Origin of the sequence: Enterococcus sp. DIV1767, from assembly GCF_050542585.1 — a bacterium.
GTDB lineage: Bacteria > Bacillota > Bacilli > Lactobacillales > Enterococcaceae > Enterococcus_D > Enterococcus_D innesii.
On the sequence record NZ_CP172936.1, the window covers coordinates 1,841,552 to 1,899,222 of the forward strand.

Annotated in this window: 46 protein-coding genes (2 of these 46 running past the window's edge); 9 read left to right on the forward strand and 37 right to left on the reverse strand. The window is 42.1% G+C overall.

Translation table 11 applies throughout. The features are described 5' to 3' along the window. Both pcrA and IGI78_RS08900 read right to left on the reverse strand, forming a co-directional pair. On the reverse strand, positions 1-1,437 hold the 5' portion of the coding sequence (gene pcrA, locus IGI78_RS08895) for a DNA helicase PcrA (RefSeq protein ID WP_081118592.1). 807 nt of this gene lie to the left of the window's left edge; only the first 1,437 of its 2,244 coding nucleotides appear in the window; its start codon is at positions 1,435-1,437; its stop codon lies off the left edge, out of view. Positions 1,438-1,651: 214 nt separating this feature from the next. After that, on the reverse strand, positions 1,652-3,118 hold the full coding sequence (locus tag IGI78_RS08900) for an alpha-amylase (RefSeq protein WP_081118593.1): 1,467 nt from the start codon (positions 3,116-3,118) through the stop codon (positions 1,652-1,654). A gap of 205 nt (positions 3,119-3,323) precedes the next feature. On the opposite strand from IGI78_RS08900, the gene IGI78_RS08905 reads away from it, so the two are divergent. From IGI78_RS08905 to IGI78_RS08915, 3 genes are read left to right on the forward strand one after another with little or no spacing between them, the layout of a single operon-like run. Beyond that, positions 3,324-4,079: a DeoR/GlpR family DNA-binding transcription regulator gene (locus IGI78_RS08905; RefSeq protein WP_081118594.1), complete on the forward strand. Its 756-nt coding sequence runs from the start codon at positions 3,324-3,326 to the stop codon at positions 4,077-4,079. Further along, positions 4,076-4,993, forward strand: coding sequence for a 1-phosphofructokinase (gene pfkB, locus IGI78_RS08910; RefSeq protein ID WP_081118595.1), 918 nt, complete (start codon positions 4,076-4,078; stop codon positions 4,991-4,993). Before IGI78_RS08905 ends, pfkB begins: the two co-directional genes overlap by 4 nt. A gap of 13 nt (positions 4,994-5,006) precedes the next feature. Beyond that, on the forward strand, positions 5,007-6,932 hold the full coding sequence (locus tag IGI78_RS08915) for a PTS fructose transporter subunit IIABC (RefSeq protein ID WP_081118596.1): 1,926 nt from the start codon (positions 5,007-5,009) through the stop codon (positions 6,930-6,932). A 42-nt stretch (positions 6,933-6,974) separates the two neighbouring features. Here the strand turns inward: IGI78_RS08915 and IGI78_RS08920 are convergent, their stop codons facing one another. After that, positions 6,975-8,306 carry a hypothetical protein gene (locus IGI78_RS08920; protein ID WP_195265074.1) on the reverse strand — a complete coding sequence of 444 codons (1,332 nt, stop codon included), beginning with the start codon at positions 8,304-8,306 and terminating at the stop codon, positions 6,975-6,977. 129 nt (positions 8,307-8,435) lie between these two features. Here IGI78_RS08920 and IGI78_RS08925 point away from each other — a divergent pair, with 129 nt between their 5' ends. Continuing rightward, complete coding sequence (locus IGI78_RS08925) at positions 8,436-8,612, forward strand: SPJ_0845 family protein (RefSeq protein ID WP_170920138.1); 177 nt, start codon at positions 8,436-8,438, stop codon at positions 8,610-8,612. Between the two features lie 111 nt (positions 8,613-8,723). On the opposite strand, the gene IGI78_RS08930 is transcribed toward IGI78_RS08925, so the two are convergent. The 8 genes from IGI78_RS08930 to IGI78_RS08965 all read right to left on the reverse strand — a co-directional run bounded on the left by IGI78_RS08930 (position 8,724) and on the right by IGI78_RS08965 (position 16,478). After that, a complete protein-coding gene (locus IGI78_RS08930; protein WP_081118598.1) occupies positions 8,724-9,605 on the reverse strand; it encodes a helix-turn-helix domain-containing protein in 882 nt (293 codons plus the stop codon). Between the two features lie 171 nt (positions 9,606-9,776). Then, complete coding sequence (gene yihA / locus IGI78_RS08935) at positions 9,777-10,361, reverse strand: ribosome biogenesis GTP-binding protein YihA/YsxC (protein ID WP_077454549.1); 585 nt, start codon at positions 10,359-10,361, stop codon at positions 9,777-9,779. 71 nt (positions 10,362-10,432) lie between these two features. After that, positions 10,433-11,677, reverse strand: coding sequence for an ATP-dependent Clp protease ATP-binding subunit ClpX (gene clpX / locus IGI78_RS08940; protein WP_005235713.1), 1,245 nt, complete (start codon positions 11,675-11,677; stop codon positions 10,433-10,435). A 226-nt stretch (positions 11,678-11,903) separates the two neighbouring features. Continuing rightward, entirely contained in the window at positions 11,904-13,187 is a 1,284-nt protein-coding gene (tig, locus tag IGI78_RS08945) for a trigger factor (protein ID WP_005225965.1), read from the reverse strand. A gap of 119 nt (positions 13,188-13,306) precedes the next feature. Beyond that, entirely contained in the window at positions 13,307-14,254 is a 948-nt protein-coding gene (locus tag IGI78_RS08950) for a hypothetical protein (protein ID WP_081118599.1), read from the reverse strand. A gap of 37 nt (positions 14,255-14,291) precedes the next feature. Further along, the gene (locus tag IGI78_RS08955) at positions 14,292-15,122 is read right to left on the reverse strand and encodes an RDD family protein (protein ID WP_081118600.1); all 831 of its coding nucleotides are present in this window, start codon (positions 15,120-15,122) and stop codon (positions 14,292-14,294) included. A 2-nt stretch (positions 15,123-15,124) separates the two neighbouring features. After that, positions 15,125-16,156 carry a signal peptide peptidase SppA gene (gene sppA / locus IGI78_RS08960; protein ID WP_081118601.1) on the reverse strand — a complete coding sequence of 344 codons (1,032 nt, stop codon included), beginning with the start codon at positions 16,154-16,156 and terminating at the stop codon, positions 15,125-15,127. A gap of 31 nt (positions 16,157-16,187) precedes the next feature. Continuing rightward, complete coding sequence (locus IGI78_RS08965) at positions 16,188-16,478, reverse strand: hypothetical protein (protein WP_086292299.1); 291 nt, start codon at positions 16,476-16,478, stop codon at positions 16,188-16,190. Between the two features lie 445 nt (positions 16,479-16,923). Here IGI78_RS08965 and glmS point away from each other — a divergent pair, with 445 nt between their 5' ends. Continuing rightward, positions 16,924-18,735 (forward strand): glutamine--fructose-6-phosphate transaminase (isomerizing), encoded by a 1,812-nt coding sequence (glmS, locus tag IGI78_RS08970; RefSeq protein WP_430617964.1) that lies wholly within the window; start codon positions 16,924-16,926, stop codon positions 18,733-18,735. Between the two features lie 285 nt (positions 18,736-19,020). Here glmS and glmM read toward each other — a convergent pair whose 3' ends face one another. The 4 genes from glmM to nifJ all read right to left on the reverse strand — a co-directional run bounded on the left by glmM (position 19,021) and on the right by nifJ (position 26,397). Continuing rightward, positions 19,021-20,376: a phosphoglucosamine mutase gene (gene glmM / locus IGI78_RS08975; protein WP_077454554.1), complete on the reverse strand. Its 1,356-nt coding sequence runs from the start codon at positions 20,374-20,376 to the stop codon at positions 19,021-19,023. A 39-nt stretch (positions 20,377-20,415) separates the two neighbouring features. Further along, on the reverse strand, positions 20,416-21,507 hold the full coding sequence (locus tag IGI78_RS08980) for a CdaR family protein (protein WP_077454555.1): 1,092 nt from the start codon (positions 21,505-21,507) through the stop codon (positions 20,416-20,418). Continuing rightward, positions 21,504-22,385 (reverse strand): diadenylate cyclase CdaA, encoded by an 882-nt coding sequence (gene cdaA, locus IGI78_RS08985; RefSeq protein ID WP_005235688.1) that lies wholly within the window; start codon positions 22,383-22,385, stop codon positions 21,504-21,506. Before cdaA ends, IGI78_RS08980 begins: the two co-directional genes overlap by 4 nt. Positions 22,386-22,686: 301 nt before the next feature. Further along, on the reverse strand, positions 22,687-26,397 hold the full coding sequence (gene nifJ / locus IGI78_RS08990; protein WP_081118605.1) for a pyruvate:ferredoxin (flavodoxin) oxidoreductase: 3,711 nt from the start codon (positions 26,395-26,397) through the stop codon (positions 22,687-22,689). Positions 26,398-26,624: 227 nt separating this feature from the next. On the opposite strand from nifJ, the gene IGI78_RS08995 reads away from it, so the two are divergent. Beyond that, positions 26,625-27,140: a DsbA family protein gene (locus tag IGI78_RS08995; protein ID WP_077454411.1), complete on the forward strand. Its 516-nt coding sequence runs from the start codon at positions 26,625-26,627 to the stop codon at positions 27,138-27,140. A gap of 88 nt (positions 27,141-27,228) precedes the next feature. Here the strand turns inward: IGI78_RS08995 and whiA are convergent, their stop codons facing one another. The 7 genes from whiA to uvrB all read right to left on the reverse strand — a co-directional run bounded on the left by whiA (position 27,229) and on the right by uvrB (position 37,282). Further along, positions 27,229-28,164 carry a DNA-binding protein WhiA gene (gene whiA / locus IGI78_RS09000; RefSeq protein ID WP_005235679.1) on the reverse strand — a complete coding sequence of 312 codons (936 nt, stop codon included), beginning with the start codon at positions 28,162-28,164 and terminating at the stop codon, positions 27,229-27,231. Positions 28,165-28,182: 18 nt separating this feature from the next. Then, positions 28,183-29,184 carry a gluconeogenesis factor YvcK family protein gene (locus tag IGI78_RS09005; RefSeq protein ID WP_077454412.1) on the reverse strand — a complete coding sequence of 334 codons (1,002 nt, stop codon included), beginning with the start codon at positions 29,182-29,184 and terminating at the stop codon, positions 28,183-28,185. Beyond that, positions 29,181-30,071: an RNase adapter RapZ gene (rapZ, locus tag IGI78_RS09010; RefSeq protein ID WP_081118606.1), complete on the reverse strand. Its 891-nt coding sequence runs from the start codon at positions 30,069-30,071 to the stop codon at positions 29,181-29,183. The genes IGI78_RS09005 and rapZ overlap by 4 nt, the downstream gene beginning before the upstream one ends. Positions 30,072-30,184: 113 nt before the next feature. Further along, the gene (locus IGI78_RS09015; RefSeq protein WP_077454414.1) at positions 30,185-30,895 is read right to left on the reverse strand and encodes an amino acid racemase; all 711 of its coding nucleotides are present in this window, start codon (positions 30,893-30,895) and stop codon (positions 30,185-30,187) included. A 3-nt stretch (positions 30,896-30,898) separates the two neighbouring features. Continuing rightward, positions 30,899-32,152, reverse strand: coding sequence for a carboxylate--amine ligase (locus tag IGI78_RS09020; protein ID WP_081118607.1), 1,254 nt, complete (start codon positions 32,150-32,152; stop codon positions 30,899-30,901). Between the two features lie 308 nt (positions 32,153-32,460). After that, on the reverse strand, positions 32,461-35,277 hold the full coding sequence (uvrA, locus tag IGI78_RS09025; protein ID WP_140964829.1) for an excinuclease ABC subunit UvrA: 2,817 nt from the start codon (positions 35,275-35,277) through the stop codon (positions 32,461-32,463). A gap of 13 nt (positions 35,278-35,290) precedes the next feature. Then, positions 35,291-37,282 (reverse strand): excinuclease ABC subunit UvrB, encoded by a 1,992-nt coding sequence (gene uvrB / locus IGI78_RS09030; protein WP_086292292.1) that lies wholly within the window; start codon positions 37,280-37,282, stop codon positions 35,291-35,293. 270 nt (positions 37,283-37,552) lie between these two features. On the opposite strand from uvrB, the gene IGI78_RS09035 reads away from it, so the two are divergent. After that, positions 37,553-39,706 carry an amino acid ABC transporter substrate-binding protein/permease gene (locus tag IGI78_RS09035; RefSeq protein ID WP_096742780.1) on the forward strand — a complete coding sequence of 718 codons (2,154 nt, stop codon included), beginning with the start codon at positions 37,553-37,555 and terminating at the stop codon, positions 39,704-39,706. Position 39,707: 1 nt separating this feature from the next. Continuing rightward, positions 39,708-40,445: an amino acid ABC transporter ATP-binding protein gene (locus IGI78_RS09040; RefSeq protein ID WP_077454419.1), complete on the forward strand. Its 738-nt coding sequence runs from the start codon at positions 39,708-39,710 to the stop codon at positions 40,443-40,445. A 50-nt stretch (positions 40,446-40,495) separates the two neighbouring features. Here IGI78_RS09040 and IGI78_RS09045 read toward each other — a convergent pair whose 3' ends face one another. The 12 genes from IGI78_RS09045 to IGI78_RS09100 all read right to left on the reverse strand — a co-directional run bounded on the left by IGI78_RS09045 (position 40,496) and on the right by IGI78_RS09100 (position 53,371). After that, complete coding sequence (locus IGI78_RS09045) at positions 40,496-40,735, reverse strand: hypothetical protein (protein ID WP_140964833.1); 240 nt, start codon at positions 40,733-40,735, stop codon at positions 40,496-40,498. A gap of 419 nt (positions 40,736-41,154) precedes the next feature. After that, the gene (locus tag IGI78_RS09050) at positions 41,155-41,610 is read right to left on the reverse strand and encodes an S-ribosylhomocysteine lyase (protein WP_194194596.1); all 456 of its coding nucleotides are present in this window, start codon (positions 41,608-41,610) and stop codon (positions 41,155-41,157) included. Positions 41,611-41,622: 12 nt separating this feature from the next. Then, positions 41,623-42,267 carry a class I SAM-dependent DNA methyltransferase gene (locus IGI78_RS09055; RefSeq protein WP_081118612.1) on the reverse strand — a complete coding sequence of 215 codons (645 nt, stop codon included), beginning with the start codon at positions 42,265-42,267 and terminating at the stop codon, positions 41,623-41,625. Positions 42,268-42,269: 2 nt separating this feature from the next. Further along, positions 42,270-43,415: a cystathionine gamma-synthase gene (locus tag IGI78_RS09060; protein WP_195265070.1), complete on the reverse strand. Its 1,146-nt coding sequence runs from the start codon at positions 43,413-43,415 to the stop codon at positions 42,270-42,272. Further along, on the reverse strand, positions 43,405-44,370 hold the full coding sequence (locus IGI78_RS09065; RefSeq protein ID WP_144771746.1) for a PLP-dependent cysteine synthase family protein: 966 nt from the start codon (positions 44,368-44,370) through the stop codon (positions 43,405-43,407). Before IGI78_RS09065 ends, IGI78_RS09060 begins: the two co-directional genes overlap by 11 nt. A gap of 404 nt (positions 44,371-44,774) precedes the next feature. Next, positions 44,775-45,875, reverse strand: coding sequence for a glycerol dehydrogenase (locus IGI78_RS09070; protein WP_195265068.1), 1,101 nt, complete (start codon positions 45,873-45,875; stop codon positions 44,775-44,777). Between the two features lie 187 nt (positions 45,876-46,062). Next, positions 46,063-47,232 (reverse strand): molecular chaperone DnaJ, encoded by a 1,170-nt coding sequence (dnaJ, locus tag IGI78_RS09075; protein WP_005235650.1) that lies wholly within the window; start codon positions 47,230-47,232, stop codon positions 46,063-46,065. Positions 47,233-47,358: 126 nt separating this feature from the next. Further along, positions 47,359-49,188, reverse strand: coding sequence for a molecular chaperone DnaK (gene dnaK, locus IGI78_RS09080; protein WP_005235649.1), 1,830 nt, complete (start codon positions 49,186-49,188; stop codon positions 47,359-47,361). 52 nt (positions 49,189-49,240) lie between these two features. Continuing rightward, on the reverse strand, positions 49,241-49,828 hold the full coding sequence (gene grpE, locus IGI78_RS09085; protein WP_077454424.1) for a nucleotide exchange factor GrpE: 588 nt from the start codon (positions 49,826-49,828) through the stop codon (positions 49,241-49,243). Positions 49,829-49,866: 38 nt separating this feature from the next. Next, complete coding sequence (gene hrcA / locus IGI78_RS09090) at positions 49,867-50,910, reverse strand: heat-inducible transcriptional repressor HrcA (protein ID WP_081118616.1); 1,044 nt, start codon at positions 50,908-50,910, stop codon at positions 49,867-49,869. A 182-nt stretch (positions 50,911-51,092) separates the two neighbouring features. Continuing rightward, a complete protein-coding gene (gene hemW, locus IGI78_RS09095) occupies positions 51,093-52,283 on the reverse strand; it encodes a radical SAM family heme chaperone HemW (protein WP_081118617.1) in 1,191 nt (396 codons plus the stop codon). Positions 52,284-52,723: 440 nt separating this feature from the next. Beyond that, a complete protein-coding gene (locus IGI78_RS09100) occupies positions 52,724-53,371 on the reverse strand; it encodes a hypothetical protein (protein WP_081118618.1) in 648 nt (215 codons plus the stop codon). Between the two features lie 162 nt (positions 53,372-53,533). Here IGI78_RS09100 and IGI78_RS09105 point away from each other — a divergent pair, with 162 nt between their 5' ends. Then, a complete protein-coding gene (locus IGI78_RS09105; RefSeq protein ID WP_077454427.1) occupies positions 53,534-54,355 on the forward strand; it encodes an aldo/keto reductase in 822 nt (273 codons plus the stop codon). 137 nt (positions 54,356-54,492) lie between these two features. Here the strand turns inward: IGI78_RS09105 and iadA are convergent, their stop codons facing one another. The 3 genes from iadA to ribF all read right to left on the reverse strand — a co-directional run. Continuing rightward, positions 54,493-55,677, reverse strand: a complete 1,185-nt coding sequence (iadA, locus tag IGI78_RS09110) for a beta-aspartyl-peptidase (protein ID WP_081118619.1) — start codon at positions 55,675-55,677, stop codon at positions 54,493-54,495. A 30-nt stretch (positions 55,678-55,707) separates the two neighbouring features. Further along, positions 55,708-57,399, reverse strand: coding sequence for a putative basic amino acid antiporter YfcC (gene yfcC / locus IGI78_RS09115; RefSeq protein ID WP_170920139.1), 1,692 nt, complete (start codon positions 57,397-57,399; stop codon positions 55,708-55,710). 239 nt (positions 57,400-57,638) lie between these two features. Then, a protein-coding gene (gene ribF / locus IGI78_RS09120; protein WP_081118621.1) for a riboflavin biosynthesis protein RibF crosses the window boundary here: on the reverse strand, positions 57,639-57,671 show its 3' end. It continues 921 nt past the right edge of the window; the window shows 33 of its 954 coding nt (coding positions 922-954); its start codon lies beyond the right edge, outside the window — the gene reads right to left on this strand; it ends in the stop codon at positions 57,639-57,641.

The following is a 57,671-nucleotide window of genomic DNA, read 5'->3' on the forward strand; positions in this document are numbered from 1 at the left end:
TACTGAGAGGTAAGGAACCATTTGGGCGAAGCCATCCATCATCATCCCAAAGCTTCCTAATTCTTTGCCGGCCTTCCCCGAAATATTTGCTAACTCGACGTTCATGGCTGCTTCTAACAATGACCATTCATGAAGATTCGCAAACTCTCGTAGTTTCTCGACGGATGTCGCACCGATCCCACGTTTTGGTACATTGATGATTCGTTCCAAGCTGATGGAATCTCGTGGATTGGCGATCGCCGATAAATAAGCCAAAATATCACGAATTTCTTTGCGGTCATAGAACTTTCTGCCGCCGACCATCGTATAAGGAACGTTGGCTTTTAAAAGCATTTCTTCAATGATCCGTGACTGGGCGTTGGTCCGATACAAAATCGCAAAATCACCGAATTTACGGTTCTTTTCTGCAATTTGTTTCTGCATTTCACTGACGATAAATCGCGCTTCATCTCGTTCACTATCCCCGCGATAATAAGTGATCTTTTCCCCATCACGATTTTCTGTCCACAGATTTTTATCTGGACGGTTGCGGTTATTTTTGATTACTTGGTTTGCCGCATTTAAAATCGTTTGCGTTGAACGATAGTTTTGCTCTAACAAAATCGTCGCGGCATCTGGATAGTCCTTTTCAAAGTCTAAAATATTTTGCATGTTGGCACCACGCCAACCGTAAATACTTTGGTCCGCATCCCCAACAACACAAAGATTTCGAAAACGAGCGGCCAATAAATTGACCAGCGTGTATTGGGCGTGGTTAGTATCTTGGTATTCATCGACATGGATATAGTGGAATTTCCGTTGGTAAAATTGCAGCGCATCTTCATTGTCTTGGAAGAGGCGGATCGTATTCATGATTAAATCATCGAAGTCCATGCATTGATTATTGCGCAGCTCTTTTTGATATTTTTCATAACAACGACCCACGATCTGCTCAAATAGACTACCTTCCATGGCTTGGTAAGCTTCAGGTGTCAATAGCTCGTTCTTTGCATGAGAGATCGTTCCCAAAATGGAACGAGGATCATATTTTTTGGGATCGATATTCAATTCTTTTAATACCCGTTTCATCAGGGTATTTTGCTCAGAAGAGTCAATGATGGTAAAATTCTTCGAATAACCGATTCGATCAACATCTCTGCGCAAGATTCTGACACACATCGAGTGGAAGGTCGAGACCCAAACGTCTTCTCCACCGGAACCTAATAATTGGCTGACCCGTTCCTTCATTTCCCGCGCCGCTTTATTGGTAAAAGTGATGGCTAAAATGTTCCATGGATTTACATTTTTTTCTTCTATTAAATAGGCGATTCGGTGGGTTAGGACACGGGTCTTCCCGCTTCCTGCCCCTGCCATCAGCAGCAACGGTCCTTCCGTATGCATAACGGCTTCTTTTTGCCGTGGATTCATGCGTTCAAGTAATTCACTTTTGGATGACATGATTTTAAACATCCTTTCTTTCTCAATCTTCTCAATTATAGCATTATCCGGGAAAGGGGAAAACCGAACGCTTTGAAAACTTTTAATTAAAAGCGCTTTGATTTTTTTCCTTACGATGCCTTCCGTTTTGAAAGAAAAAAGTCAGTCCATATTTGTTTACATAATAAAGAGGCTGTAAACTTACCAGCCTCTTTATTAGTTTTATTAATGAAAATCAGCTAAAATATTTCTCCACTAGCTTTTCATTCACATAGATCGATACTTGTCCATCATTGACCGGGAAAAGTCCTTTTCCGGTATCATCTAAAACCACTTTCGCTTCATTATTCTTTAATATATCCACGAAGGTCTCTCCACCATGGATCGCGCTGATGGTCATTTCTTTTTCCGCTCCTTGGGCATTGGTCATCACGACCGCTAATCCAGAAAGCTCATGTTCATAATCGCCAGTTAATACCCAGCCGATACAGTTAGGATCATCAAAATAGTCCACTTGGTTCCCAAATGCAAGCTTCTCTCGAAGTTTCAGCATATGGACCAGCGCATCTCCCACAGGGGCGATTTCTTGCGCGGGAATCCCAAATAAATCCCCCCAGAAAACTACGGGTACGCCAGCTTTACGTAAAAGGATCAATGAATAGGCATGGACTTTAAACCATCCGTCTATCCAAGATTGTAAACTTTGTCCGACTTGCGTATCATGATTGTCTACAAAAGTCACCGCATAATCTTCGCGCGCGGCAGTCAGTGTACCGGCAAAAATTTGACTCATATCATATTCGCCATTCGAGTGAGATGCTTCATATAAATTATAGTGCAAAGGCACATCGAATAAATAAATCAGATTTCCTGAAGAATCTAAATACTCTTCTAATTTTGGCAGATCCCCTGACCAATATTCTCCAACAACAAATAGTGGTTTGCCTTTTTCTTCCCGACGATTCAAGATCCAATCTGCGTAATAGTTGAACTCAATGTGTTTCACCGCATCTAGTCGATACCCATCAACGCCGGTCAGTTCTTGGTACCATTGGCCCCATTTATTGAGTTGTTCCACTGTTTCGGGATTTTCCATGTCCAAGTCACAACCCATTAAATAGTCGTAATTGCCCATCTCATCATCCACTTGGTTTTCCCAGCCCTTATCAGCGAAGTTAAAAATCCCGTGGTCTTTGTTGCGGTCATCATAATCGACACCAGAAAAATTATGCCACGTCCAAACGTAATCATTGTACGTCCCCTGACGTCCTGGGAAGGTGAACTTGGTCCAGGCTTCGATTTCTTCCTCATCACTGATCGGTTCATTCCGGTTTTCGGTATTGTATTTGACCGCCGGAACGACTTCTTTTTCATCGGCACCAATCAAGTGATTGAAGACGATGTCGGCATAAACCTCTACTCCTTGTTCTTGCAGTGCTTTGATAGCTTCTAGATATTCATCCTTTGTCCCATATTTTGTTGGCACCGACCCCTTTTGATCGAACTCGCCTAGATCATAATAATCATAGACACCATACCCAACGTCTTCGGACCCAGCTGTCCCTTTATAGGCAGGTGGCAGCCAAATTGCGGTAAATCCATACTCTTTGATTTCTTTACTCATTTCTTTCAATTTGTTCCAATGCTGGCTATCTGCCGGCAGGTCCCATTCGAACCCTTGTAAAATGACTTTGTTATTCATTTATTTATCCCCCCTTACTTCAATTAAGCCAAATAATAGTAAAAATTGTCAAATATAAGGATAGCGATCAAATCAAAATGACGGTTATCATGACCGTTTATGACCGATTATAATTATTCACGCTTACATTATGAATGTTTTTTACTGTTTGTGATTGATTTTGAATGAATCATATGGTATCATGGCAAGTGAAGAGGTGATGAAAATGCTTACAGAGGAGCGTCATCAAGCAATTTTGGCACGATTGGAACAAGAAGAGATCGTCAAGGTCAGTGAACTGATTCAACTGTTGGATGCTTCAGAATCAACGATCCGCAGAGACCTGCAAGAATTGGAAGACAAAGGATTTTTAGTCAGAATTCACGGTGGAGCCAAGAAAAGCCAGCAATTAGGCTTCGAACCAAACATGTCAGAAAAAACGGCGAAGTTTCAAACGGAAAAGCAAAAAATAGCAAAAGCAGCTGCCCAGACGATCAAAAATGGTGAAGTCATTTACTTAGATGCTGGAACAACGACTCTCGAAATGATTCCTTTCCTATCGGCTATCACAGGCCTTAAGGTGGTCACAAATTCCGTCAAGCACGCTTCCCTACTGATTGATCACGGGATCGACACCATGATTTTAGGGGGAACCATTAAGATAACTACGAACGCTGTGTTAGGGATCAATGCTGGAGAACAACTGCGAAAACTACGCTTTAATCGTTGTTTTATGGGCATGAACGGGGCTCACTCTGAGGCTGGGTTCACCACACCCGATCCTGAAGAAGCCCTGATCAAGCAGATTGCACTAGAGCACAGTCAACAAGCCTATGTCTTGCTAGACCATTCCAAATTTCAGCAAACAACTTTTGCTCAAGTTGCCTTTATTGAAGGGGCTACGATCATCACCGATTATTGCCCAAAAAACTATTTAGCGAAATTCAGAGCAAAAACAACCATTATGGAGGTAATACAATGATTTACACAGTAACACTCAATCCATCGATCGATTTTATCGTCCACGTCGATCATTTGGAGATCGGTGCCCTTAATCGAATGAAACAAGACTTTAAACTACCTGGTGGCAAGGGAATCAATGTCTCACGGATTTTGAAGCGAATTGGCATTTCCTCGACTGCCCTTGGTTTTGTTGGCGGATTTACTGGTCGTTTTATTGAAGAGTGGCTGACTAAAGAGGAAATCAACAGCAACTTTACACAAGTCGCTGCCGATACCCGAATCAATATCAAATTAAAATCTGGCGAAGAAACTGAGATCAACGGGCTTGGTCCAGTGATCAGTGACAAGGAAATCGCCGGACTAAAACAACAACTAGCCGCTCTTTCTGCCGAAGACATCGTCATCCTATCAGGAAGTAAACCAGCTGGTCTTCCAGCCGACTTTTATAAAGAATTGATCAAAATCGTTAAAGAAGCCGGTGCGGAATTTGTCATTGATACGACCGGTGCGGAACTTTTTGATGCTTTAACGGATCAACCTTTGTTGATCAAACCAAATAATCATGAATTAGCCGAACTATATGAAACTTCTTTTTCAACAATCGAAGATATTTTGCCTTATGGTCAAAAAATGTTAAAGGATGGTGCTAAAAATGTCATCGTCTCTCTAGGTGGTGATGGTGCCCTGCTCTTTACTGGCAATGAGATCTATCGCTCCAATGTGTTGAAACGACCTTTGAAAAATTCAGTTGGTGCTGGAGATTCCATGATTGCTGGATTCATTGGACGTTACGCGAAGACCAAAGATGTGGTTGACGCATTCAAATGGGGTGTCGCTTGTGGCAGTGCTACTGCTTTTTCTGATGATTTAGCTGAGGCGTCATTTATCGAAGAACTACTACCGGAAGTCATTATTGAACAAGTAAATTTATAGGAGGATGGAAAAAATGAAAATCAACGAGTTGATGCTGAAAGATGCCATGATCATGGACTTGCAAGCAACAGACAAAAAAGGTGCCATTGATGAAATGGTCGCAAAATTATATGCTGTCGGACGAATTTCAGATATCGAAGTCTACAAAGAAGGAATTCTTGCCCGAGAAGCCCAAACATCAACAGGGCTAGGTGACGGCATCGCAATGCCCCATGCCAAAAATAGTGCGGTCAAAGAAGCGACGGTCTTATTCGCAAAAAGTAATGCGGGTGTCGACTATGAGGCGTTAGATGGACAACCAACGTACCTCTTCTTTATGATTGCAGCACCAGAAGGAGCAAATGATACTCATTTACAAGCATTAGCAGCTCTCTCTCGCTTATTGATCGATCCAGATTTCGTTGCTAAATTAAAAACAGCGACAACTGCTGATCAAGTACAGCAACTTTTCTCAGAAGCTGAGGCACAGCAAGAAGCCGATGCTTTAGCAGAAGAAGCGGCAAACCAAGAAGCAGCACCTACTAGCGAACGTCCCTATATCGTCGCAGTTACAGCTTGCCCAACAGGGATCGCTCATACCTACATGGCAGAAGATGCTTTGAAAAAGAAAGCCAAAGAACTTGGCGTTGACATCAAAGTTGAAACAAATGGTTCAGAAGGAATCAAAAATCGTTTAACAGAAGCTGATATCGCCCGAGCTACTGGTGTGATCGTAGCTGCCGATAAAAAAGTTGAAATGGATCGCTTTGACGGCAAACATTTAGTAAACCGTCCAGTCAGCGATGGTATCCGTAAAACTGAGCAATTAATCAATGAAGCAATGAGCGGAACTGCTCCTGTTTTTCATGGTAGCGGCCAAACTTCTGATAAAGAGGACGCTTCTGCTGATGGTTCAGTCGGTCAACGAATCTATAAAGATTTGATGAATGGTGTTTCTCACATGCTACCATTTGTTATTGCCGGTGGAATCATGATCGCTATTTCCTTCATGGTTGACCAGTTCATGGGTGTCCCTCAAGATGCCTTGAGTCAATTAGGAAACTACAACCAAGCAGCTTCTTGGTTCAATCAAATCGGTAGCGCGGCATTTGGTTTTATGCTACCTGTCTTAGCTGGATTTATCGCTTCAAGTATCAGTGACCGACCTGGATTGATCGTCGGTTTCGCAGCAGGTGCTTTAGCAAATACAGGTGGTGCTGGTTTCTTAGGTGCCTTGATCGGCGGTTTCCTAGCTGGTTACGTCATCAAGTTCTTACGTTCATTATTCAAAGGCTTACCAAAATCATTAGAAGGAATCAAAACGATCCTCTTCTACCCTGTTTTCGGTCTTTTGATCACTGGTTTCTTGATGTTATTGATCAACGTGCCAATGAAAGCCATCAACGATGGTTTAAACAGCTTCCTGACCGGCTTAAGTGGCACAAATGCTGCTTTGCTTGGTGCGTTGCTAGCAGCGATGATGGCAGCCGATCTAGGTGGCCCAATCAACAAAGCCGCTTATGTTTTCGGTACTGCAACATTGGCAACCACCGTTGCTGAAGGTGGTAGCGTCGTGATGGCATCAGTAATGGCCGGCGGAATGGTTCCTCCATTGGCAATTTTTGTCGCAACACTATTGTTCAAAAACAAATTCACGAAAGACCAAAAAGAAGCAGGTTTGACAAATATCGTCATGGGGCTATCCTTCGTCACTGAAGGTGCGATCCCATTTGCAGCAGCAGATCCACTACGGGCGATCCCAAGCTTTATCGTTGGTTCTGCACTGACTGGTGCGCTTGTCGGTGCCTTTGATATCCAATTAATGGCCCCACACGGTGGGATCTTCGTTGTCCTATTATTATCTAAACCAATTTTGTTCTTGCTATTCATCTTGATCGGTGCAATCGTTTCTGGCGTCGTATTCGGTTTGTTGAAAAAAGCGCCTGAGCAAACAGCCTAATTGAAAAGACCCGCAAGATCCTGGTGATCTTGCGGGTCTTTTTCATTCTTGATTGGTAAAGAGCTGCTGTTCGACTAGCTTTTGGGTATTCATAAAATATACTCGTAGTTTTTTCCCATCCTTCTTTAGGTTAACCCACGTATATTTGCGCGTGCGGTGCAAATACCCAAAATGAACATCCGGCATCGCTGCTTTCAATCCGTCTATCGGCAGCTCCTTCAAGGCTGTTTCTGGTAAATAAAATTGTAAGCAAGCCGTGTAGTCTTTAAAGCGATCCTCTGAGTAATCAATTTCGAGGTGATTCCGAATATAAAAGGCATATGCCTCGACCCCATCATCTACAGTCAATTCCGGTTTTAATACGATATAATCCATCATGCGCAACCGCTCTTGATCAATCCAAGGAAAATATGCTTGTGCATTCAAGTAACCTTTTACCCGACGCTCCTGGTACTCTTCATTCACCAGGTCGAAGCTTCGAGTGACGAAATGTGTCGCGTTACGCTTAGTTGTCGGCTGCATCCGATCATTTTGGTATTGGATGGTTTGGATCAAGTGATCGCCAAAGGCGTATTCAATATATGGTTCTCTTAAAATACCGACGCCGTTATCCCATGTCAATTGATCAATCCCAGTTTGATCACGAAACAAACGCTGGTAAGAAAGATTCAACTCGTGATCCCACTGAAATGGATCGCGATACAATTCCACCATCACGATTCCTTGATCTCTCACTTGGACTTGCTCAACTTGTTGCGCATCCGTAATGATCACCTGAGGAATGATATGCGCGTAGAATGCCGAAAAGTACATTCGCCAGCAAGAGGTCAGTGTATAGCCATTGTAAAAGACGTCGTAACCAGAAAACTGATTGCAGTCGATGACGATTTCTTGTTCAAAATTTTTCCGCTTCGGTAACGCGTTGATTTCAGCAATCGATTGAAAATTTTGTCTTTTCTCGATTCGCTCGACGTTATGCATCAAGTACTCGTCATATGAACGCAAATAGCCGAACAAGCCATCTCTTTGCATCGTTTCATCGAAGTAACTTAAAATAACTGGTTTTTGCGTGGAAAATACGTCTTTCGTAAACAGATGTCGTTGCAACACTGCTTCTTGAATGACATGGATACTGGACTCATTTTGGCCATCCGTCACAATAATTTCTGTATTGATTTCTTCAGGGGCATTATGCAACAACCGACTGATTTCATTAAAATCGTAGGGTTTCTTTTCTTGCTGATTGTAGTAATATTCCGTCGGCTGATAGCTAAGACGAACCAAAGTGAACCAATTCTCAATCAACAAACGCAACTGTGATGCTTCCATTTGTGTCGATTGTAGAAAGCCATAGATTTTTTCAGTTTTGATCATCGCTATCCCTCTTTTCTATCCCCTTTCTTTAATTATAGTAAAGGGAGAAACGATTGAACACTATTTCGCTTTTTTTTGATGAAATCTCAGACCTTTCGTGGTAAACTAAAGGCGCTTGGAGGTGAACCTATGGGCTTAAAATTCCAACGAGAAGACTCGCTAGATAAAATGTTTGATGATTTTGCCTTTCTTCCCGATAACGATAAGGACAATAAAAAGCAACAAAACGATATTGAACGTTTCTTAAAAAACGAACCTGATGATGAGAAAAAAACACAAACAAAAGATAGTAAGAAAGCAGACTAATAAAAAAGGCAAAGGACGCTTCCGTCCCTTGCCTTTTTACTTATGCGAATAGAAAATGAGCCACTGAGTCTACTTAAATGCAACAATCAGAATTGGCATCTAACGATTTCCTTATAGCTCTTCATACATCATGCTTTGACGTAATCGCACCAAGCCAACGGTCAACAAGCAGAGAATAAGGAAGACGGCTACTAAGATCGTCATCACGAAGATCACCACAAAAATCGGTGAATTTGTAAAATGAATCATTGGTTCAAAGATAGTGGTCTTGATCAAGTCAGGGATCTCCGAGGCTAAGAGTTGTTGAATCGCTTGGTTAAAATCCTCTGTGGTTGAATTTGATGGCAAAACAGCCATAAAACTCCCCACACCGTAATTGGCAACCCCAATCCACGCAATTGCAACATTCGCTAGAGCGAGCCAGCCAATGCCAAGATTACCGACAACAATCGAGCCGACAGCAAGATTGCCAATCCCAACTAAAAAGCCAAAACAGAGGTTCCCTATTGCAATAACACCGGTGCTGACTGTCCCAATCCCTACCATTCCGAAGGACAATAAGCCAATCGATAAAAAACCTAAGCTGACAATTCCCAAAGCAATAACCCCTTTGGCTTTGACACCAAGGCTAAACCAGCCGCTGGCAGTTGGTAACTCTTTTATCAGAACAAAAAACTCTCGAACACTCGTCACTTGATTCAGCAATAAGAATAAATTGGGAATCAAAATATGCATTAACGGAAGCCGCAGAACCATCCGTTCACTTTTGTATTCATAATAATAGGTTTCTTTCTTTTCTTTTAGTAACTCTTCCACTGGTGTCCCTAGTAAATCGGCTAGATGAACCAATGTCTCGATATCTGGCAATCCATTCCCTCGTTCCCATTTTGAAATGGCCTTATCAGAAACAAATAACCTTGCAGCTAATTCTTTCTGAGTTAAGTTATGCCTTGATCGATACTCTTTTAGTTTTTTACTCAATGTTTCATGCATTCGACCACACCTCCTTGTTACAAGTTTAACAAATAACAAGGAGATTTTCGCTAAAATTGGGCAAATTTAGCACTCTACGCTGCGTAGAATAGCATAAAACAGCTAATTTCCACTATAAAATGCGAAAAACCGAAGCAAGGGACTTCTTTGCTTCGGTTTCCGAATTAATAATTATTTTATTGCTGCTTCAATCGCTTTCCAGGCTTCTTCTTTTCCTTGTTTGGTAATAGAAGAAAATAGGATAAACGTATCTGCTGGATCAAAGGACAACGCTTTTTTGATCATACTCTCGTGCTTGTTCCATTTTCCACGAGGAATTTTATCTGCTTTGGTAGCAACCACGATCACCGGGATCTCATAATACTTTAAAAATTCATACATTTGAATATCTTCTTGGGAAGGTGCGTGACGTAAATCAACCAAAGATACTACTGCTCGCAGCTGCTCTCTTTGTTCGAGGTACGTTTCAATCATTTTCCCCCATTTCGCTCGCTCGGTTTTCGATACTTTTGCATAGCCATAGCCAGGGACATCGACAAAATGCAGCGTATTTTCAATCAAATAAAAGTTCAACGTTTGGGTCTTCCCCGGTTTTGACGAGGTACGGGCTAAGTTTTTACGGTTAATCAATGTATTGATAAAGGATGATTTACCGACATTGGAACGCCCTGCTAAGGCAATCTCCGGTAAGGGTGTGTCTGGGTATTGTGCTGGTGATACAGCACTGATGACGATCTCAGCATCATGTACTTTCATTGGATCGCTCCTTTTCATTTTTTTTCAAAAAGAAAGCCGGATAGCAATGAAACTATCCGACTTGGTCTCGATTAGACTGCTTTTTTGGTCTCTTCATTGTAAATGATTTTTGGTTCGCCAAGTCCTTTCGCAGCTTCTTCCGTAATAGTGACTTTTTGAATCGACTCATCAGAAGGAACATTGAACATGACTTCCATCATAATATTTTCGATGATCGAACGTAATCCACGAGCTCCGGTGTTTCGCTCAATTGCTTGCGCAGCAATCGCACGTAAAGCCTCTGGCTCAAATTCGAGTTCTGTATCATCTAATGCCATCAATTTTTGATATTGTTTGACAAGGGCATTTTTAGGTTCAGTCAAAATATGCACTAAATCATCTACCGTCAATTTCTCTAAAGCAGCCATCACTGGCAAGCGACCGATAAATTCAGGGATCAAACCGAATTTAAGCAAGTCTTCAGGAATGATCTGTTGCATCACACTCTCGCCTTCTTCAAGACGTTTGTTGTTTGTACCAAATCCAATAGTTTTTTCACCTAAGCGGTTTTTAACAATTGTTTCGATCCCGTCAAACGCCCCACCAACGATAAAGAGGATATTGGTCGTATCGATTTGGATCATCTCTTGATGCGGATGTTTCCGTCCACCTTGAGGCGGCACACTAGCAGTGGTTCCTTCTAGGATCTTCAATAAAGCTTGCTGAACACCTTCACCAGAGACATCACGAGTAATCGATACGTTTTCACTCTTACGGGCGATTTTATCGATCTCATCAATATAGATAATCCCTTTTTCGGCCATCTCTACATTATAATCAGCAGCTTGTAACAGTTTCAAAAGAATATTTTCCACATCTTCACCGACATAGCCGGCTTCTGTCAAACTAGTTGCATCAGCGATTGCAAATGGCACATTCAGAGAACGTGCTAACGTTTGTGCTAAGAATGTTTTCCCTGAACCCGTTGGTCCAATCAAGCAAATATTGCTTTTTTGTAATTCTACATCTTCAGCTGTCGTTTCTACATTGACCCGTTTGTAGTGATTGTAAACCGCTACAGCCAATGTTCGTTTGGCACGATCTTGTCCAATCACATATTCATTGAGAACATTCAATAGTTCTTGCGGTTTCGGCACTTCAGTAAATTCCCGAACTGCTTCTTCGTAAAACTCTTCATCAATGATTTCTTTGCACAAATCGATGCATTCATTACAGATATAGACCCCAGGACCTGCAACGATCTTTTTCACCTCTTCTTGTGTTTTTCCACAAAAAGAACAACGAACAGCTTCATTACCGTTTGTATTATCGTACATACTGTTCACCCCTTGAAAATTTTCCAACCTATTTAAAGGAGTGGAATTTGGTTTACTAACTTTGCAGTCTTAAACAATCATATCATAACTTTTTTGAAAGAAAAAGTTCTTTTTACTTTGCCTAATGTTTTCTTATCATTTGTTAGTAATTCCCAAAATCTCCATTTTTACTCCCATGAAAAAACGGCAAACACCGGTAGATGTTCGCCGCTTTTAAGAGTTTTGCTTACGCTTCTTTTGCAGTACCTGTTACAAGTTCAACTGCTTTTTTCATTGTGATATCATGTTTCAACATGTCTTCTGTTAAGACGCGTTTGATTTGATCCACTGGCATGTTGTAAGCTTCAGAAAGTTCTTTGATTTCGTTTTCGATATCTTCTTCTGTTGCTTCCAAACCTTCTGCTTTAGCGATTGCTTCGATGACAAGGTTTGTTTTCACGCGTGTTTCTGCTTCGCCTTCGAATTGTGTGTGCAGATCAGCTTCAGTTGATCCAGTTAATTGATAGTACATTTCTGGTGAGATTCCTTGACGTTGCATGTTGTTTAAGAATTCATCCATTGAACGGTGAACTTCGTCATGCACCATTGAATGTGGTAATTCAACGATTTCTGCGTTTTCAACTGCTTGACGAATTGCAGCTTCGTCTTTTGCATCTTCTGCTGCTTTTTCTTTTGTTTCTGTCAATTCAGCACGGTATTTTTCTTTTAATTCAGCTAATGATTCAACGCTGTCATCAACGTCTTTTGCGAATTCATCATCTAATTCAGGAAGTTCTTTTGCTTTGACTTCATGAACCGTTACTTTGAAGACTGCTTCTTTACCAGCTAGATCTTCTGCTTGGTAATCTTCTGGGAAAGTCACGGTAACGTCTTTGCTATCGCCAGCTTTTGTTCCCACTAATTGTTCTTCAAAGCCAGGGATGAATGAGTTTGAGCCAAGTTCAAGTGAGTAGTTTTCACCTTTGCCGCCTTCAAATGTTTCTTCCCCTAAGAAGCCTTCAAAGTCGATAACGACTGTGTCGCCATTTTCAGCTGCTTCGTCTTCTTTGATAACTAATTCAGCTTGTGCTTCTTGTTCACGTTTGATGCGTGCATCCACGTCTTCTTCTGTTACTTCACGGTCTTGTTTTTCAACTGTTAATTCTTTGTAATCACCAAGTTTTACTTCAGGTTTTACAGTAACTTCTGCTTTGATTACCCAATCTTGGCCTTTTTCCATGCTGTCAACGTCGATTTTTGGTTGCGCAACAGGATCGATCCCTGCTTCTTTTACAGCAGCTTCATAAGCTTCTGGAAGAACAGCGTTCAATGCATCTTCATACAACGCTTCTTCGCCATACATACGGTTAAATACTTGGCGTGACACTTTTCCTTTACGGAAGCCAGGTACGTTAAGATTGCCTTTCACTTTATTGAATGCAGTCGTCAAGCCTTTTTGGATTTCTGCTTGAGCGATCGTAAATGTCAAAACACCATCATTGGTGCCTGTTTTTTCCCATTTTGCAGTCATTTATTTCCCTCCGAATATTAATTGATTTACATATGAAATAGCTTCATGCATACCTTTAAATAGTACACTAACGTTGTTTAATTGTAAACATTTTACCATGAAAGTTGCGAATTTTTCTTTCAGCGAATGCTCAATCGTAGGATATTGCGCAAGTGTCGTTTGCGCTCTTCTATTTCATTCGCTGCTTTCGGCTGTTCTTTTTCTTCAAATAACCCGCGATAATCTGCAACGTAGCTTGCCACCCACGCTTTTGCCTCTTCTTTTGCTGGTAAAAATGGGTAGCTGATAGCTAAATGATCATTGATTTCTGCTGAGACACTTTCTGCTAAAATCGGATCTTCTTGGGCGATCGTTTCGTCAATCTCTTTCTTGATCGCCTTAACAGCGTCATCCTCTTGCAAAAGTTTCACCTTTTTCGGAATGATCTGCTGCATATTCCCAAGGTAATCGATCAGTTCAAATGGTTCGTCTACTTCTAAACGCACCAGCTCATCCACTAATTTAGGCAGTAAATACGGATTTTTGATGGAAGCCAGCGTTTCATGCATCAGCGTGACAAATTGTGGTTTAGTAATGGCTTGGGTAAAAACGTGCCATTCTGTTGCACTCACCGGTTGATTGGCTTCATCTAATGCACGTAAATGCTTGCGCTTCCCATGAAAATCTTCCAATCCTAAAATTTGCTGCACTTCTTCTACTTTAGCTAATTCACTTGCTAGCTGTTCCTGATAGCGGCTTGCAATTTTTGTTTTTTTACCTAATGTAAGCCAGCGCCGAGCTTTTAAATACTGTCCATCCAAGATCAACAGATGACCAATTTGTAAATACCCATCGGTTTCTTTTAAATAGTCATCTAAATAGTCTTCCGCCAGATCTAACGCTTTGGCAAAATCATTCAGCTGCTGCAGACATTCAACCAGCCATTGATTGATCTCAAAACTGGCATTTTTTTGATAGAGTTCATTGTACAGGCGAAAAGCTTGCAAAAACTCTTTTGACTGGTAGGCTTTTTCTGCCGCCAGACGAAGCCGTTCATTTGGTCCTGGAAAATCAATCGTCTCGCCCATTCACGATCCCTCCTTTACTACTTGCTTGATCTGCTGGTTAGTTCTGTGCACCAACCATTGCATGATTGGCATCTACCTGTTTATTAAAGGCTTTGATCAGATTGATGGTCACCACACTCGTCTCAGCAAAATAATCCGCAGCCTGCTGCTTATTTTTATTAAAAATGATTGGCAGGTAACCGAGATAAAAGAAAACATTGAATTGCAGCACATAGCGCCCGCAAAGTTCGCGGATCAAGACCGTTTGCCAGCTGAGTTCTTCTTCGACGAAAGAAATAACGCGGATGCCAAAAAGCATTTTCCCAATTGTTTGACCATGATTCAGCTTCGTCATCAGAACAAAATAGCCGAGATAGATCCCTAAGGCACAGATGTTGTAAAGGCCAAACCGCTGGTTAGTTGCCGTTAGATTCGCTAGATTATAGATACTGCCGATCGTTATTTGCGTGATTGCCCGAATCACTAGAAGATCCACTAAAAAAGCAGACAGACGGATCCAAAAACCGGCAAAAAAGTAACTAGGAAAGTCATTAAAGAACCGTTTGTCTTCGGTCTGTTTTTCAGGTTCTTCAAAATGTTGCCACGCTTTTTGTCTTTCTTCGATCTCGCTTTGGGTATACTCTTCTTCTTGAAAAGACCTCAAGACTTGTTGATAAAAATCATCGGGATGGTTTACTTGTCCGTTTCTCATCGCTTTGCTGGCGTTTACTGGTTCGGTTGTTTCTGAAACCTGTGCTTCAGTTGGCGCATCCGTTTGACCGGTTGACGGTATGGAGGTTTCCCGCTGTTCCCTTTGATCGATTGACGTACTTGTGTGATTGTCATCCGTTGACGATGCGCCAGCGGAATACTTGTTTTTCTCTGTCATAGTTATTCACCTCCATAGTAATAAAGAGGTTTAGGAGCATCGCTGGTTCCAAGGCTTTCCATCAATTGGATCACTCGCTCTGTGTTTGATTCTTTTAATCCTTGCAGTTCGGCTAAACTTGAACCTAACCAAGTAGAAGCAAATCCAGTAGATGAAACGTCATAGCTGAAAATCTCGGCATCTTCCAAGCCTAGATCTGCTTGCATTGCTGCTAATGTATCTTCAGGAAAGCCGATTTCATCTACTAAGCCAACAGACACTGCTTGCTGACCATCATAGATGCGGCCATCAGCGATTTTTCTGACAGCTTCTTCTGTCATGCCACGTCCTTCTGCTACGATTTTAACGAACCGACCATAGGCATTGTCGACATAGGTTTGCAAGACTTCTTTGTCGGCTTCTGTTGGTTCTCTCGTTGCTGAACCTACATCTTTTAGTGCACCACTTTTATACGTATTGTCTTCGATCCCTAGCTTTTCGAATAAGCCGGCATAGTTGAGCCCTGACATGATCACTCCGATTGAACCGGTAATCGTTTCATCCGTTGCAAAAATTTTATCAGCACCTGCCGAGATATAATAACCGCCACTGGCTGCCATATTTTTCATACTGACATACATCGGAATCCCTAACTCTTTGATTTTTGCTAACTCACGAGCGATCTCGGCACTTTCATAGACGCCGCCTCCAGGGGTATTGACTTCCATCAAGATGCCCCCAATAGTTGGATCTTCTTGGATCATCCGTAGTTCTTCTAAAAACCGCTGATGATCATAAGATTCCGTTGTAAATAAACCGCCGCTGGAGCTGCTGGCGATCGTTCCTTCTAAAGATAAGCGAACGATGCGATTGTCTTGATCTCCGGCAACTAATGTTGTCTCTTCGATCGCATTACTTCCATAGAACAAAGCATTTAACCCTTGCAGCGTCTGAGTTTCCTCTTGCTCTGGACGATTTGTGATTGCTGAAAAAACCCCCGAGCAGATAAATAACCCTGCTGCGATCGCCGCTGCGATCCATCTTCTTTTATTCATTTTCCCACCTAACTTTTCACCTTTCCCATAATTAGTATAGATTTTTAATGACGATCACTGCTTCTTCGTCTCCAACCGCATCAAATTTTCCACTTTTTTCAGCTAACACATAGCCACCAAAAAATTCCTTTGTTAGTTCATCCTGGACTTCGAATGTTTGCGCGGTTTCAACGGTGACTGACCCGGGCAAAATTTCTTGCAAGCTGTCCCAGCCCGTATCCAACATGACCTTTGTTTCATCTGTGACATTAGGATCTGTTTCTATCGAAGCTACCATTTTCTTTAGCTCTGAAAAAGTCATACAATTTACAAATTCTGGCATTTCATTCCCTCACTTTCTTACTTTTTTATTGTATCGAACTTAAAAAAAAAAGCATAGCTTTATGAGGAAATTTCTTGGGAATCTTATTCGACAAAGCTATGTCAGCTGTTTTGATTCCCTTTAGACAGGTTCAAATCAGCCTTGCCAATAACTATACCAATTATTTTTATATAACTTTCAGTTGACAGAAACAGGAATAGATATTATGATATTGCTTGTATTTCTATAAAATATCTCACAAGGAGGATAGATAGACCAATAAGGATAGCGCCTGATCTGGAAACAGATGACGAGGAAAGAGTTTATCGAAACATTCGGCGGATGACTCTAGGGACTGCACTCTACAGGCAAGAACAAATCTCATCGCAAGATGATGACAAAGACTTGCTACGCAGATAGAAATACATAATGTCAAACTAAATTTTTTGAAAGTAGGATTATCATTATGTGTGGAATTGTAGGAATCGTAGGAAAATCAAATGCAGAACGGATTATTTTGAACGGATTGGAACGCTTGGAATATCGTGGCTATGACTCAGCAGGTCTTTATGTCGCTGATCGCACTTCAGATCATTTAGTGAAAGCCCAAGGAAGAATCAAAAACTTGGAAGAAAAAGTGACTTCTGAAGTAACAGGAACGATCGGTATCGGACATACCCGTTGGGCGACCCATGGCAAACCATCAGAAATGAATGCTCATCCTCACACTTCAGCAAACCAAGCACTCGTTTTGGTTCATAACGGTGTGATCGAAAACTTTGAAGAGCTTCATCAAGAATATTTAAGCAACCACCAGTTTGAAGGTCAAACAGATACCGAAATCGTTGTTCATTTGATTGAAGTGTTGAAAGAGCAAGACAACAGCACGACCAAAGCAGCCTTCAAAAAAGCTTTGTCCTTGATTCGCGGCTCTTATGCCTTTGCTTTAGTCGAAAAAAATGATCCAGAAACCATTTATGTTGCCAAAAACAAAAGTCCTTTATTGATCGGTTTGGGAGATGGATTTAATGTCATCTGTAGTGATGCCTTAGCAATGCTTGATCAAACGACTCATTTTGTTGAGATCGAAGATGGCGAAATGGTGACCGTAACCGCCGATGCGATCGAAATCGAAGATCCAAAAGGAAACCTTGTGTACCGTGAATCTTATGAAGCACAACTAGATCTGACTGACATCGAAAAAGGAACGTACCCTTACTACATGTTAAAAGAAATTGATGATCAACCAACCGTCATGCGCCGCTTGATCCAAGAATATCAAGGTGAATCCGGCGAAGTGGTGATCGATGCAGCGTTAAAAAATGAACTTTTAGCGAGCGATCGGATCTACATCATTGCTTGTGGTACCAGTAATCATGCTGGTTGGGCAGCAAAATCCATTTTAGAAAAACTAACACAGATCCCTGTTGAGGTTCACTTATCTAGTGAGTTTGGTTACAACATGCCATTGTTGTCAGCAAAACCCTTCTTCTTGTTCTTATCACAAAGTGGTGAAACGGCAGATAGCCGTCAAGTATTAGTGACGATCAACCAGTTAGGTCTTCCTAGTCTGACGATTACCAACGTTGCTGGTTCTACTCTTTCTCGAGAAGCGAACCATACCTTGTTGCTTCATGCTGGTCCAGAAATCGCTGTTGCCTCTACAAAGGCGTATACTGCGCAGATCGCAGTGATGACGTTATTAGCAAAAGCCATTGGTGATGAAAAAGCCGTCCCTGAAGCATTGGACTTTGATGTCTTCCATGAACTAAGCATCGTTGCTTCTGCAATGGAAGCTCTAGTAGATGAAAAAGCTGTTATTGGTCAATTTGCTGAAGATTTCTTATCTGATACCCGCAACGCCTTTTATATTGGTCGTGGGAATGATTACTATGTATCGATGGAAGCGGCATTGAAATTAAAAGAAATTTCTTATATCCAAGCGGAAGGTTTTGCGGCTGGTGAATTAAAACACGGCACCATCGCGTTGATCGAAGAAGGTACACCAGTGATCGGTGTGATCACGGAAGAAGTGACCGGCTCTCATACGCGAGGCAATTTAAAAGAAGTTGAATCTCGTGGGGCTCATACCCTTGTGATCGTTAGCCAAGAATTAGCAAAAGCGACCGATCAAATCATCTTGCCAAACGTCCACCCATTGGTAACCAGCTTAGTGGCAGTCGTTCCAACGCAACTGCTAGCATACTTTGCTACTTTACAACGTGGATTCGATGTTGATAAACCAAGAAACTTAGCAAAATCCGTTACGGTCGAATAAGTTTTTTAAAAGATTAAAAGCAAATTGATTAGACTCTACAAAATAAAAAGACCGGCTAAGTGGATCTCTCGATCTTACTTAGCTGGTCTTTTTCCCTTGAATCTTGCCCAATAAATACAAAAAGACTTTTAAAAAACTAGCTCCACTTGTTGAAACCGCGACTTACCTTAAATGAGCACCCTTCATTCCGGTGATAATTAGGACGATCCTTTTTCACTTTTTTCTGACTAGCAACTGAAAAAAAGACGATCAAAGCCTTCCTCTGATCGTCTTTTTTTCGTTTAATTATTCCGCACCGATTTCTTCTCGAACGACCGCTGCGATTTTTTCTACATAATAGTCAACTTTTTCAATCGTTGGCGCTTCCGCCATCACCCGAAGCAATGGTTCTGTTCCGGAAGGACGAACTAAGATGCGGCCTTCACCGTTCATTTCTGCTTCTGTCTCTTCTACGATTTTACGGATTGCAGGAACATCCATCGCACCATTCTTATCAGTCACCCGAATGTTGACCAGTTTTTGTGGATAGATCGTTACTTCTCCTGCTAATTCAGACAATTTCTTTCCTGTCTGTTTCATGATATTCAATAGTTGGATCCCCGAAAGCAAGCCGTCTCCGGTCGTATTAAAATCTAAGAAAATCATATGTCCAGATTGCTCGCCACCGAAATTATAATCATTTTTACGCATTTCTTCTACGACATAGCGATCACCAACTTGTGTGATCACATCTTTCAAACCAATGGCTTCGACTGCTTTATGGAAGCCTAAGTTACTCATGACCGTCGTAACGATCGTTCCTTGGTTCAAGCGTTTTTGTTCTGCTAAATATTTTGCACAGATATACATAATTTTATCGCCATCAACAATGTTCCCTAATTCATCAACTGCAATGACCCGATCACCATCTCCATCAAATGCAAGACCAGCATCTGCACCTTTTTCAACGACGAACTCAGCTAATGCTTCGGGGTGCGTTGAACCAACACCATCATTGATGTTCAATCCGTCTGGGGAAGTACCCATCGTGAAGAATTCTGTTTCTAGATCGGCAAACAGTCGATTGACACTGGTAGCTGTTGCGCCATTTGCTGCATCAACGCAAACCGTGATCCCTTCCAAATCGTCAGGAATCGTTTGACGTAGAAATTGAGAGTATTTCAATAACCCTTCTGGGAACTCATCCACCGTTCCTAAGCCATCGGCAGAAGGTCGCGGAAGTGTGTCTTCAGGCGCATCAAGCAATGCTTCAATTTCAGCTTCTTGTTCATCAACTAATTTAAAGCCATCATTTCCGAAGAACTTGATCCCATTGTCTTGTGCGGGATTGTGAGAAGCAGAAATCATTACACCTGCGCTTGCTTTTTGTACTTTCGTCAAGTAAGCCACTCCCGGTGTGGAAATAACGCCTAGCTGGAATACTTCGATCCCAACGGATAATAGACCAGCAATCAATGCGCTTTCTAACATCTGTCCAGAAATCCGTGTGTCCCGCCCAACCAATACGCGAGGACGACGGTCGCCGGTTTCGTGCTGACTTAGTACATAGCCGCCATAACGACCCAATTTAAATGCTAATTCAGGTGTCAACTCCTTATTCGCTTCTCCTCTAACACCATCTGTACCAAAATATTTTCCCATTTTAATAACCTCTCTTATTCATTCTCTACAGTCAAACGACTAAGGACTACTTGTCGTTGTGCTGCTTGCGGAATTCTCTGTTTGCTCGTTTGTCGTGTCGACTGCCGAAGAATTATCTTGAGAATTCTCACTATTCTCTGCTTCATTGCTATCATTGTTTGATTGATTCTCCGTAGTAGTTTGTGCAACTGGTGTGATTTGGATCGTCACGACCGTCGGATTAATCGTCGTCCCATCAGGCACTGGAATGGTTACTGTCCGTTCCGTCGTTGTCGTGATCTCACTAACGTCCACCGGCACACCAATCTGCTGTGTTTCATCCAAGATACTTTGTGGTCCTGTCAAAACGGCACTAATACTGCTCATGCGGTAGATATAATGGGAGACCCCTTCTGGTGTTGTCCCTTGTTGCGTAACAAACAACTCAATTTCTTTACTTGGTGCTTCCATCATCAAGGCAACATCTACCGAATCAGGGTCAGCGATGATCGCTAGTGGATTGTTGTCACTATCCCATGCTTCGATCGTTCCACTGACAGTGATTGAATCACCTGTGATGTCATCGGGATTGACGATTGCTACCACTCGGTCGATTTCCGCTAACGTTTGATCGCCGGTCGTGATTTCTACTTTCTGCGGATCGACACTCATTGAATCGACGCCGTAGCCGCTGGTTGCTCCGTCGGTGGAGATGACGGGTTCAACGGTAAAGGTTTGGGTGACTTTTTTCTCGATCGTCACAGTGACTGTTTTTGGTTCGATTTCAGCTGTGACACTTGAACTAAGATTTTTTACTTCTAAAGGGACCTCGTGCGTTCCTTCATCGAGACCAGTCAAATCAGCTACGACTCGAAAGCTCCGTGTTTCCTCACTACGTTCTGCATTCAATTGTACACGATTTCGACTAGATAAGGTCACATCCACTGTTGTTTCAAATCCTTGGATGAAGTATTCATCCGTATCGTAGGTGGTCTGAATCGGTACATTATCGATCTCTTCCTCATAAGGATTTGATGTTCCCGCAAGATTGACTTGCAGACTTGATCCGCTGGCAATGAAAAACAGAACCAGACTAAAGAACAGCGCTAGTATACCATAAAATACGTTTTGACGACGTTCTTTCTTGATCATTTTCTTCCTCCTTTGTTGACCCCTTCAAAGAAAGATTGCAGCAAGTTGCGTTTACCAGGTTTTTCTTCCGGCACTAATTCGCGATTCAACACGTCAAGATACTCTTGGCGAGAAAGTTCGGTCAACATGCGATTATTTAGCGTAATACTAACATCACCGGTTTCTTCTGAGACGATAATGGTCAATGCGTCACTGACTTCTGAAATCCCGACAGCCGCTCTATGGCGTGTCCCGAATTCTTTCGGAATCAGCGGACTTTCCGACAATGGCAAGTAGGCACTAGCAACAGCGATCTTATCATCTCTTAAAATGACTGCGCCATCATGAAGCGGTGTATTGGGAATAAAAATATTGATCAGCAATTCACCCGTCACATCCGCATCTAAAGGAATCCCGGTTTCGATGTATTCTTCTAATCCCGTCGTCCGCTCGATCGTGATCAACGCACCGATCTTTCGTTTAGCCATATATTGAACAGCTTTGTCTAACGCTTGGACCAAAACTTCATCCCGTCGTTTTTCATTCTTAGAAGTCTTGAAGAAAGAGCTGCGTCCGAGATGCTCTAACCCTCGTCGAATTTCTGGTTGGAAAATAACAATTGCAGCAATCACACCATAAGTGATGACTTGATCCATCAACCAAGATAGCGTCTTTAATCCTACAATACCTGCCAAAAACCTTAGAACAATGAACAGGCCGACACCTTTGAACAACTGGATCGCTTTTGTTCCTCGCACAAGCTGGATCAGCTTATAAACCAAGTACCAAACAACGATCACGTCTAAAACATTTACTAAAAATGACCAAGAAAATATATCAAATGAGAGCAATTCTCTCCAATAATCTAAATTAAAAAAATCCCTGAAATTTATCAACATAAACAGCCTTCCTTTATTCTTAAGACTTCAGATAATAGTATAACATAGGACTTCTTCAAAGATTTGAAAAAAAACAAATTTATGAAAAAGTTTTGAAAAAAAAAACAGCTCTTTTATTTAGTTTACCATTATCCTGAAATCATTGTTTGTCAAAGGTCTTCGAAGATTTCATCTAAGGAGTCATCGGCACCCATTTCATAGAAAAAAAACAAACGACCCTGAAAAAACAGCACAAACCGTTTTTCAGGGTCGTTTCTCCGCAATCGATTGATTCCTCAAAGAGCGATTAAGACCACTTAGCTTACTCTTGCTGACGGCGCTTCGCGCGTGCCGCTCGCCGCGCAGCCCTTTCAGCTAACTGTTCTTCGCTTAGGGTCTGTCTTTCTCTACGCACACGAGTCGATTTTACAGCCGATGTTTGTTCCGGGTGACCACTTTCCAATGGGCTATTTTCGTCCGTAACGTCTGTTTTTTCAAGTTTTGCTCGTATTTTTTCTTCTTGACCTGCTAAACGAGCATAGTTATAGAAACGAGTTTTGGCATCTGAAACGGTTTTTTCAAACAATGCTTGCGCCGCATTGGGGTTGGCACTGTGTAAAGATGCAAAACGAACTTGGGTCTGCATAAAGGCGGGCATTTGGTCAAATGCCGGCTTTTTGAAATCAAGGGTCATTGGCTGTTTCCCTTTTTCTGCCAGAAGCGGATTATAGCGGTAGAGACTCCAATACCCCGATGCAACTGCTTCTTGTGCTTCCTTCAAGGATTGACGCATTCCACCAGCAAGACCATGAGTGATACATGGTGTATAGGCAATAATGATTGACGGCCCAGGGAATCGCTCGGCTTCTTCAAAGGCTTTGATTGTTTGCATTTGATTGGCACCAGATGCGATTTGTGCGACATAAACGTGGCCATAGGTCATCGCCATCATTCCCAAGTCTTTTTTGGAAACAAACTTGCCACTCGCAGCGAATTTAGCAATTGCCGAAGTCGGTGTTGCTTTAGAGACTTGTCCCCCTGTATTAGAATAGACTTCATTATCTAACACGAGAATGTTGACATCTGCACCAGAAGCGAGGACATGATCAATACCACCAAATCCGATATCGTACGCCCAGCCATCCCCGCCAATCATCCATTGGCTTGGCTTAACGAATAAATCTTTCTCCTTCAAGATTGGAGCCAGCTGCGGAGTATCGGAGACTTCCGCTTCTAAGGCGGCGATCAGTTTCGCTGCTCGCTGCTGGGTCCCATCACTTTCTTCTCGATGAAAGTCCCAATCCTCAATCAAAGCCTGCAATTCTTCTGATACAGCGGCTTTCAATGACTGCAACTGGGCTGCTAATTTCTCCCGTCTCGTTTGATTGGCTAAGAACATGCCATAGCCATATTCGGCATTGTCTTCAAATAACGAGTTTGACCAAGCTGGACCTTGTCCTAAGTGATTGGTTGTATAAGGGGATACTGGTGAGGTTCCACCCCAAATCGAAGAACAGCCGGTCGCATTGGCGATCATCATGCGATCCCCAAACATTTGGGTCAATAATTTGACATAAGGGGTTTCCCCACAGCCCGCACAAGCACCAGAGAACTCCAATAAAGGTTTATTGAATTGGGAGCCTAGGACCGTCCCAGGTTTTGCTGGATTTTCTTTTTGACGTAAAGTCATCGCAAAAGCCCAATTTAAAGCTTGTTCCTTTTGTTCTTCGTAAGGACGCATCGTCAAAGCTTTCCCTTTGGCGGGGCAGGCTTCCACACAAAGACCGCAACCTGTACAATCTTCAACGGAAACTTGAATTCGATATTTTTGCCCATTCGCGCCTCGCATCTCTCTGACGATAAAGCCTTCCGGCGCTTCGGCTAATTCATCTTCATCTGCCAAAAACGGACGGATCGCCGCATGAGGACAAACAAAGGCACACTCATTGCACATGGTACAGCGATCTGATAACCACTCGGGCACTTCAACAGCGATGCCCCGCTTCTCAACCGCTGTTGTCCCGACAGGAATCACCCCTTCAGTCATTTGATTCCTTACGAGGGTACCCACGCTTAGTTGATTGCCTTCTTGACGGTTGATGGGTTCCACGATTTCTCGCACAAATTGTGTTGTCGCAGTGGATGTCCTTTCCGGCACTTCGATCGTTGCCCACTTGCTTGGAACAGGGATTTCTTGTAATAATTCGATGGTGCGATCAATGGCTGCTTGGTTTTTTTCAACGATCGCCATCGATTTGTGCCGATAACTTTTCAGCGCCTCTTCTTTTAAAATCGGCAAGATTTCCTCGGTCGGAATGATGTTTGCCAAGTAAAAGAAGGCTGTTTCCATCGCGGTATTGATCCGTCCACCTAAACCAACTTCCATTGCCAACTGCATGGCGTTGATGGTATAAAAACGGATCTCGTTTTCAGCAAGATAAAGTTTCATCTTCTTCGGTAGATTTTTAAAGATTTGCTCTTGTGACCAGGTCGTATTTAATAAAAAGGTTCCGCCTTTTTTGAGTCCTTTCAGCAAATCATACGTATGCAAATACGCAGGCGTATGACATGCAACGAAATCCGCGTGTTCGATCAGATAGGTGGAACGAATGGGGGTATCCCCAAATCGCAGATGGGAAACCGTTAGACCGCCAGATTTTTTCGAATCATAGTGGAAATAGCCTTGCACATATTTTTCGGTATGGTCACCGATGATTTTGATTGCTGACTTATTCGCCCCGACGGTCCCGTCAGAGCCGAATCCCCAGAATTTCGCTTGGAATGTGGATGGATCAGTTAGATCTAGCGTTCCCTTTGATGGCAACGACAATTGCGTCACATCATCCGTGATCCCAATAGTGAAGCGTTTCTTTTGACTGGCTTTTGGCTTGAGCAATTCGTCATAGACAGCAACGATTTGATCAGGTGTCACATCTTTTGACCCCAGACCATAGCGTCCACCAATGATCGTCGGCCGCATCGCTGCATCATACATGGCACTTTGCACATCTAAAAGCAAAGACTCGCCATTGGCGCCAGGTTCTTTGCTGCGATCCAATACAGCGATACTTTTAACGGTAGCAGGCAGTTTTTCTAAGAAGACTTCTAATGGGAATGGTCGATACAAATGGATCGACAAGACCCCAACCTTGCGGCCTGAAGCGCACAGATGATCCACCGTTTGCTGGATCGTTTGCGTCGAGGAGCCCATCGAAACGATCACTTCTTCGGCATCTGAAGCACCATAATAATCCACTAAATCATAGTTGGTTCCTCTTAAAGCATTGATTTTTTTCATGTAAAAACGAACGATCTCAGGCAATGTTTGATAATGCTGATTGATCGTTTCCCGCTGTTGAAAATGGATATCAGGGTTTTGATTCGTTCCACTCGTTGTTGGGTGATTCGGATTCATGGCTTTTTGACGAAAAGCAGCCAATTTTTCATGATTAACCAGTTGTGCGAGTTCTTCATAGTCCAAAACCTCGATTTTTTGAATCTCATGACTGGTTCGGAAACCATCAAAAAAATTTAAAAAAGGTATATTGGCTTCGATAGCTGCTAAATGAGCGACTGGCGCTAAATCCATTACTTCTTGAACACTGCTTTCCGCTAACATAGCAAAGCCTGTTTGTCGGGTGGCCATTACGTCGGTATGATCTCCGAAAATATTCAAGGCGTTGGTCGTCACTGCTCGGCTGGCGACATGAAAGACGCCTGGCAGCATTTCACCAGCAATCTTATACATATTCGGCACCATCAGTAAAAGTCCCTGTGACGCCGTATAGGTTGTCGTTAAGGCACCTGTTTTTAAAGAGCCGTGAACCACTCCAGCAGCCCCTGCTTCGGATTGCATCTCAACAACCTTCACCGGCTGCCCAAAAAGATTATGCTTTCCTTGAGCAGACCACTGATCCACTAATTCGGCCATGGTTGAACTAGGGGTTATCGGATAGATCGCCGCAAGTTCCGTAAAGGCATAGGAAATATAGGCAGCTGCCGTATTGCCATCCATTGTTTTTCTTTTTCTCATCTATATAACTTCCTTTAATCATCATTTTGCACAATAAAACACAATTCATTATAGCTGAAAATTAAGGAATATAAAAGCATTCCCAGTATAATTCTGTTAATTTCGTGAAACGAAATACATAGATTCTCGCTCTTTTTTACTCTCATTTCACAGAGTTTGATGAAAAGACCTGTGGCTTTTCTTTCAATAGAAACTTCGGTAAACTAAGAGAAAAAGGAGGAATTTAAATGGATATTTCAATTATCAAAGCACAAGAAACAAATGCGGTAACAGGGATACATATCGGAGACCCGTCTGCAAAACCAATCGTAGAATTTATGAATTTGCGCTGTCCTTATTGTCGGCAATGGTTTGAGGAATCGTTACCGATCTTAAGTGAAGCTGTCGCAGCTGGGAAACTACGCCGTGTCATCAAATTATTTGACAAAGAAAAAGAATCCTTGCAACGAGGCAATGTGATGCACCGCTTTGTTTCTAGTACAGACCCACAAGCAACGATCGCTGAGATCACAAAAATTTATCAAACACAAGACGAATGGGGTCATTTGTCTTTACCTGAAGTGGCAGAATATGCGAAAAATACCTTAGGGCTAGCTGAACAAAACCATCCTGCGATCGCCGGAGAAATTGTGGAAGAAGCGAAAAACGCCAACATTCAATTTGTGCCAACGATTATCTTAGGTGGGCACATTTTTGATGAATCGATCTCTGCTGAAGAATTAACTGCATTGATCAATGAATAACCTCTAACAAAAAAACAGGAGCTGATTTGACACTAAAATCCATGTCAAATGCAAGCTCCTGCTTTTTTGATTTCATTCACTACTTAGATTAACTCACTTGTTCACGCAAATGATCCGCAAATTCATTGATTTTGCGAATACGATGATTGATCCCTGATTTCGAGATCGCTCCTGATGGAATCATTTCTCCTAGTTCTTTCAAGCTGACCTCGGGATGTTCCAGTCGTAATTCGGCGATTTCTTGCAGCTTTTCAGGTAAAGCTTGCAAGCCAACTCGATCTTGAATAAATTCAATATTGTCGATCTGCTTCGAAGCAGCGTCGATCGTTTTGTTCATATTGGCGGTTTCACAATTCACCAAGCGGTTGACTGAGTTACGCATATCACGCACGATCCGCACGTCCTCAAATTTCAACATGGAATTGGTGGCACCGATCAGGGTCAAAAAATCAGCGATTTTCTCAGCGCCTTTCAAGTAAGAGATATACCCGTTTCTACGCTCTAATGCACGGGCATTCAATCCATATGCGTTTAGCATATCGCAAATATCTTGGTTATGCTCCTCATAGATGGAATAGATCTCTAAGTGATAGCGGCTGGTTTCTGGATTATTGATCGATCCAGATGCCATAAAAGCTCCTCGTAAATAGGAACGCATTTTTTGAGTATTGCCCATGATCTCATCAGAAACATGGCTTTGAAACATCAGCCCGTCCATGATATCTAAGTCCAAAAGCACGCGCTTTGTCTCTTGCTTCAAACGAACGATGTAGACGTTATTCTTTTTTAATTTCATTTTGCGACGGACCAGCAATTCGCTGCGCACGTCGTAATGATCTTTTAGTAAAGAATAGATGCGTCTGGCAATCGCCGCGTTTTCTGTTTGAACGTTTAAAACAAATTGCTGGTTGTTGATACTTAATGACCCATTCATCCGAATCAAAGCTGCCAATTCTGCCTTGGCATGTTCGCGATGAACTTCTAATGCAGTCAATTCTTTTTTCACTTCTGCTGCAAAGGACATAAAAAAATCCCTCCTTTCTTAGATTTTGGCCCCGTAAACGATACGTAGAAGTTCTTCAATCACTTTATCTCCGTCATGAAAAACTCCGCCATCTCTAAGCTCCAGAAAGTCAGCTGAAATGACACGGCTGGCTTCTTCTCGCAATCCTTGGAAATCGTGTTTCACTTGTACAAGATATTCATCATAAATCTCTGGGTCCATATACCCTTCTGGAACTTTCTCGGTATTAACTAACACCGTATCAATAAAGGGTTTGCCTAAATGCTTATGCAGGACCCGCACATGGTCGGCATCACTAAAGTGTTCGGTTTCACCTTTTTGGGTCATAATATTACAAATATAAACGGTTTCCGCTTGGGTTTCCAACATTGCTTGGCCAATCTCGCTGATCATGAGATTGGGCAAAATACTAGTAAAGAGACTACCAGGACCCAAGACGATCATATCTGCCTCCATAATTGAAGAAACAACTTTACGAGCTGCTTTCGGCTCATCATTATTTTCTTGATTACGAACAAAGACTCGATCGATTGTTTTGCGATCGACCGCGATCTTGGACTCGCCTACCGCTTCAGTGCCGTCTTTAAACACTGCATGTAAGACTAACGGCAGATCAGAGGAAGGAAAAACCCGTCCGTCGATATGCATGATTTTCGATAAAATCTGAATGGCTTCGTAGGTGCTGTTGCGCATTTCGGCAATCGCCGCAATAATCAAGTTCCCAAGGGCATGATTGGCTAAAAATTTGTCTTCTGCTTTAAAACGATATTGAAAAATATCGTTATACAGTTGCGGCATATCAGATAGAGCCGCCAAAACATTGCGCAGATCCCCCGGAGGTGAAATCGATGAGACCAAATTGCGGATTTCGCCGCTGCTGCCACCATCATCAGCGACCGTAACGATCGCTGTGATGTCAACACCTTGGTTTCGTAAACTTTTTAAAATGACTGGTAACCCAGTTCCGCCACCCACCACAACGATCTTCGGCTTTCTGATCCGGTATGTTTTCATTTTCATGAGCGATTCACCGTCTCTTTACGCTTATCTTTGTCACGATGGGTAATATTTACACGATAGTCTTCAGACAAAGTTGCCCCGATTCGCTCCGATAAAGCAACCGATCGGTGTTGCCCACCGGTACAACCAATGGCAACCGTCAAGCTGCTTTTTCCTTCCTTGACATACCCTGGCAAAATGGTTTGCAACAGCGTAGTAAATTGCTGATAGAATTCTTCCGTTTCCGGAAAAGACATAACGTAGTCATAAACCGGCTCATCTTTACCAGTTAAAGGACGCAACTCAGGAATGTAATGAGGATTTGGTAAGAAACGCACATCCATAACGATATCAGCATCGATCGGCAAACCGTACTTAAACCCAAAAGATACGATCTCAACACGAAAACCCGTCTCATGGGAAGCCCGAAACTCTTGATTGATTTTTTCTCTCAGTTGCCGTGGAGTTAACGTCGTTGTGTCGATAACGATACTGGCACGAGTCTTCAAATCATCCAAGATCGTACGCTCTTTGCGGATCCCTTCCGTAATTAAGCCATCCATCGCTAAAGGATGAGCTCTTCTCGTTTCTTTGTATCTTGATACCAGTTCATTGTCCGATGCATCTAAAAAGAGCATCCGGGTGTCGATAAAATTCGTATTTTCAATATCGATCAGCATACTCTGGATTTCTTCAAAAAACGATCTAGAGCGCAAATCGACAACTAAGGCAATTTTTGTCACTTTCCCTGATTCTTTGATCAGTTCCCAAAATTTAGGAATCAAGCTTGGGGGCATATTGTCGATACAAAAGTACCCCATATCTTCAAAACTCTGGATAGCGACCGTTTTGCCGGCTCCGCTCATCCCAGTAATAATAACCAATTCTAAATGATCCACTTCAGTCATAGGTAAAACTCCTTTCTGAAACAACTCTATTATATCATGCCGGGCGTATCATTGGAACACCGGCATAAAAAAAGACGTTAGCTCAAAAGATGCCGCTAACGTCGCTATCAGCTTTAGATTGCTTGGCGATCTGCCAATGCTTTTTCGATCGTCCGATCAACCAATATGGATTGAGCATCCACGACTGGATAAGGATTGTCAGTCACAAACTCATCCATCAAGGACAACTCGGTACATCCAAGCACTACGCTTTCACAGCCGATTCGTTCGGTAACTTCTTCCAATATCTCAAAGTAAAGCCCTTGATCAAGATGATCATTTTCTTTGATTCGATCATAGATCAATGTATTGACCTTTTTTTGGATCGCTGGCTCTGGCAGATAGACATCAAGTCCCAACTGGCGCAGTTCTTTCTCATAGATGCCGGCTTTGACACTGCCTTCTGTCCCAAGAAAGGCCACTTTTCCAGTGACGCCTTTTTCAAAAACGACTTTCGCCGCCTCCCGAGGCATATGCAGTATCTCAATCTCAGTGGCTGCTTGTAATTCATCAAAGAAATAATGAGCCGTGTTACAAGTCAGTACAATAAAATTGGGTTTTAATAGATTTTGCTTTTCGATATCATCCATTAAATAAGGAACCGGATTTTCTAACGTATTATCTAAAATATACGCGGTCCGATCTGGAACTGTCGCATGATTGAATAAAACATAGTTCAAATAGTCTTGGTCTTTATGGGTCTGCGTCCGTCGGTTTAAGATGCGAACAAAACTTTCCGTCGCTAACGTTCCCATGCCGCCTAAAATACTAAAAAAATTCTCCATCTTCTAGCCTTCTTTCGTATGGAAATACGTTTTGAATCGTTTGTTGTACAGATGGAACATCCTCTTTAATAGAATCCAACGCTTTAAAGATAAGTCTTCTTTGTAAAAAACAGTCGTTCCCCAACGATCTTCTGCTAATAATTTTTTTGCCCGTTCTTTTGCAGGATTTTCTTTTGCATAGGTCAAGAAGATGTTTTTTGGTACCCCTAGCCATAATTTCGCTTCTGGCGCGTCAGCTTTGCCATAAACCGTTTCTGTGTAAGGTTTTTCGAAGACTAAATCTTCTGTGATAAACTTCGCCAGATTCAATCCGCTTAAGGTAATAAAGAAACTGCTTCTTCCTTGACGCAAGTTGATTTCAAATAATTTGTATTGCCCGTCTCGTGCATCATATTTCAAGTCAAAATTGGCAAATCCAACATATTCGATCTCTTTTAGAAACTTGCGGATCATTTGATAAATTTGCTCATTTTCGTCTGGAATAATCACGACATAGTTCCCAACAGCACCTGGGGTTGGGTCTTCTAGTAACGGATGACCTAAGCCCATCACGCGAACTTCATGATTCTCATCAACATACGCATTTAAAACCCGCATGTTGCTGTCGTCACCAGGAATAAAATCTTGGACGATCATTTCATATTGATACCCCGCTTGATAAATGCGAGAAACGATTTCTTCAAATTCTGCTCGATCATCAATGATGAAAGCTTTTTTGCGACCTTCAAAATCAACCGAAAGCCACGCGACACTATTTGCAGGTTTCAAGGCTACAGGAAAATCAAACGGCAGCTCTCCTTTAAAGGTTCCTTCCGTCAACAGTTCAGGTGTTAAAATGAACGTCTTTGGATAAGGCAAACCATACTCCTCGCAAACTTCGTAAAAACTTACTTTATTGATCAACCGTTTTAATAAGGAATAATCATTGGCGATAAAGGTATAATAAGGTTGCAATTCTTCTTTGTGTTTTGCCAACAGTTCCGCATAGCCATCGCCGCAAGGAATCAACAAATACTTGATTGTAGGATCGTTGTAAGTGTTTTTCCCTAACTCGATCAGCGTCTCAGTGAATCCGGGATCATGCTCAAAACCTTCCACTTGATTGATTTTTACAATTTTACTAAAGCGGGTTGGCGCAAGTTCCGCACCAGCATAGGCAACTGATTGAATGCCATAAGCTTCGTGGAATGCTCTGGCCATACCATAAACATTCATATCGCTTCCTAATAATATGGGAAGAAAATTTTCCTGACTCATCAAAAATCACTCTCTCTTTTGAATACGAAAAACGACCGCTCTCGTTTCGTTTAATTACAATAGCATTATCATACCACAAAGAAAAAAGCAATCAAAGTATCTATCTTTGATTGCTTTCTCCCACTTTGAACGGATAGAACTTATAGGCAGTTTATTCAATGCGAATATACATATACCTATTGCTATTCTATCAAATAAATTTTTGATTTCAAGCCTTTATCATGAAATTTACAGATATTTCAGGCTTCCTTAAACTTTAGCGAAACCTATTGACAGATAAGTAAAAAAGTGGAAGCTTTCCCTCTTGATCATAGGACTTTTTTCAAATAATGACCGGTATAGCTTTCTGGAACGGCAGCAATTTCTTCTGGTGTACCAGTTGCAATGATCGTTCCACCGCCTTCGCCACCTTCTGGACCTAAGTCAATCACATAATCCGCTGATTTGATGACATCCAAGTTGTGTTCGATCACTAAAACAGTATTGCCTGCGTCAACAAACCGTTCCAAGACTTTCAACAAACGGGCAATATCATCCGTATGCAGACCTGTTGTCGGTTCATCTAAGATATAAAAACTCTTACCATTAGAATTTTTGTGCAGTTCACTTGCAAGTTTCATCCGTTGCGCTTCCCCACCAGACAAAGTAGTGGCTGGTTGTCCCATAGTGACATAACCTAAACCGACATCAACGATCGTTTGCAATTTCCGATGAATTTTTGGAATATGTTGGAAAAATTCCACTGCATCTTCCACGGTCATATCTAAGATCTCAGAAATATTTTTTCCTTTGTAATGAACTTCTAAGGTTTCTGAGTTATAACGTTTGCCATGACAAACCTCACAAGGTACGTAGACATCAGGTAAGAAGTGCATCTCGATCTTGATAATTCCGTCCCCTTTACATGCTTCACAGCGTCCACCTTTTACATTAAAACTAAAGCGGCCTTTTTTATAACCACGGACTTTCGCCTCATTGGTTTTAGCAAATAAATCACGAATGTCATCAAAGACACTGGTATATGTTGCCGGATTGCTTCGAGGCGTCCGACCGATAGGGCTTTGATCGATATCAATCAATTTCTCGATAGCTTCATAACCAGTAATGGTTTTAAAGCGACCAGGTTTGTTCGAATTCCGATTGATTTTTTGCGCTAACGCTTTTTTCAAAATTTCATTGACTAATGTTGATTTACCAGAGCCAGAGACCCCTGTAACTGCGACGAACTTTCCTAGTGGAAAATCGACTGAAATGTTTTTCAAGTTATTCTCAGAAGCACCGGTCACACGAATCTTTTCACCATTGCCTTTGCGGCGTTCTGCCGGTGTTGGGATTTGTCGTTTTCCAGATAAGTATTGGCCTGTTAAAGAAGACGCATTAGCTGCAACTTCATCTGGAGTGCCGGCAGCCACGATCTCACCGCCTGCGTGTCCCGCACCTGGACCAACATCAATCAAGTAGTCCGCTGCCCGCATCGTGTCTTCATCATGCTCAACGACAATCAGGGTATTCCCAAGATCACGCATTTTCCGTAATGAATCGAGCAAACGATCGTTGTCTCGTTGGTGAAGACCGATCGATGGCTCATCAAGAATGTAAAGCACTCCAGACAAATTGGAGCCGATTTGTGTTGCCAAACGAATCCGTTGCGCTTCCCCACCAGAGAGCGTGCCTGACGCACGGCTCAAGGTCAAATAGTCCAATCCGACATTTTTTAAGAAGCTTAAACGATCATCGACTTCTTTCACGATGGGACGTGCGATCATTTGCTCTTGTTCCGTTAGTTTCAATTCTTCGACAAAGTTCAAGGCATTGTTGATGGCCATCTCACTCATTTCACCAATGTGTTTTCCGTTGACTTGCACGCACAGCGCTTGAGGGTTCAAACGATAGCCATGACAAGTTTTACAAGTCAATTCCGTCATATACAAACGCATTTGATCCCGAGTGAAATCAGAGTTGGTTTCATGATAACGGCGTTTGATATTTGGTAAGATCCCTTCAAAAGCGACCTCAACATCACGTACCCCACCAAAATCATTCTCATAATGGAAATGGAAAATTTCTCCATTCGAACCATTCAAAATAATGTCTTTGTGTTCTTCTGGCAGTTCTTCAAAGGGTGTGTCCATATCGATATTAAATTCTTGGCAAGCCTGTTCTAGCATTTGCGGATAATATTGAGAACTGATTGGGTTCCATGGCAATATGGCACCTTCACGTAAGGTTTTGGTTTGATCGGGAATCACTAAGTCTACATCGACTTCGAGCTTCACACCAAGACCATCACAGTCTGGACAAGCACCAAAAGGCGCATTGAATGAAAAGAGCCGTGGTTCTAATTCCCCAACTGTAAAGCCACAATACGGACAAGAATAATGCTCACTGAAAAGCATCTCTTCTTGACCAATCACATCGACTACCGCATAGCCATCCGCTAAACGTAATGCCGCTTCAAAGGAATCAAACAGACGAGAACGGATGCCTTCCTTTACAACGATTCGGTCAATGATGATAGCAATATCATGCTTTTTATTTTTTTCCAATTCAGGCGCTTCGGAGACATCATAGACTTCGCCATCCACCCGCATCCGAACATAACCTTCTCTTTGGATACGTTCGAAGACTTTTTTGTGCTGCCCTTTCTTTTGATAAACGATCGGTGCCAACAATTGGATCTTGGTGCGTTCTGGTAATGCCAAAACTTCATCCACCATCTGCTCAACCGACTGACTAGTAATCTCAATATGATCATTGGGACAAATCGGGTGACCGATTCTGGCGTAAAGAAGCCGCAGATAATCATTGATTTCAGTAACCGTTCCTACTGTTGATCGCGGGTTCTTGCTGGTGGTTTTTTGATCGATAGAAATCGCTGGACTAAGTCCATCAATGCTATCTACGTCGGGTTTATCCATTTGCCCTAAAAACTGACGGGCATACGCCGATAGACTTTCGACATATCGGCGCTGTCCTTCGGCATACAATGTATCAAATGCTAAGGAGCTTTTCCCTGAACCCGAAAGACCAGTTACCACAACGAGCTGGTCTCTGGGAATCGTCACATCGATATTTTTTAAATTATGGGCCCGTGCCCCATGGATCACAATTTTATCATTTGCCATATTGTTTCTCCTTCTAATCAGCAGCCTTCAGCTCAAGAATAGTATCTCTTAAGGTAGCAGCCGTTTCAAAATCCAATGCTTTTGCAGCATCTTTCATTTCTTTTTCTAATTTCAGCAACAAGGTTGCTTTTTCTTCACGACTTAGTTCTTCATAAGATGTCGTAGTGTATTCACCGGTCTCTTCCGCCACTTTCGTGATCGCAATCAGATCGCGAATCTCTTTAATAATAGTTTTCGGTACGATCCCATGTTCTTTATTGTACGCTTCTTGAATACCACGGCGTCTGGCTGTTTCATCGATTGCTCGCTGCATCGAATCCGTCATTTTATCGGCGTACATGATTACTTTTCCTTCTGAGTTACGAGCTGCCCGTCCAATAGTTTGGACTAATGAACGTTCGCTTCGTAGGAAACCTTCTTTATCGGCATCAAGAATCGCAACCAGAGAAACTTCCGGTACGTCAAGACCTTCCCGTAGCAAGTTGATCCCCACTAGTACATCAAATTCACCGAGACGTAGATCGCGAATGATTTCTGTTCGTTCCAACGTTTTGATATCACTGTGTAAATACTTGACTTTGATTCCTAATTCTTTGAAGTAATCCGTCAAATCTTCTGACATTTTTTTCGTCAAGGTCGTAACAAAGACCCGTTCGTTTCGCTCAACGCGCTCATTAATTTCTCCCACGAGATCATCGATTTGACCCATGATCGGTCGTACTTCGATTACCGGATCTAACAGACCAGTTGGACGAATGATTTGTTGAACGACGGTATCGGTTTGATCGTACTCATAAGGACCAGGCGTGGCCGAAACATAGACGATTTGATTGACATGTTTCTCGAATTCTTCCAAACGCAACGGACGGTTATCCAGCGCAGAAGGCAAGCGGAAACCGTAGTCCACTAGCATTTGTTTTCTCGCCCGGTCACCGTTATACATCCCACGAACTTGCGGCATCGTTACGTGTGATTCGTCGATTACTAATAGAAAATCATCTGGGAAGAAATCCAATAACGTATAGGGCGGTTCCCCTTCTTTTCGTCCATCCATGTGGCGAGAGTAGTTTTCGATCCCTGAGGTGTACCCCATTTCCCGCATCATTTCAATATCATAATTGGTTCGCTGCTCTAAACGCTGTGCTTCTAGCAGCTTATTTTCCGCTCGCAAGACTTCCAGTCGGGCATCCAGCTCACTTTGAATCGAGGCGATCGCATGTTCCATATGGTCTTCATTGGTCACAAAGTGGGTTGCCGGAAAGATCGACACATGTTCGGTGTCACTCATGATCTCACCCGTCAAGGCATCGACTTCACGGATCCGATCGATTTCATCCCCAAAAAACTCAATGCGTAATGCTCGCTCGTCACGAGAAGCTGGAAAAATCTCCACAACATCGCCACGCACGCGAAAACGTCCCCGTTGAAAATCGATGTCGTTTCGCTCAAATTGGATCTCGATCAATTCTTTTAATAGTTGGTCTCGAGACTTTTCCATCCCTACTCGTAAAGAAACAACTTGTCTCGCATACTCAATCGGCGAACCTAAACCGAAAATACAGGAGACGGACGCTACAACGATCACATCGTTTCTTTCTAATAAAGAACTGGTTGCCGAATGCCGTAGCTTGTCGATTTCATCATTAACACTGGAGTCTTTTTCAATGTATGTATCACTGGAAGGAACATACGCTTCTGGTTGATAGTAATCATAGTAACTGACAAAGTACTCGACCGCATTATTTGGAAAAAAGTCTTTGAACTCGCCATATAATTGTCCAGCCAATGTTTTATTATGGGCAATGATCAATGTCGGTTTATTGACTTCCTTGATTAGATTAGAAATCGTATAAGTCTTACCAGTACCAGTGGCTCCCAACAAAATCTGTGCTTTTTTTCCACCGACCACCCCGTCAACCAACTGACGTATCGCTTCCGGCTGATCACCTGCTGGTTGATATTTTGATACTAAGTCAAATTCATGGGAAGTTGTTCTTTCGATCATCTTCATTCCCCCTCGATTATTCTAAACGACAACAAAAAAAGAAAAACTCGCTGTCGCTTTTCCATAAATAAGTATATCATAGCGAACATACTTTCGCCATCATTTGCTATGAAAGTTTCATGCGATTTAGCATAACTTAACATGTTCGTTTTTCTAACATCCGATGTGAGGTTTGAAGGAATTTGTCACATTTTTAAAGAGAAAGACTTGTGTGTTGAAGAAAAAATCCATATAATTTATAGATACGTTATATCTAAAGGAGGAATTTTCTTGAAAAGAAAACACATGACCTTCGCTATAATCGCGCTGATTGTCAGCTTTTTTACTTTTTCGGTAAAGTCAGCGAATGCGGAGGAAACTACGTATAAGATAGGAACAGATTTAACATTTGCGCCTTTCGAATTTCAAAATGAAAACAATGAATATGTTGGGATCGATATAGATTTATTAAACGCGATCGCTGAAGATCAAGGTTTCGCAGTCGATTTACGTCCTTTAGGTTTTGACGCCTCCATTCAAGGAGTGCAATCAAATCAGCTAGATGGCATGATCGCTGGGATGAGTATTACAGAGGAACGTAAAGAAACCTTTGATTTCTCTGACCCTTATTTTGATAGCGGGATCCAAATGGCTGTAGCTGCAGATAATGACAGCATTACTAGCTATGAAGATCTTGAGGGCGAAACGGTCGGTGCAAAGGTTGGTACCGAAAGTGCCCGCTTTCTAGAAAGCAATAAAGACCAATATGGCTACGACATCAAATTATATGATGACGCTACTGGACTATATGGCGCTGTACGCAATGGTACTGTGGCAGCCGCTTTCGATGATTTTCCAGTGCTTGGCTATGCTATTAACAATGGCGAACCGATGAAACTTGTCGGCGAACCTGAAAAAGGTGCTTCTTACGGATTCGCTGTCAGAAAAGGCCAAAATCAAGAGCTACTTGAAAAATTCAATGCTGGTTTAGCCAATATGAAAGCTTCCGGCAAATACGATGAAATCGTCAATACTTACATCACAACGTCTGATTCAGATGCAGACACTAGCGAAATGGTGAAAGTCGAACCAAAGAAAGATGTTTACCGCATTGCCAGTGACTCCGCTTTTGCCCCATTCGAGTTTCAAAACGAAGACAACGAATATGTGGGAATCGATGTTGATTTAATGAATCGGGCTGCAGAATTGCAAGGATTCAACATTGAATTCAATTTCATCGGTTTTTCAGGAGCTTTGCAAGCGTTGGACGGTAACCAAGCAGATGGGATGATTGCTGGGATGACAATCACTGATGAGCGTCGTCAATCCTATGACTTTTCTGATTCTTACTTTGAAAGTGGTATTCAGATTGCTGTAAAAGAAGGCAATGATTCCATCAAATCTTATGAAGATTTAGATGGGAAAACCGTCGGTGCGAAAGTTGGGACAGAAAGTGCAGACTTCCTGATCGCCAACGAAGAGAAATATGGCTATTCCATCAAATATTATGATGCCGCCGATCAATTATATGCGGCTGTTAACGGTGGGCAAATTGATGCCATGATGGATGATTATCCAGTGATTGGTTATGCCATCAGCCAAGGACAAAAACTAATGACACCGATTGAAAAAGAATCTGGCGGTCAGTACGGATTTGCGGTGAAAAAAGGCCAAAATCCTGAATTGATCCAAATGTTTAATGAAGCATTGAAAGAAATGAAACGTACTGGGGAGTACGATCAAATCATCAACAAATACATTGAAGATGGTTCTGCCACAGAAAAACGAGTAGATGAATCAACGATCACTGGTTTGATCAGCAACAACTATAACGTCTTATTAAAAGGATTATGGAATACCCTTTTACTAGCCTTGATTTCATTTGCTTTAGCATTAGTGATCGGGATCATTTTTGGACTATTTAGTGTCGCACCAATCAAAGCTTTACGGGTTTTTGCAGGAATCTATGTAGATATCATTCGTGGTATCCCAATGATGGTATTGGCTTTCTTCATCTTCTTCGGTCTTTCCGATGCGATTGGTATCACAATTCCGGACTTTGCAGCCGGGGTCATTACATTGACCTTAAATGCCAGTGCTTATATCGCTGAGATCGTTCGTGGCGGGATCAATGCGGTGCCAAAAGGTCAGATGGAAGCTTCTCGAAGTTTGGGGATGACCTACACTCGGACGATGCAGAAAATCATTTTACCGCAAGCGATCAAAATCATGATTCCATCTTTCGTTAACCAATTCGTTATCTCGCTGAAAGATACAACGATCATCTCGGTTATCGGAGTCGTAGAATTATTGCAAACCGGGAAAATCATCGTTGCTCGGACCACGCAAAGTACCTATGTTTACTTGATCATCGCGATTATTTACTTAGTCGTGATCACAGCTTTAACGAAACTTGCAAAAGTTTTAGAAAAGAAGGTGAAATAGCATGAAAGAAAAAATCTTAGTTGAAAATCTTGTGAAAAAATACGGAGACAATACCGTATTGAACAATATCAATGTTTCCATCGCTGAAGGAGAAGTTGTTTGCGTGATCGGTCCTTCAGGATCTGGAAAATCGACGTTCTTACGCTGTTTGAACCGCTTAGAAGAACCAACCAGCGGTGATATTATCATTGATGGCGCGCATCTGATGGATAAAAACACCAACATCAATGCTGTACGACAACATATCGGCATGGTGTTTCAGCATTTCAATCTCTTCCCGCACTTGTCAGTCTTAGAAAACATCATTCTAGCCCCGATGGATCTAAAAAATGCTTCTCGGCAAGAAGCGGAACAAAACGCGATTCGTTTATTAGAGACGGTAGGTCTGGCTGATAAAAAAGACATGTACCCTGACAATCTATCTGGAGGACAAAAACAACGGGTGGCGATTGCGAGAGCTTTAGCGATGAATCCCGATGTGATGCTGTTCGATGAACCAACCTCCGCACTCGATCCCGAAATGGTTGGGGATGTACTAAATGTTATGAAAGACCTAGCCAAACAAGGAATGACCATGGTGATCGTCACTCATGAGATGGGTTTTGCCAAAGAAGTAGCGAACCGCGTGATGTTTATTGATGGCGGTAATTTCTTAGAAGACGGCACACCTGAGCAAATCTTTACCAACCCTAAGCACGATCGTACGAAAGATTTCTTAGACAAAGTATTGAATATCTAAAAAAATCCTCTGGAACAGCTCTTTTCTCGGGCTGTTGCAGAGGTCTTTTTTCATTGATTTTTTCTTTTTGTTTCTTCTGAGATCCGTTTTTGATTTTCACCTAAAAATACTTTTGTATCGATCGGGTTTGCTTTGTTTGCCCCACCGATGCCGGTATCAACCATCTTTCCCCAACCTTTCAATGGCTCTTTTCCTTGCGCACGAAGCCTCGCATTTTTTAAACGTAACGCTTGTTTTTTCGCTTCTTTTTTCGCTTGATGTTTTGCTTGCCATTGCTTTAAGATGCTCATCTTCTTTTCTTCCTCTCCTTCTTTATTAAAAAAGAATTGCTTACATACATTCTTGGCAAACCGCGTGCTACTTCCTAAAGACCTGGTAAGAGCCACTAGGATTCACCTTTGATATAGCATATTTTTATTGAGTAGTTAATTCTATTATAACATTTCCTTTTCACCCGCGTAAGCTGCAGCTCACAATTTATTGAAACTATCAAATAATATTTGAAATCCAATGAGCAGATCAGAAGCGACATATTACACTTATTTACCAACGTTCACCCCAAAACTAATACGCCTTACAAAAAGATAACAAAAATGCAGCTTATCACTTTGAAGAACCCCAAATATTGAATCCTCTTCTTATTGCTTAGCCAACAAAAAAAGTGCCCGTGAATACAAACACAGGCACTTTTTTCTATGATCTTTTTCGTTTAGGCAAAAACGGTCGACCAATTGTCACGTTCATCAAGAAATTCTTGCGCTAATTTTTGCGCACCTTCTAAGGTATGGTTCGCCGCCCAACCGCATTGCACTTCATTGCTGGCAGGTACTTCAGTTGCTTGCAAAACATCCCTCATGGTTTTTTCAAGGACTGTCAAAATCTCTTCATAATCGTCATGATTCAAGACAGTCAAATAAAAGCCGGTTTGGCAGCCCATTGGTGACCAATCCACGATATAATCTGCATGATTACGAATCAATTCTGCCGTCAAATGTTCTAAAGAATGCAGACTTGCCATTTCCATATGCGCTTGGTTCGGCTGCTTCAAACGGACATCATATTTGATAATGGTATCATTCGTTCCTTGTTTTTTATCGGCAACCCGTACATAAGGTGCTTTGACTTTCGTATGATCCAAATTAAAGCTTTCAACGTTCATTTTCATTGTACTTCTCTCCTACTCTCTTTGTGCTTCCACAAGCCAAACATACTCATTTATTTGCTTAAAACGACTGGTAAACCCCTGTTGGCGAAAGTACCGTTCGATATCCGCAGTAACTGGATAGTACTCCCGTTCCAGATCAGCGGCTAGTCGCTGGTGACCAGCTTGACGCGCTTCGTCGATTAGTTCCATTTTGCGGGCTAAAGAAAGAAACATCGTATCACCGAAAAGCACTTTCCCGCCTTTTGGCAGCATCGCCGCATATTTACCGATCACCCGTTGTTTTTCGTCCTCCGTAAGATGATGAAAAACATAGGTAGAAACGATCGTATCAATCGCATCCGTGATCTCAGGAAAAACCTCCATATCACCATCAACAAAAGTCACTTTAGAAAGACTGGGTTTTGACTTGGCGATCCGCCGCATCTCTGGCGATGGCTCGATCGCCAGCACATTTTTTCCTTGATCAAGTAGAGCTTGTGTTAGATTTCCAGTTCCACTACCAAATTCTACCACAGACCGCCCTGCCTTTTCAGCAATTTCTGCTAGTAACTGTTCATATTTTAAAAAAACTGCTCGATATTCTTCATCCTTACCTGCAACTGTTTCATCGTACTCAGCTGCCCAGTCTGAAAAAATTGGAATAAACTCTCTCCCCATCACTAGTTACCTGCCTTTTCAAACGCTTGCTCTAAATCTGCCTGTAGATCCTCACCGTCTTCGATGCCGACCGACAATCGAATCAAGCCATCTTTGATCCCAGATTGCTGGCGAATTTCTTTAGGGATTGAGGCATGGGTCATCACGGCTGGCACTTCTACCAAACTTTCCACGCCACCTAAACTTTCTGCTAAAGTAAAAATCTTTAATGCTTCAACAAAGCCGGCTGTTTTCGTTTCATCGGTTAGTTCAAAAGATATCATACCGCTATACCCAGACATCTGTGATTTGGCGATTTCATGTCCTTCATGGTCAATCAATCCTGGATAATAAACCTTTGCGACAGCTGGATGTGCTTGTAAGTAGTGGGCAATTTTCATCGCGTTGTTTTGATGTGCTTCCATCCGCAAAGCAAGTGTTTTGATGCTTCGTTGGATCAACCAGCTATCATGAGGCCCCAATACACCACCAATGGCGTTTTGTAAAAAAGCAATTCTTTTGGCGATTTGTGGCTCTTTGGCAACCGCTAACCCAGCTACTACATCACTGTGTCCACCGAGATACTTGGTAGCGCTGTGAATCACAATATCTGCGCCTAATTGTAGCGGCTTTTGAAAATATGGCGTCGCAAAGGTATTATCCACGATCGTCAAAATGTCCTGTTTTTTAGCTAGTTGGGCAACGATTGCGATGTCCGTAATCTTCAATAATGGATTCGTCGGTGTTTCTAGAAAAATCGCTTTGGTCTCAGGAAGAATTGCTGCTTCAATAGCAGCTAAATCATCGGTTTTGACTAGCGAATAAGTCAACCCGCTTTTTTCTAATACTTGATGAAGCAAACGAAACGTCCCGCCATACACATCATCCCCTAAAATGACGTGATCTCCTGTCTGAAACAGCGAGAAGACCGCATGTGTGGCTGCTAATCCAGAGGCAAAAGCAAACCCTTGGGCGCCTTCTTCAAGATCCGCAATCAATTCTTCTACGGCAAAACGAGTTGGATTGCCTGAACGACTGTATTCATATTGCTTTGGCTGACCAAGTGCGTTTTGCTTGTAAGTTGATGTTTGATAGATCGGCACACTGACCGCCCCAGTCGTTTCGTCTTCACTGATACCACCGTGGATTACTTTTGTATTAAAGTGCATTGTATTCTCCTCCTGTAAATGGTGTAATTGTGGATTCGCCAGCATAAATTTGTTTTGATAGATAGCGGTCGCCACCATCGGGAAAAACTGTGACGATCGAGCTACCCGTTGGCAAAACAAAACTTTCTTTGACGGCTGCTGCCATGGCGGCTCCACTTGAACTCCCAATAAGCAGACCATAGTTTTTTGCCAAGTAACGAGTAAAGGCAAAGCCTTCCGCATCACTGATCGTATAAATTTGATCAATACGTAAATCGTCGAAAAATTGTGGAATGAACTCAACACCGATCCCTTCAATCTCATGGCCGTGGGCAGGACCGCCATTCAAGATTGATCCTTCTGGTTCAACAACAGCAAGTCGAGTGCTTGATTTTTGCTTCTTTAAGTATGTTGCGACACCTGCGAAGGTTCCCCCGCTACCAGCGCCGGCAACAAAGCTATCAATTTTTCCAGATAGCTCCTGAAAGATCTCTGGGCCTAAGGTTGCTTGGTAGGCTGCAGGGTTGTTTTGATTGTGAAATTGCATTGGCATAAAACTATTTGGCAGCTGTTTTGCTAGTTCCTTTGCTTTTTCAATCGCCCCTTGAATGCCTGCTTCAGTGGGCGTATGAACGATGGTCCCGCCTAATGCTTCAATCAATTGCTGCTTTTCAAGGCTGAATTTTTCAGGAATGACAAAAATCATTTTTAAGCCATACTCGATCCCAGCTAAAGCCAAACCAATTCCAGTATTTCCCGCTGTCGGTTCGATAACGGTTGTCTCATGATCGATCACATGCTCACGAAACGCTTCATCGATCAAATATTTTCCTAGCCGGTCCTTGATACTTCCGCCAGGGTTTAAATACTCAAGTTTTGCGTAGATGGTACTTCCCTTTTTGCCGCCAAATGCTGCGGCATCAAATTCAAAGAATGGGGTTTGCCCAATCAATGCTTTTATATTATTAACGATCATCGCTCGACTCCTCGCTCAACTTTTTTGGTACAACTCGTATGCTTCATGTACTCATTTTCGTTTGCAATCATCAGCCGTCGCCAATGAAAGCGATAAAAAAAAGCAAACAAAAAGGGGTACTGACTATTACATCAGTACCCCCAAAAATGTCGTCTTATCCGGATAGAAGCGAATCACTAAAAAACTCAGCGATCTGCTACGACAAAGGAACTAATAATAGGCATGACAAATGGGTATGCTGCTTTTTGCACCATACAACAACAACATGTAGTTTGTGTGTTGAAGTTCGTCATGTCTTGTTCCCTCCTTTAATTTGCTTGTTAACAAAATAGCACGACTCTTTTTCATTGTCAAACGTTTTTTTAATCAACAAGTATCGATCAATCAACGTTAATAAAATAACATCATAGAGGATAATAAGCGGTCACATAGGCATCCACGGCTTTGATCGCGGCTACAACATCTTCTGCAGATACCGTGAACGGCATATTGTGAATCGTCTCCCCTTCGATGGTTGCTTGTTTGCCGACTTTCATAAGGTCTGCATCACTGACATCCGCAAGATGCATTTCAGCTAATGTCGTTGGTAATTCCAACGCCTGATACAACTCAATATATTGGTCAATTTCATCAGGATCCGCGTTTTCCAGCATCAATTGTGTAAGTGTCCCGTAAGCAACTTTCTCTCCATGAGTCAAATCATGGACGTCTCCTTCAAGGGCTGTCAAGCCATTATGGATCGCATGAGCTGCTGCCAGACCAGCACTTTCAAAACCTAAACCACTTAACAGAGTGTTGGCTTCCACGATTTGTTCAAACGCTTCGGTAACGACTTGTTTTTTATTTGCTTGATAGGCTTTCAGCGCATTCTCAAAAAGAATCTCTTCGCATTTTTCAGCGATCGCCATGCCGGCAATTGGTTGAATGCCGCCAACCATATTCTGACTATGGCTTCGGGCAACGGCGCGTGCTTCGACATAGGTTGCGAGTGCATCCGCAATACCCGCTGCCAATAACTTGGCAGGCGCTTTCGCAATAACAGCTGTATCCACTAAGACAAGTTCAGGATTTTTGTTATAAAAACGATACTTTTCAAAGCGACCTTCATCTGTATAAATAACAGAAAGTGCAGAAGTTGGTGCATCAGTAGAAGCGATCGTTGGCAAAACGGCAATCGGTATTTTTAATTCATCTGCAACAGCTTTCCCAGTATCGATGGCTTTCCCGCCACCTAATGCAGCAATCACTTCAATGGATTCGCTTTTGGCTTTAGAGACGATACGATCGATTTCATTTGCAGAAGCTTCTCCACCAAAAATTTCTTTTACCGGATCTAAATCAGCTGCTTTGAGATTATCAAATAAGTCTTCACCGGCAATTTTCCAAACTGTTTCATCGGTCAAAAGCAGCACTTTCTTCCCTAAATCTTTAATGTGGGATAAACCATCTTTCAATACACCTTTTCCTTGAACGTATCGTGACGGACTCGCAAATATTCTTTCCATTGTATCTCCTCCTTTAATTGGTCTACTTTCATTGTGACATACTAAGCAAGCGATTTCAAAGGAAAAGAAAAAAAGATGGACAAGAAGATTCGATTCTCGTCCATACTGCACATTTATATTCTTACAACCACTCATGCCCTGATAAAACGGATGGTTTTATCAGGGCATGAATTGGATTATTGACTTGTTATTTCTTTTTCCCACCAAAAGCATCTTTCATTTTATCAAAAAATCCTTCTGGTTGTTGTTCGGTGGTTTCATGGCCACTGGCTTTTGCATAAGCCCGCAATGCCTCTTTTTGTTCCTCATTTAAGTTCTTAGGTGTGATCAGCTTTACTTTAACTTGTTGATCGCCATTGCCGCCTCCCCGTAAGCGAGGGGCTCCTTTACCGCGTAAGCGGAAGTTTGTGCCTGTTTGGGTACCAGCTGGGATTTTTAATTTCACATTCCCGTGAACCGTTGGTACATTGACTTCGTCGCCTAAAGCAGCTTGGACAAAGTTCAGCGGTAGCTCGTAATAAATCTCAGAACCGTCACGATCAAAAATATCACTTTCTTCCACACGGAAAACAACGTATAGGTCCCCATAAGGACCACCGTTGGTTCCGGCTTCTCCTTGACCAGACAAGCGCATTTGTTGTCCATCTTCGACACCTGCTGGTACGTTGACTTTTACATTATGTTTTTTCTTTTCATGACCAGTACCATGACATGTTGTACATGGTTCCTTGATTTCTTTCCCAGTTCCATGACAAACATCACAGGTTTGACGGCTCATCACACGACCGAGTGGTGTTTGACGTTCAACATTGATAGTACCTGCACCATGACATTTATGACAGGTTTCTGGTGAAGTACCTGGTTTTGCCCCGTTCCCACCGCAGGTATGGCAGGTTTCTTCACGATTGTATTGAACAGTTTTTTCCACTCCGAAAATCGCTTCTTCAAAGGAAAGATCGACCGCATATTGCAAGTCCGCTCCTTGTCGAGGTGCATTAGGATTGGCTGCTCTGCCGCCTCCACCACCGAAAAATGATTCGAAAATGTCTTCAAATCCACCAAAACCGCCACCGGAGAATCCGCCACTGTTAAAGCCGCCGAATCCACCGCCATAACCGCCTCCGTAGTTCGGATCGGTACCAGCATGACCATACTGATCATAAGCAGCTCTTTTTTGGGAATCACTTAATATTTCATAGGCCTCAGAAATCTCTTTAAACTTTGCTTCTGCATCAGGTTCTTTATTGATGTCTGGATGATATTGTTTTGAAAGCTTACGATAAGCTTTTTTGATTTCGTCATCCGAAGCCCCTTTTTGTAGACCTAAGACCTCATAATAATCTCTTTTGTCTGCCATTGGCTTCCCTCCACTCTATTCTTGCGTCTCTCGTATTTTAGCATATAATTCGCTCTAGAAAAATACGTTTCGCAAATTCATAAGAAAAAGCCAAAGCGGTGACTTTGGCTTTTTCACAAACAGCGATTATTTATCGTCACCGTCTACTTCTTCAAAGTCGGCGTCAACCACATCGTCTGCGCCGCCTTGTGCAGCTTCTGGATTTTCTTGTGCTTGTTGTTGTGCTGCTTGTTCGTATAATTTAACGGTTAAGTTTTGTACGATTTCATTCAAAGCATCACGTTTGGTTTTCATTTCTTCTAAGTTGTTTGCTTCAACCGCAGCTTTCAACTCATCACGAGCTTCTTCCGCTTTTTTGACTTCGTCTGCATCCACTTTGCCTTCAAGCTCTTTCAATGTTTTATCAACAGTGAACAACAATGCATCGACGTCATTGCGTAGATCAACTTCTTCTTTGCGCTGTTTGTCGGCTTCAGCGTTTGCTTCAGCATCTTTTACCATGCGTTCGATTTCTTCGTCTGATAGACCTGAAGATGATTTGATCGTGATTTTTTGTTCTTTTTGTGTACCTAAATCTTTTGCAGAAACATTGACGATCCCATTTTTATCGATATCAAATGTTACTTCGATTTGAGGGATGCCACGAGGTGCTGGTGGAATATCCGTCAATTGGAATCTTCCTAATGTTTTGTTGTCAGCAGCCATTGGACGTTCCCCTTGCAAGACATGGATATCAACGGCAGGTTGATTGTCTGCTGCAGTTGAGAAGACTTGTGATTTACTTGTAGGGATCGTTGTGTTACGATCGATCAGTTTTGTGAAGACAGCACCCATCGTTTCGATACCTAATGATAATGGTGTAACGTCTAGTAAGACAACATCTTTCACATCCCCAGTGATCACGCCACCTTGGATCGCAGCACCCATCGCTACCACTTCATCTGGGTTTACTGATTTGTTTGGTTCTTTATTGGTTTCTTTACGTACAGCATCAACTACTGCCGGAATACGAGTTGAACCACCAACTAAGATCACTTCATCAATTTCTGATTGTGATAAGCCAGCATCTTTCAAAGCTTGGCGTACTGGAATTTTTGTACGTTCTACTAAGTCTGCTGTTAATTCATCAAATTTCGCACGAGTCAAGGTCATTTCCAAGTGCAATGGACCAGCATCGCCAGCTGTGATAAACGGTAAGCTGATTTGGGTACTTGTTACACCTGACAAGTCTTTTTTCGCTTTTTCAGCAGCATCTTTCAAACGTTGCAAAGCCATTTTGTCTTTTCCAAGATCAATGCCGTTTTCTTTTTTGAATTCTGCTACCATGTGATCGATGATTTTGTTATCAAAGTCATCCCCACCTAGGTTGTTGTCCCCAGCAGTTGACAATACGTCAAAGACGCCATCACCTAATTCAAGGATCGATACGTCGAAAGTACCGCCACCTAAGTCAAAGACTAGGATTTTTTCATCTTTATCTGTTTTATCTAACCCATAAGCTAAAGCTGCGGCAGTTGGTTCATTGACGATTCGTTCTACTTCAAGACCGGCAATTTTACCAGCATCTTTAGTTGCTTGACGTTGTGCATCGTTGAAGTATGCAGGAACAGTGATGACTGCTTTTTCAACTTTTTCACCTAAATAGTCTTCAGCAAATCCTTTGATGTATTGAAGAACCATTGCGGAAACTTCTTGTGGTGTATAAGATTTGCCTTCAACTTCTACTTTGTATCCTGCTTCACCCATATGGCGTTTAATAGAAGAAATCGTATTCGGGTTTGTCACTGCTTGGCGTTTTGCAACTTCCCCTACTTGGATCTCACCATTTTTGAATGAAACAACAGAAGGTGTGGTACGGTTTCCTTCTGGATTCGTAATGATTTTTGCTTCGCCGCCTTCAAGGACAGCAACAGCTGAGTTTGTTGTTCCTAAGTCGATACCGATAATTTTACTCATAAGTAATACACTCCCTTTTTTAATTTAAACATCTACTTATAGATAGAAAGAACTATTGTGCAACGATGACCATGCTTGCACGCAAGACACGATCATGCAATTTATACCCTTTTTGCAAGACAGTAACGATTGTGTCTGCCGGTGTTTCATCAGAGGCAGGTACAGTCTGCACCGCTTGATGCAAGTTCGGATCAAACATTGCACCTTCAGCAGGAATCTCTTCGATTCCCTCTTCTTTTAAGGCTTGACGCAGACTTTCAAGAACCATTTCAACGCCTTTTTTCAAATTCGCCGCTTGGTCTTGATCGACATCTGCTGCCATCGCTCGTTCCAAATTGTCGATTGCTGGCAACAGTTTTTTGCCAAGATCTTGCGAGCGGTATTTTTGTAAAAGTTCCCGCTCATTGCGGTTACGTGAAGTGATATTTGCGATCTCTGCACGAGCACGCAGGAATTGATCTTCCAATTCGTTATTCTTTTCTTGCAAAAGTTCCAGTTCGCTTTTTTCCACTGCTTCTTCCTCTGGTTGAGGAGTCTGTGCTTCAGTTTCAGTTGATTCATTTGAAGATTCAGGTGTTTCTGCGGTTTCTTCAGCAGTTTTAGCTAATTCTTCATCTAAACGCTCTTCTTTTTCCGTCACGTTTCAACCATCCCTTCTACGATTTGTTTCATTGCCGCTTATTCATTGGCAGCGTCTAATGCGCGATAATAATCGGCCAATTTTTTTGCTAACTCGCCTCGAAAAACTTCCATCAGTCCAAACATCCGTGAATACGGCATACTTGATGGACCTAATAAAGCGATCGTTCCTTGTCCATGACCTTCGATTTCATAGCTGGCTTGGATCAAACTCATATTTTGTAACAAGTCATTGCCAAGCTCAGAGCCGATTCTGATTTGAATCGCAGAATCTCTTGGCGCCAGCAGCTGTGTCAGCTGATCTGCGTTTTTCATAAATGAATACATCGATTTGAACTGACTAACATCTTGCGTCGGTTCAAAATCCAGAAGATTCATTCGCCCGCCGACGAAGATTTTTTCTTCAAAAATATGGCTCAGCATCGTATCAAAGAGATCAACGATTCCGTCAGTCGTTTGAAAATACTTATGCAGAATCATCGGAATCTCGGTTCTTAATCGATTGTAGACCGTCATTAGAGGTTCACCGATCAATTTGTCGTTGATGATCCTTACCATTTTTTCCAAATCTTCGCTACTCATCGATTCAGGAAGGGTAAAGACTTGATTTTCGACATTCCCTTTATCCGTCACGATGATCGCGATGATCTGTCGTGCATTCAAAGGGACGATTCGAAAGCCCGTCAATTTCCTTTCCTTCATATCTGGCCCGAGAGACAACGCTGTATAGCTAGTCAAGTTGGACAAGATCGTGGCAGACTGCTGGATGATTTCATTGATTTCATGAAAATCTTTTCCAAAAGAATGACGAATGGTTTGAATTTCGTTTTGGTCAACTTCAGATGGCTTCAATAAGTGATCAACGTAATAGCGATACCCTTTTATTGATGGCACACGCCCTGAAGATGAATGTGTCTTTAATAGAAGTCCAGCTTCTTCCAGCGCCTTCATCTCATTACGAATGGTGGCAGAGCTAGCTTCAACCCCATCTTCCATCAATCGCTTCGAGCCCGTGGGCTGACCAGTATTCGTATAGTTTTGGATGATGAGGTGTAAAATCATTTGTTGTCTAGGTGTCAACATTTTATCCACTCCTCCGTTAGCACTCATTCCTATTAAGTGCTAACACGATTATAAATATACCATATTTGCTAGGAATGTCAAGTATTTGCATCACTTTTTTAGCACTCTTTCTAAGAGAGTGCTAAAAAAAGAAAGCAAAAAAGAAGCAGCGCGAAATGGCTACTTCTCTTCCTTGTTCTTTCTTATTTTTCTCCATCCAAGAGAAATGCTTCAAACACTTCGTTGCCAATGAACATCCCAGATTTCGTTAAAAAGACACGATCACCTTGACTAGCCAACCAGCCTTTTTGAATCAACTGTTCGCTAGTTGAACCATAGATTTCCTGAAAAGACTTCCCGAATTTTTCTGCAAAGCGTATTTTTGAAATGCCAGCCTTTTTACGGAGGCCTAAAAAAAGTTCCTCTTCCATTTGATTGCTGGTTGTCAATTCTTCGATTTCGTGGATTGGCAACTGATTTTCCTGCAATGGTTTCAAATAATGCTGGATCGGTCCTTTATTCTTGTAGCGAGACTGTCCAAGATAACCACTAGCGCCTGCCCCAAAGCCAAAATAATGTTCATTGTTCCAATACACTAGATTGTGCAAGGACTCATACCCTGGTCGGGCAAAATTACTGATTTCATATTGGGTCAAGCCAGCTTTGTTCATCGCGGCGATTGCTTCGTCAAACATCTGTGTTTCCGCTTCTTGAGAAGGCAACGCCATTCTTCCTTGGCGAACCCAGTTCATAAACATGGTTTTGTTTTCTAAGATTAAGGAATACATGGCATAATGAGGCAACCCGAGATCAATCGCTCGCGTCAGCGTATCACGGAAGCTTTCAATGCTTTGTCCCGGAAGTGCATAAATCAAATCGATCGTCACATTCTGAAAATCATGTTTTTCTAGCAGTTGGATGGTTGAATAAACATCTTCAGCAGTATGCTTGCGACCAATTTTTTTTAGCAAGCGATTATCAAAGGTCTGGACCCCCATAGACAATCGATTGACTTGGTGGTTTTTCAACACCAGCATTTTGTCTTCGCTCAAATCACCAGGATTTGCTTCCACTGTAAACTCTTTCGTTGTGTGAGTCGGCAATAATTCGTGTACGCCTGACAGCAATCGATCCAGCTGGCTTGCCGAAAGCGACGTTGGCGTCCCACCGCCAATGTAAATCGTTTCCGCTTCGCTGACTGGCTGGTGGAAAAGAGTCAACTCAATTTCCTTCAACAGTGCTTCGATGTATTCATCTACTGGCTGGCCTTCTAAAAACACTTTGTTGAAGTCACAGTAGTAGCAAATATGTTCACAGAAAGGTATATGTAGATACGCGGAAATATTTCCTGCGCTTTTTGTAGATGGATCATTTATTGTTTGACCTTCAAGCATTACTAAGTGATTCTCCTCTATCTTCTTTTTCACTCGCATTGCTGAGAGTATCGGCACTTATTGTAGCACAGATCTGTGAATTCTCCTATCACTTGAAATAGCAATAAGCAAAAAAACACCACTTCAAGAAAGTGATGTTTCAGAACAATCATAGAAAAAACCAAGAGGACTACTCCTATTAAGTACGGTAAACTACCGTTTTTGTTCTTATGGCAAACAGAAAAATTACGGTCTGCTACAAGAACTAACACTTCCCCCAAATTGTTAGCGCCACAAAAGATAAGCTGTTGTCGGCGGCTTACTGAATAAGAGTAGCTCTCTTCTTGAAAGACAATCGCTTGCCTTATCTGACTCTAGTATACCTTGATTTAAAAATTAAGTCCTATCATCTTTTTCATCAGTCTATGAAAACAGTGAGGAATGTAAGGACGCTTGATCGATTAAAAAACATGAAGCAAGATGTCGATCAAGTAACGGATCAACCGATAGGCGATAAATAAGAAAAAAATATTTCCTAGCAAAAATTGAAAAACATTTCCGATAGATCCTTTAAAGGAGCGAAAACTGAAATACCGGGACCAACGACTGAACCCATTTTGGCGATTTCGCTTTAATCGATACGCTTCATCATACTTCATCTCTAAGAGATCATAATAAAAGATCATTAGGGGTTGTTGCACAAAAAACACTTTCTTATACCCTGCCATCAGCGTGTACTGCTTATTATTGGAAGGAAAGTTGCGATTGCCGTTTTTCTTCACGCGCATCGTTGTTCCATCCTTCATGTGGAATGCATAATGATCCTCGAATTCTGTCAGTTGATAAATTTTCGGCACCTGATTTTCTTCTTCGAAAGCAAGTACGACCTCACTCGCTCGCTGATAAAGTGAAACTAACCATGCCATCATCCCTAGCAAAATAACCAACAAAATGATATTTAAAAGCAAACTTTCTTGTAACAAAAATAGGTAACCTAAGATAATCAAAATCGCCACGCCAAGAGCAATCATTCTTCTACGGAAATAACTACGATACATCAACTCAAAAGAGCGCCGATAGTAGGCAAAATCTTCTTTTACAAAATCCATTCTTACCACATCTTTCCAGGTTGAGGTTGCTGCTACTGTATCAAAGATCCCTTTGAAAGTCAATTTACCGAAAAAGTTTCAGCGTCAGATTTGTATCAAATAAGAAAACGTTTTATAATAAAAGATGTAACTAAAAAAAGCGACGAAAGTAGGTTGAAATACGTGATATTACAAGAAACATTTACTTTGCAGAACAAACTGACGATTCCTAAGATCGGCCTTGGGACCTGGCAATCTTCGCCAGAAGATGCTTACAATGCAACAAAATTTGCCATCCAAGATGGTTATCGACATGTCGATACAGCTGCTGCTTATAAAAATGAAGAAGCAGTTGGGAAAGCTGTCCGCGATTCAGGCGTTGCTCGTGAAGAGATTTTTGTTACCACGAAAGTACCTGCTGAGTTAAAGACCTACCAAGAAGCGGTTGATAGCATTGATGCTTCTCTAAAAAAACTTGACTTAGGGTATATCGATTTGATTTTGATCCATGCCCCTCGTCCTTGGAAAATCATGGGAAACAATCCAGAAAACAAAGATTTTTATCTGGAAAACATCGATGTTTGGAAAGCATTAGAAGAAGCCTACTTAAGTGGAAAAGTAAAATCGATCGGTGTTTCCAACTTCGATCAAAAAGATTTGCAAAATATTTTTGATCATTGCGATGTGAAACCAATGGTCAATCAGTTTATTTACCATATTGGCCGCACAAATGAAGAATTATTGGCATTTTGCAAAGAGCACGAAATTTTAGTGGAAGGCTATTCACCAATCGCTACTGGTCGTTTACTAGACAACGATGCGGTCAAAACGATTGCGGAAGCCTATGGAAAATCGATTCCACAGCTTTCTATTCGTTACCTACTACAAAAAGATATTTTGCCATTGCCAAAATCAGTTCATGAAGAATACATTTCAGATAATGCCAAAGTTGACTTTGAAATTTCTGAAGAAGACATGAAAAAATTAGATGAGCTGCAAGCATAAGAATTCTTGCATTTAAGTGAAAAAGCAGCCCGATCAAGTCCAGCAAATGCTGGTCATAGATCGGGCTGTTTTTTTTGTCTTTTACAACTCTGTTTAGAAAAACAACCGACTCTTAGTCTGCCAGAATTGGCTTCTTTTTACGCTAGTTGCTCAAAGGTACCCCATACTTTCACTTCTTGTTTTTCTACCATCGTTTTGCCTTTTGCTAGAACTGTTTCTACAGCGAATGATTCTTTGTTCAGCAAGCAAATATCAGCATCCATCCCTGCTGCAAGGCGCCCCTTTTGATCAAGCTTCAATACTTTCGCTGGATTGGAAGTGATTGCACGAATGGCGATCTCCAATGGAATCTGCTCTTTTTGGACTGCTTCTTTAATGCCTACCATCAGCGCTCGCGAACTGCCGACACCCAGACCTATGAATTGATTGTTTTCATCAAAGTAAGGGAGACTGCCTTGCCCATCAGAGGTCATGGTAAATTGATCTAGCCCGATCCCTTCTGCTAACAAACGTTTCAATCCTTTACTGAAGCGAACCTCATCGTCTTCTTTTTCCCAGAAATCAGGATCTTCACTCGCCGTAAAATCGATCGTTCCACCCATTTTTGCAAAAGCAATACTCGCTTCGAAAAGCTCACTGGTCCGATTGGCATGTGTAGGTAAAAATTGGCTGATTGGAATCTCTGTCTCTTCGATGGTTCGTAAAAGCAGCTCATATTTTTTCTTTCCTCCACCTAAGTGGACGTTTACGATGCCTGCTTTTCCAGAAAGCATCCCACCGACACGAGCATCCGCAACCGCGCGGGTAAATTCTTCGAAACTTGGTTGTGAAGAACGATGGTCAGAAACGGCTATTTCACCGATACCAATAATTTTATCGATAGTCAAAAAATCTTGGATGATGGAATCCGTGACAGGCGTCAATGGCAATCGATAAGAACCGTCATACAAGTAAGTCGTGATGCCTTCCGCCTCTAGTCCACGGGCCTTACTGATCAAGGCAGTCATATCTCTGCCTACTCCGTCAGTACCTAAACAGCCAACCACTGTCGTTACCCCCGCAGAGGTCAGCTGAGACAATTTCACTTCAGGTGTCCGGTTTTGAAAACCACCTTCCCCGCCACCTCCTAAGATATGAAAGTGACAGTCAATAAAACCGGGCACAGCAAGCAACCCTCTGCCATCGATTTCTTCAAGAGCAACGCCTGAGAATCCTCCTTGAATCGAATCTTGAATGGCAATAATCTTGTCTTCATTTAATAAAATATCTTTTTTTCCTAAATAGTCAGGAGCGTAAACTTCCGCTTGTCGTATCACCTTCATGAGTGCTTCCTCCTTGTGCCTAATTACTTCTTATTGCAAGCCGATCGCGACCGCAATAAAGATGAAGATCGTTCCTAATACAAATAAGAACCCTTGCATTTTGATCTGGAATTTCGCCCATTTCGCCCATTCGATTCTTGCGACACCTAGGACACCGATCAGACTTGCCGATACTGGCGTGAAGGCATCCATAAAGCCTGAGCCCAATTGGTAAGCCAAGACAGCGATCTGTCTAGATACACCCAAAAGATCGGCTAACGGTGCCATGATCGGCATGGTTAATGCAGCCTGACCTGAATTTGAAGTCACGATCAAATTGAAGAAACTTTGGAAAATGTACATGAACCAAGCCCCAATAAATGCTGGAACATTGCTTAACAAACCGCCGATGCTATGCAAAATCGTATTCAACGCTGACGGCACGTTGGCATCAGAACCGCCGAGAACCAGAAGAATCCCTTTGGCCATCCCTACAACGATTGCAGTTCCTGCCAATTCTGAGGCACCTGATTGAAAAGCACTCGCCACGTCATTCAAGCCCATATTTTCTAATTTGAAGAGAACTGCTATGATTCCTGCCCCTAAGCCCATAACAAAGAATTGGGAAGCAATCTCAGGAATATAATAGCCTTTTTGTGTCACACCCCAAACGATCCAGATCAAGACTGCTAGCATTTCAACCAAGATCAATTTATGACCTAATAGAAAGGGTTTTTGCTCACTAGAGGTTTTCTCAAGATGATTTCTAAAATATGCATCCGATTGATAGGTTAGTGACTTCTCCGGATTCTTGCGGATTCTTTCGGCATAGATCATGAGGTATGCTGCAGATAATGCGGTAACCACGACCCACATGATGATTCGGAACGTTGCCCCTGAAAGAACCGGAATACCTGCGATCCCTTGAGCCACTGCCACACTAAATGGACTCATCCAGGAGGTGGCATTCCCAATCTGGGAGGCGACATAAGTGACAGTGACCGCCACGATCGAATCATACCCTAATGCGATCACGAAAGGTACCATGACCATCGAAAACGGAATGACTTCTTCTGCCATCCCAAAAGTAGCACCCCCGAATGAAAAAGCAAAGAACAATAACGGCAATGCCAAACGTTCTAATCCACGGGTTTTGCTGATAAACGCAAAGATCCCTGCATCGATCGCTCCGGTTTGCATGATAATACCAAATGCACCCCCGACCACTAAGATCAGCGCTGCGATCCCAACTGCTGATCCATATTTATCGCCAGAAACCAACCCTTCAAAAACAAAATTTAAAAAGCCGAAACCGTTAAAGTCATCAGTTCCCCAAACCTTGGCTGTTTTATGCAGTTTTTCAGAAGTATCATAAATTTTTTCCCCGTAAAGACTGTAAAGCGTATCATCGGTTAGTCCCACCTCATCTAATTGACTCTGGGATATCTCTTTAGGACCTTCAGCCAGAACAGCTGCTAAAGCCTCAGGATCGACATCTAATTCTTCCAGCTCTTGTGGATCGTCTTCCAATTGATTCAACTGTTGATAGACGTATTCGTTATCTAACGGGTAGGCATAACGAAACGAATCTTGCATTAAGACCGTTCTGGTACTGATTTCCCCATTTGCATCGGTATACTCGATTTCTTGTGTACTAAATTTCCCAGCGGGAACTATGAAAGTCAGCAACCATGCCAACAGCACAACCCCAAAGATGATGACATACGTATGCGGCGTTTTCATTTTGGTTAAATCTTTCTTTTCTTTCCCCTTTTTTGCTTTTTTTCCAATTGTCACTTTTTCTCTCCCTTTCCCTTTGCAGCGTACTGCATAAATTATCATTTTAGCCTATTTTTTAGTATATCGAAAAAACGTTTTTTCCTCATGGGGAAAGCATTAGAATTCAAATAAACTACGTTATAAAAAGAGAGAAAAAGAAAAAGTGAAAAGAAGCCAGAAACGCTTCTTTTCACTACGAATGATTAGTTTTCTTCTGAAAGGCCATCAAAATAAGC

Coding starts and splice junctions, on each gene's coding strand:
- rapZ (WP_081118606.1), bottom strand. CDS start 30,071: ATGACTGAAGTGGATCATTTAGAATTGGTTATTATTACTGGGATGAGC.
- nifJ (WP_081118605.1), bottom strand. CDS start 26,397: ATGAGAAAAAGAAAAACAATGGATGGCAATACGGCAGCTGCCTATATT.
- uvrB (WP_086292292.1), bottom strand. CDS start 37,282: ATGATCGAAAGAACAACTTCCCATGAATTTGACTTAGTATCAAAATAT.
- IGI78_RS09065 (WP_144771746.1), bottom strand. CDS start 44,370: ATGATCGTTAATAATATAAAAGCATTGATTGGGCAAACCCCATTCTTT.
- IGI78_RS08980 (WP_077454555.1), bottom strand. CDS start 21,507: ATGATCAAGAAAGAACGTCGTCAAAACGTATTTTATGGTATACTAGCG.
- whiA (WP_005235679.1), bottom strand. CDS start 28,164: ATGTCCTTTGCAGCAGAAGTGAAAAAAGAATTGACTGCATTAGAAGTT.
- IGI78_RS09045 (WP_140964833.1), bottom strand. CDS start 40,735: ATGAGCATCTTAAAGCAATGGCAAGCAAAACATCAAGCGAAAAAAGAA.
- clpX (WP_005235713.1), bottom strand. CDS start 11,677: ATGTACGATAATACAAACGGTAATGAAGCTGTTCGTTGTTCTTTTTGT.
- glmM (WP_077454554.1), bottom strand. CDS start 20,376: ATGGGAAAATATTTTGGTACAGATGGTGTTAGAGGAGAAGCGAATAAG.
- IGI78_RS08915 (WP_081118596.1), top strand. CDS start 5,007: ATGAAAATCAACGAGTTGATGCTGAAAGATGCCATGATCATGGACTTG.
- cdaA (WP_005235688.1), bottom strand. CDS start 22,385: ATGTTGATAAATTTCAGGGATTTTTTTAATTTAGATTATTGGAGAGAA.
- IGI78_RS08920 (WP_195265074.1), bottom strand. CDS start 8,306: ATGATCAAAACTGAAAAAATCTATGGCTTTCTACAATCGACACAAATG.
- IGI78_RS08925 (WP_170920138.1), top strand. CDS start 8,436: ATGGGCTTAAAATTCCAACGAGAAGACTCGCTAGATAAAATGTTTGAT.
- IGI78_RS09015 (WP_077454414.1), bottom strand. CDS start 30,895: ATGGAGAATTTTTTTAGTATTTTAGGCGGCATGGGAACGTTAGCGACG.
- IGI78_RS09070 (WP_195265068.1), bottom strand. CDS start 45,875: ATGGAAAGAATATTTGCGAGTCCGTCACGATACGTTCAAGGAAAAGGT.
- IGI78_RS08965 (WP_086292299.1), bottom strand. CDS start 16,478: ATGCCAGAATTTGTAAATTGTATGACTTTTTCAGAGCTAAAGAAAATG.
- yihA (WP_077454549.1), bottom strand. CDS start 10,361: ATGAAAGTACATGATGCTGAGATCGTCATCAGTGCTGTATCACCAGCA.
- IGI78_RS09055 (WP_081118612.1), bottom strand. CDS start 42,267: ATGGGGAGAGAGTTTATTCCAATTTTTTCAGACTGGGCAGCTGAGTAC.
- IGI78_RS08950 (WP_081118599.1), bottom strand. CDS start 14,254: ATGGGCGAGACGATTGATTTTCCAGGACCAAATGAACGGCTTCGTCTG.
- hrcA (WP_081118616.1), bottom strand. CDS start 50,910: ATGTTGACACCTAGACAACAAATGATTTTACACCTCATCATCCAAAAC.
- IGI78_RS09020 (WP_081118607.1), bottom strand. CDS start 32,152: ATGAGTCAGGAAAATTTTCTTCCCATATTATTAGGAAGCGATATGAAT.
- tig (WP_005225965.1), bottom strand. CDS start 13,187: ATGACTGCAAAATGGGAAAAAACAGGCACCAATGATGGTGTTTTGACA.
- IGI78_RS09100 (WP_081118618.1), bottom strand. CDS start 53,371: ATGGATTTTGTAAAAGAAGATTTTGCCTACTATCGGCGCTCTTTTGAG.
- pfkB (WP_081118595.1), top strand. CDS start 4,076: ATGATTTACACAGTAACACTCAATCCATCGATCGATTTTATCGTCCAC.
- dnaJ (WP_005235650.1), bottom strand. CDS start 47,232: ATGGCAGACAAAAGAGATTATTATGAGGTCTTAGGTCTACAAAAAGGG.
- IGI78_RS09050 (WP_194194596.1), bottom strand. CDS start 41,610: ATGAAAATGAACGTTGAAAGCTTTAATTTGGATCATACGAAAGTCAAA.
- sppA (WP_081118601.1), bottom strand. CDS start 16,156: ATGAATAAAAGAAGATGGATCGCAGCGGCGATCGCAGCAGGGTTATTT.
- IGI78_RS08905 (WP_081118594.1), top strand. CDS start 3,324: ATGCTTACAGAGGAGCGTCATCAAGCAATTTTGGCACGATTGGAACAA.
- IGI78_RS09005 (WP_077454412.1), bottom strand. CDS start 29,184: ATGAAAATGAAAACATACCGGATCAGAAAGCCGAAGATCGTTGTGGTG.
- dnaK (WP_005235649.1), bottom strand. CDS start 49,188: ATGAGTAAAATTATCGGTATCGACTTAGGAACAACAAACTCAGCTGTT.
- IGI78_RS08900 (WP_081118593.1), bottom strand. CDS start 3,118: ATGAATAACAAAGTCATTTTACAAGGGTTCGAATGGGACCTGCCGGCA.
- yfcC (WP_170920139.1), bottom strand. CDS start 57,399: ATGAAAACGCCGCATACGTATGTCATCATCTTTGGGGTTGTGCTGTTG.
- uvrA (WP_140964829.1), bottom strand. CDS start 35,277: ATGGCAAATGATAAAATTGTGATCCATGGGGCACGGGCCCATAATTTA.
- IGI78_RS08995 (WP_077454411.1), top strand. CDS start 26,625: ATGGATATTTCAATTATCAAAGCACAAGAAACAAATGCGGTAACAGGG.
- IGI78_RS09060 (WP_195265070.1), bottom strand. CDS start 43,415: ATGCACTTTAATACAAAAGTAATCCACGGTGGTATCAGTGAAGACGAA.
- IGI78_RS08930 (WP_081118598.1), bottom strand. CDS start 9,605: ATGCATGAAACATTGAGTAAAAAACTAAAAGAGTATCGATCAAGGCAT.
- hemW (WP_081118617.1), bottom strand. CDS start 52,283: ATGCTTGAAGGTCAAACAATAAATGATCCATCTACAAAAAGCGCAGGA.
- iadA (WP_081118619.1), bottom strand. CDS start 55,677: ATGAAGGTGATACGACAAGCGGAAGTTTACGCTCCTGACTATTTAGGA.
- IGI78_RS09040 (WP_077454419.1), top strand. CDS start 39,708: ATGAAAGAAAAAATCTTAGTTGAAAATCTTGTGAAAAAATACGGAGAC.
- glmS (WP_430617964.1), top strand. CDS start 16,924: ATGTGTGGAATTGTAGGAATCGTAGGAAAATCAAATGCAGAACGGATT.
- IGI78_RS08955 (WP_081118600.1), bottom strand. CDS start 15,122: ATGACAGAGAAAAACAAGTATTCCGCTGGCGCATCGTCAACGGATGAC.